The 56,740-nt window shown below is 53.4% G+C and carries 55 protein-coding genes, 1 pseudogene and 1 riboswitch (2 of these 57 cut by a window edge); of the genes and pseudogenes, 28 read left to right on the forward strand and 28 right to left on the reverse strand.

Annotated elements, in window-relative coordinates; all coding sequences use genetic code 11:
• A protein-coding gene (locus NST69_RS30155) for a retropepsin-like aspartic protease (RefSeq protein ID WP_340827684.1) crosses the window boundary here: on the forward strand, positions 1-7 show its 3' portion. It extends 365 nt beyond the left edge of the window; the window shows 7 of its 372 coding nt (coding positions 366-372); its start codon lies beyond the left edge, outside the window; its stop codon occupies positions 5-7.
• A 408-nt stretch (positions 8-415) separates the two neighbouring features.
• On the opposite strand, the gene NST69_RS30160 is transcribed toward NST69_RS30155, so the two are convergent.
• Positions 416-730 carry a hypothetical protein gene (locus tag NST69_RS30160; RefSeq protein WP_340957233.1) on the reverse strand — a complete coding sequence of 105 codons (315 nt, stop codon included), beginning with the start codon at positions 728-730 and terminating at the stop codon, positions 416-418.
• 165 nt (positions 731-895) lie between these two features.
• Between NST69_RS30160 and NST69_RS30165 the strand changes: the two are divergent.
• A pseudogene (locus NST69_RS30165) lies at positions 896-979 on the forward strand (helix-turn-helix transcriptional regulator); the annotation flags it as partial.
• A 93-nt stretch (positions 980-1,072) separates the two neighbouring features.
• On the opposite strand, the gene NST69_RS30170 reads toward NST69_RS30165, so the two are convergent.
• The 5 genes from NST69_RS30170 to NST69_RS30190 all read right to left on the reverse strand — a co-directional run bounded on the left by NST69_RS30170 (position 1,073) and on the right by NST69_RS30190 (position 5,514).
• Positions 1,073-1,999: a copper amine oxidase N-terminal domain-containing protein gene (locus tag NST69_RS30170; RefSeq protein ID WP_340957231.1), complete on the reverse strand. Its 927-nt coding sequence runs from the start codon at positions 1,997-1,999 to the stop codon at positions 1,073-1,075.
• A gap of 132 nt (positions 2,000-2,131) precedes the next feature.
• The gene (locus NST69_RS30175) at positions 2,132-3,862 is read right to left on the reverse strand and encodes an Imm51 family immunity protein (protein ID WP_340957229.1); all 1,731 of its coding nucleotides are present in this window, start codon (positions 3,860-3,862) and stop codon (positions 2,132-2,134) included.
• 235 nt (positions 3,863-4,097) lie between these two features.
• Positions 4,098-4,607 (reverse strand): SRPBCC domain-containing protein, encoded by a 510-nt coding sequence (locus NST69_RS30180; RefSeq protein ID WP_340957226.1) that lies wholly within the window; start codon positions 4,605-4,607, stop codon positions 4,098-4,100.
• Between the two features lie 23 nt (positions 4,608-4,630).
• On the reverse strand, positions 4,631-4,951 hold the full coding sequence (locus tag NST69_RS30185; RefSeq protein WP_209987492.1) for a winged helix-turn-helix domain-containing protein: 321 nt from the start codon (positions 4,949-4,951) through the stop codon (positions 4,631-4,633).
• A 104-nt stretch (positions 4,952-5,055) separates the two neighbouring features.
• A complete protein-coding gene (locus NST69_RS30190; protein ID WP_173134098.1) occupies positions 5,056-5,514 on the reverse strand; it encodes an Lrp/AsnC family transcriptional regulator in 459 nt (152 codons plus the stop codon).
• Positions 5,515-5,690: 176 nt separating this feature from the next.
• Between NST69_RS30190 and NST69_RS30195 the strand changes: the two genes are divergently transcribed.
• Together NST69_RS30195 and NST69_RS30200 are read left to right on the forward strand one after the other, a co-directional pair.
• Positions 5,691-6,833 (forward strand): serine hydrolase domain-containing protein, encoded by a 1,143-nt coding sequence (locus tag NST69_RS30195; RefSeq protein WP_340957222.1) that lies wholly within the window; start codon positions 5,691-5,693, stop codon positions 6,831-6,833.
• Positions 6,834-6,856: 23 nt separating this feature from the next.
• Positions 6,857-8,083 carry an MFS transporter gene (locus NST69_RS30200; protein WP_340958193.1) on the forward strand — a complete coding sequence of 409 codons (1,227 nt, stop codon included), beginning with the start codon at positions 6,857-6,859 and terminating at the stop codon, positions 8,081-8,083.
• 146 nt (positions 8,084-8,229) lie between these two features.
• On the opposite strand, the gene NST69_RS30205 is transcribed toward NST69_RS30200, so the two are convergent.
• Positions 8,230-9,075 (reverse strand): anti-sigma factor, encoded by an 846-nt coding sequence (locus tag NST69_RS30205; RefSeq protein ID WP_342547914.1) that lies wholly within the window; start codon positions 9,073-9,075, stop codon positions 8,230-8,232.
• A complete protein-coding gene (locus tag NST69_RS30210) occupies positions 9,068-9,649 on the reverse strand; it encodes an RNA polymerase sigma factor (protein ID WP_036691711.1) in 582 nt (193 codons plus the stop codon). Before NST69_RS30210 ends, NST69_RS30205 begins: the two co-directional genes overlap by 8 nt.
• A gap of 202 nt (positions 9,650-9,851) precedes the next feature.
• Here NST69_RS30210 and infC point away from each other — a divergent pair, with 202 nt between their 5' ends.
• On the forward strand, positions 9,852-10,367 hold the full coding sequence (gene infC, locus NST69_RS30215) for a translation initiation factor IF-3 (RefSeq protein ID WP_341142473.1): 516 nt from the start codon (positions 9,852-9,854) through the stop codon (positions 10,365-10,367).
• 121 nt (positions 10,368-10,488) lie between these two features.
• Here infC and NST69_RS30220 read toward each other — a convergent pair whose 3' ends face one another.
• The 4 genes from NST69_RS30220 to NST69_RS30235 form a co-directional block, all read right to left on the reverse strand.
• On the reverse strand, positions 10,489-11,091 hold the full coding sequence (locus NST69_RS30220; protein ID WP_342547915.1) for a GNAT family N-acetyltransferase: 603 nt from the start codon (positions 11,089-11,091) through the stop codon (positions 10,489-10,491).
• 72 nt (positions 11,092-11,163) lie between these two features.
• The gene (locus NST69_RS30225; RefSeq protein WP_342547916.1) at positions 11,164-12,870 is read right to left on the reverse strand and encodes an ABC transporter ATP-binding protein; all 1,707 of its coding nucleotides are present in this window, start codon (positions 12,868-12,870) and stop codon (positions 11,164-11,166) included.
• 326 nt (positions 12,871-13,196) lie between these two features.
• Entirely contained in the window at positions 13,197-13,664 is a 468-nt protein-coding gene (locus tag NST69_RS30230; protein WP_209868819.1) for a tetratricopeptide repeat protein, read from the reverse strand.
• Positions 13,665-13,750: 86 nt separating this feature from the next.
• Positions 13,751-14,989, reverse strand: a complete 1,239-nt coding sequence (locus NST69_RS30235) for an ATP-binding protein (protein ID WP_342547917.1) — start codon at positions 14,987-14,989, stop codon at positions 13,751-13,753.
• Positions 14,990-15,213: 224 nt separating this feature from the next.
• Here NST69_RS30235 and NST69_RS30240 point away from each other — a divergent pair, with 224 nt between their 5' ends.
• From NST69_RS30240 to NST69_RS30250, 3 genes are all read left to right on the forward strand, one after another.
• Positions 15,214-16,011 carry an AIM24 family protein gene (locus tag NST69_RS30240; protein ID WP_036722844.1) on the forward strand — a complete coding sequence of 266 codons (798 nt, stop codon included), beginning with the start codon at positions 15,214-15,216 and terminating at the stop codon, positions 16,009-16,011.
• A gap of 183 nt (positions 16,012-16,194) precedes the next feature.
• Positions 16,195-16,803 (forward strand): type IV toxin-antitoxin system AbiEi family antitoxin domain-containing protein, encoded by a 609-nt coding sequence (locus NST69_RS30245; RefSeq protein WP_342547918.1) that lies wholly within the window; start codon positions 16,195-16,197, stop codon positions 16,801-16,803.
• A complete protein-coding gene (locus tag NST69_RS30250; RefSeq protein ID WP_342547919.1) occupies positions 16,803-17,732 on the forward strand; it encodes a nucleotidyl transferase AbiEii/AbiGii toxin family protein in 930 nt (309 codons plus the stop codon). Before NST69_RS30245 ends, NST69_RS30250 begins: the two co-directional genes overlap by 1 nt.
• 72 nt (positions 17,733-17,804) lie before the next feature.
• Here NST69_RS30250 and NST69_RS30255 read toward each other — a convergent pair whose 3' ends face one another.
• Entirely contained in the window at positions 17,805-18,089 is a 285-nt protein-coding gene (locus NST69_RS30255; RefSeq protein ID WP_036722845.1) for an alpha/beta-type small acid-soluble spore protein, read from the reverse strand.
• A 72-nt stretch (positions 18,090-18,161) separates the two neighbouring features.
• A complete protein-coding gene (gene hprK, locus NST69_RS30260; protein WP_076080767.1) occupies positions 18,162-19,079 on the reverse strand; it encodes an HPr(Ser) kinase/phosphatase in 918 nt (305 codons plus the stop codon).
• Between the two features lie 148 nt (positions 19,080-19,227).
• Between hprK and NST69_RS30265 the strand changes: the two genes are divergently transcribed.
• Both NST69_RS30265 and NST69_RS30270 read left to right on the forward strand, forming a co-directional pair.
• Entirely contained in the window at positions 19,228-20,889 is a 1,662-nt protein-coding gene (locus tag NST69_RS30265) for a GGDEF domain-containing protein (RefSeq protein WP_051477818.1), read from the forward strand.
• Between the two features lie 161 nt (positions 20,890-21,050).
• Complete coding sequence (locus tag NST69_RS30270) at positions 21,051-22,454, forward strand: S-layer homology domain-containing protein (RefSeq protein WP_342547920.1); 1,404 nt, start codon at positions 21,051-21,053, stop codon at positions 22,452-22,454.
• A gap of 61 nt (positions 22,455-22,515) precedes the next feature.
• Here NST69_RS30270 and NST69_RS30275 read toward each other — a convergent pair whose 3' ends face one another.
• A complete protein-coding gene (locus tag NST69_RS30275; protein ID WP_342547921.1) occupies positions 22,516-23,022 on the reverse strand; it encodes a GNAT family N-acetyltransferase in 507 nt (168 codons plus the stop codon).
• A gap of 164 nt (positions 23,023-23,186) precedes the next feature.
• Between NST69_RS30275 and NST69_RS30280 the strand changes: the two genes are divergently transcribed.
• Positions 23,187-23,555: a DUF1304 domain-containing protein gene (locus NST69_RS30280; RefSeq protein ID WP_036722850.1), complete on the forward strand. Its 369-nt coding sequence runs from the start codon at positions 23,187-23,189 to the stop codon at positions 23,553-23,555.
• A gap of 42 nt (positions 23,556-23,597) precedes the next feature.
• Here the strand turns inward: NST69_RS30280 and NST69_RS30285 are convergent, their stop codons facing one another.
• Positions 23,598-24,419: a methyl-accepting chemotaxis protein gene (locus NST69_RS30285; RefSeq protein WP_036722852.1), complete on the reverse strand. Its 822-nt coding sequence runs from the start codon at positions 24,417-24,419 to the stop codon at positions 23,598-23,600.
• Positions 24,420-24,528: 109 nt separating this feature from the next.
• On the opposite strand from NST69_RS30285, the gene NST69_RS30290 reads away from it, so the two are divergent.
• On the forward strand, positions 24,529-24,810 hold the full coding sequence (locus NST69_RS30290; RefSeq protein ID WP_342547922.1) for a hypothetical protein: 282 nt from the start codon (positions 24,529-24,531) through the stop codon (positions 24,808-24,810).
• A gap of 2 nt (positions 24,811-24,812) precedes the next feature.
• Here NST69_RS30290 and NST69_RS30295 read toward each other — a convergent pair whose 3' ends face one another.
• The 4 genes from NST69_RS30295 to NST69_RS30310 all read right to left on the reverse strand — a co-directional run bounded on the left by NST69_RS30295 (position 24,813) and on the right by NST69_RS30310 (position 29,151).
• Positions 24,813-25,355 (reverse strand): DinB family protein, encoded by a 543-nt coding sequence (locus NST69_RS30295; RefSeq protein ID WP_342550236.1) that lies wholly within the window; start codon positions 25,353-25,355, stop codon positions 24,813-24,815.
• A 94-nt stretch (positions 25,356-25,449) separates the two neighbouring features.
• The gene (locus NST69_RS30300; protein ID WP_342547923.1) at positions 25,450-26,397 is read right to left on the reverse strand and encodes a YafY family protein; all 948 of its coding nucleotides are present in this window, start codon (positions 26,395-26,397) and stop codon (positions 25,450-25,452) included.
• Positions 26,398-26,431: 34 nt separating this feature from the next.
• Positions 26,432-27,808: an amino acid permease gene (locus NST69_RS30305; protein ID WP_342547924.1), complete on the reverse strand. Its 1,377-nt coding sequence runs from the start codon at positions 27,806-27,808 to the stop codon at positions 26,432-26,434.
• Positions 27,809-27,951: 143 nt separating this feature from the next.
• A riboswitch (glycine riboswitch) is annotated at positions 27,952-28,031 on the reverse strand.
• Between the two features lie 163 nt (positions 28,032-28,194).
• A complete protein-coding gene (locus NST69_RS30310) occupies positions 28,195-29,151 on the reverse strand; it encodes a DUF5643 domain-containing protein (RefSeq protein ID WP_342547925.1) in 957 nt (318 codons plus the stop codon).
• 196 nt (positions 29,152-29,347) lie between these two features.
• Between NST69_RS30310 and NST69_RS30315 the strand changes: the two genes are divergently transcribed.
• The 5 genes from NST69_RS30315 to NST69_RS30335 all read left to right on the forward strand — a co-directional run bounded on the left by NST69_RS30315 (position 29,348) and on the right by NST69_RS30335 (position 36,478).
• Positions 29,348-30,325 (forward strand): ABC transporter permease subunit, encoded by a 978-nt coding sequence (locus NST69_RS30315; protein WP_342547926.1) that lies wholly within the window; start codon positions 29,348-29,350, stop codon positions 30,323-30,325.
• Positions 30,326-30,340: 15 nt separating this feature from the next.
• The gene (locus NST69_RS30320) at positions 30,341-31,255 is read left to right on the forward strand and encodes a carbohydrate ABC transporter permease (RefSeq protein ID WP_036722857.1); all 915 of its coding nucleotides are present in this window, start codon (positions 30,341-30,343) and stop codon (positions 31,253-31,255) included.
• 70 nt (positions 31,256-31,325) lie between these two features.
• The gene (locus NST69_RS30325) at positions 31,326-32,921 is read left to right on the forward strand and encodes an ABC transporter substrate-binding protein (protein ID WP_036722858.1); all 1,596 of its coding nucleotides are present in this window, start codon (positions 31,326-31,328) and stop codon (positions 32,919-32,921) included.
• Between the two features lie 188 nt (positions 32,922-33,109).
• Positions 33,110-34,846, forward strand: a complete 1,737-nt coding sequence (locus NST69_RS30330) for a histidine kinase (RefSeq protein WP_342547927.1) — start codon at positions 33,110-33,112, stop codon at positions 34,844-34,846.
• A 6-nt stretch (positions 34,847-34,852) separates the two neighbouring features.
• Complete coding sequence (locus NST69_RS30335; RefSeq protein WP_342547928.1) at positions 34,853-36,478, forward strand: helix-turn-helix domain-containing protein; 1,626 nt, start codon at positions 34,853-34,855, stop codon at positions 36,476-36,478.
• 133 nt (positions 36,479-36,611) lie between these two features.
• Here NST69_RS30335 and araA read toward each other — a convergent pair whose 3' ends face one another.
• From araA to NST69_RS30350, 3 genes are read right to left on the reverse strand one after another with little or no spacing between them, the layout of a single operon-like run.
• On the reverse strand, positions 36,612-38,036 hold the full coding sequence (gene araA, locus NST69_RS30340) for an L-arabinose isomerase (RefSeq protein ID WP_036722863.1): 1,425 nt from the start codon (positions 38,034-38,036) through the stop codon (positions 36,612-36,614).
• A gap of 39 nt (positions 38,037-38,075) precedes the next feature.
• Positions 38,076-38,771, reverse strand: a complete 696-nt coding sequence (locus NST69_RS30345; protein WP_036722865.1) for an L-ribulose-5-phosphate 4-epimerase — start codon at positions 38,769-38,771, stop codon at positions 38,076-38,078.
• Positions 38,772-38,774: 3 nt separating this feature from the next.
• On the reverse strand, positions 38,775-40,388 hold the full coding sequence (locus NST69_RS30350) for an FGGY-family carbohydrate kinase (RefSeq protein WP_340957196.1): 1,614 nt from the start codon (positions 40,386-40,388) through the stop codon (positions 38,775-38,777).
• Between the two features lie 281 nt (positions 40,389-40,669).
• On the opposite strand from NST69_RS30350, the gene NST69_RS30355 reads away from it, so the two are divergent.
• The gene (locus tag NST69_RS30355; RefSeq protein ID WP_340957195.1) at positions 40,670-41,770 is read left to right on the forward strand and encodes a GntR family transcriptional regulator; all 1,101 of its coding nucleotides are present in this window, start codon (positions 40,670-40,672) and stop codon (positions 41,768-41,770) included.
• A 114-nt stretch (positions 41,771-41,884) separates the two neighbouring features.
• On the opposite strand, the gene NST69_RS30360 is transcribed toward NST69_RS30355, so the two are convergent.
• The 3 genes from NST69_RS30360 to NST69_RS30370 form a co-directional block, all read right to left on the reverse strand.
• Positions 41,885-42,607, reverse strand: a complete 723-nt coding sequence (locus NST69_RS30360) for a hypothetical protein (RefSeq protein ID WP_340957193.1) — start codon at positions 42,605-42,607, stop codon at positions 41,885-41,887.
• Between the two features lie 116 nt (positions 42,608-42,723).
• Complete coding sequence (locus tag NST69_RS30365; RefSeq protein ID WP_342547929.1) at positions 42,724-44,097, reverse strand: HAMP domain-containing sensor histidine kinase; 1,374 nt, start codon at positions 44,095-44,097, stop codon at positions 42,724-42,726.
• Positions 44,098-44,120: 23 nt separating this feature from the next.
• A complete protein-coding gene (locus tag NST69_RS30370) occupies positions 44,121-44,819 on the reverse strand; it encodes a response regulator transcription factor (RefSeq protein ID WP_209868849.1) in 699 nt (232 codons plus the stop codon).
• 276 nt (positions 44,820-45,095) lie between these two features.
• Between NST69_RS30370 and NST69_RS30375 the strand changes: the two genes are divergently transcribed.
• From NST69_RS30375 to NST69_RS30420, 10 genes are all read left to right on the forward strand, one after another.
• Positions 45,096-45,353, forward strand: a complete 258-nt coding sequence (locus NST69_RS30375; RefSeq protein ID WP_036722871.1) for a GlsB/YeaQ/YmgE family stress response membrane protein — start codon at positions 45,096-45,098, stop codon at positions 45,351-45,353.
• A 132-nt stretch (positions 45,354-45,485) separates the two neighbouring features.
• On the forward strand, positions 45,486-46,202 hold the full coding sequence (locus tag NST69_RS30380) for a lantibiotic protection ABC transporter ATP-binding protein (protein WP_340957187.1): 717 nt from the start codon (positions 45,486-45,488) through the stop codon (positions 46,200-46,202).
• A complete protein-coding gene (locus NST69_RS30385) occupies positions 46,195-46,923 on the forward strand; it encodes a lantibiotic immunity ABC transporter MutE/EpiE family permease subunit (RefSeq protein ID WP_340957184.1) in 729 nt (242 codons plus the stop codon). The genes NST69_RS30380 and NST69_RS30385 overlap by 8 nt, the downstream gene beginning before the upstream one ends.
• 1 nt (position 46,924) lies before the next feature.
• On the forward strand, positions 46,925-47,683 hold the full coding sequence (locus tag NST69_RS30390; RefSeq protein WP_340957181.1) for a lantibiotic immunity ABC transporter MutG family permease subunit: 759 nt from the start codon (positions 46,925-46,927) through the stop codon (positions 47,681-47,683).
• Positions 47,684-48,075: 392 nt separating this feature from the next.
• On the forward strand, positions 48,076-48,738 hold the full coding sequence (locus NST69_RS30395; RefSeq protein WP_342547930.1) for a response regulator transcription factor: 663 nt from the start codon (positions 48,076-48,078) through the stop codon (positions 48,736-48,738).
• Positions 48,735-50,126 (forward strand): HAMP domain-containing sensor histidine kinase, encoded by a 1,392-nt coding sequence (locus NST69_RS30400; protein WP_342547931.1) that lies wholly within the window; start codon positions 48,735-48,737, stop codon positions 50,124-50,126. The genes NST69_RS30395 and NST69_RS30400 overlap by 4 nt, the downstream gene beginning before the upstream one ends.
• A gap of 129 nt (positions 50,127-50,255) precedes the next feature.
• Positions 50,256-50,894: a response regulator transcription factor gene (locus NST69_RS30405; protein ID WP_340957174.1), complete on the forward strand. Its 639-nt coding sequence runs from the start codon at positions 50,256-50,258 to the stop codon at positions 50,892-50,894.
• Positions 50,891-52,240 (forward strand): sensor histidine kinase, encoded by a 1,350-nt coding sequence (locus NST69_RS30410; RefSeq protein ID WP_342547932.1) that lies wholly within the window; start codon positions 50,891-50,893, stop codon positions 52,238-52,240. The genes NST69_RS30405 and NST69_RS30410 overlap by 4 nt, the downstream gene beginning before the upstream one ends.
• A 163-nt stretch (positions 52,241-52,403) precedes the next feature.
• Positions 52,404-53,354, forward strand: coding sequence for a hypothetical protein (locus NST69_RS30415; protein ID WP_342547933.1), 951 nt, complete (start codon positions 52,404-52,406; stop codon positions 53,352-53,354).
• 33 nt (positions 53,355-53,387) lie between these two features.
• Entirely contained in the window at positions 53,388-55,019 is a 1,632-nt protein-coding gene (locus tag NST69_RS30420) for an S-layer homology domain-containing protein (protein ID WP_342547934.1), read from the forward strand.
• Positions 55,020-55,141: 122 nt separating this feature from the next.
• On the opposite strand, the gene NST69_RS30425 is transcribed toward NST69_RS30420, so the two are convergent.
• Positions 55,142-56,035 (reverse strand): NUDIX hydrolase, encoded by an 894-nt coding sequence (locus NST69_RS30425; RefSeq protein WP_342547935.1) that lies wholly within the window; start codon positions 56,033-56,035, stop codon positions 55,142-55,144.
• Positions 56,036-56,060: 25 nt separating this feature from the next.
• Positions 56,061-56,740, reverse strand: the 3' portion of a protein-coding gene (locus NST69_RS30430; RefSeq protein WP_342547936.1) for an AAA family ATPase. The gene runs 331 nt beyond the window's last position; only the last 680 of its 1,011 coding nucleotides appear in the window; the start codon falls outside the window, past its right edge; the stop codon is at positions 56,061-56,063.

Below are 56,740 nucleotides of genomic sequence, written 5' to 3' on the forward strand. Positions count from 1 at the left end.
AGAGTGAGCAATTTCAACATCATACAACGCTGAACTTTTGTTGCTATACCTATGCTTAGCGTTACTTAATAGAAGCCCTATCCAATAGGAGGCTTCTATTTTGCTTTGCAATATACTCGGCATTAAAGGAACGTAAGTTCTTTGTATGGGAATGGAGATGCGGTAACCTCCCCAAACAACTTCAGCAACACGCTACGCCGAATTGTAGCTCTGCACGTTCACGCCTCAGGAAGGCTCTAGAACAACCTCGCCCGACAATCTGCCAGCACCCCATCATACCTTCTGCTCTCTTCTGCCGTCACTCTCTCACGCAGCGCTTCAAATAACGCCAAGTGATAACAATAGCAGTAATAATGCGAGATGTTATCTCTATCCTCGTACGCTCCAAACCCCTCACTCTGTTCTGCATAGCGGTCTAGTAGATCTCTGACATCAAGCCCATATTGGGCAGCAGCTCTTCAGGATTATTCTCCAAGAAACAGAAATATTCCTCCAGAAGTCCAGTCTGCCCTGAGAGAATCTCAACCATATACAGGTTAGCACGTGCCAATCCTCTGAACTCCTCGGCAATTGCCTCCCCTTCTACCCCTAAATCCTCCATCCAGCCCAGCTCAGCATAGCGGTATACCCTCTCTCTAGCGTCGTCATACTTTTGCTGCTTTTGATAAGCGCTGCCCCACATCAGATGACTGAACCCAAAATAATAGACAAGCGGACGTTGCATGTCCAAAAGCGGTACCGAAAGCTCTTGATGAATATGCGGTTATTGTCAGCGGGTTGAGCGTAAAGCAAATCAGCACTTTGCAGAGGATTGTTAGCGAGGTTAAAGGAGCTTTTGAGACATAAGTATTCCTGAGGTGATACCATGAATTTACCATAATGTGTAGGAAATCGGATACGTGAACTCAGAAAGGCCAAAGGATGGACACAAGAGCAACTAACTGAGGCAGCGTCACTGCACTACAGTTACATATGTGGGCCAAGTTGAACGTTGGCTGGGCGGTTACGGACACCCAGCCTTACATTCTCTAGAGTCACGGCAATCCCAGAACAGCCACCATAGGATCACCCATCATTGTTCCTCTGGAATATCCACAATAATATAATTTTCCTTCAGTTTAGGTTGAGGAACCTCGGCTTCTTTATAAATAACCTCATTCCAGTTCTCCTTATTAATCAAACCATACCCCGTGGAAGTAATATGAGGCATCCAGCGAAAGCTTGCGAAGGTCGTAGCTGTAAAATCCGGTAAGGAACCATCCTGCTGCGTAAAAGAGCGGCCTATGAAATAAAGGTTCTCTTGCTTACCGGCCTTGTCGCCAGTGAGAGCCTGCCACTTAAGGTAAGCTGTGTTCTTCGTCAACTGATAGTAACGGATTACATTATTATTAACCTCGATGAACCGGTCCTTTGTAGTCGCCGGAAAATAATATTGGAGACTGGCGGTTTCCAGCGAGGGCTCAAAGTCCTCCTTGAGCTGTGAAACTCTGGGAAGATTAATCGCAACATTTCTTGCAGTGCTTAACTCGCTGCTCTTCACATCAGCCAACAATTTCGCGCTTGGTTTTGACACAAATGCCGTTTGGGTGTCTGGATTCCAAATTACTGAACCGTCCAACGCTTCGGCAACAAAACGTAAAGGGATCATGGTTTTGCCATTATGAATAAATGGAGCAGCGCTTAAGGAAACGGAAGCTCCATTTTTCAGTGCTGTTGTATTATTTATGGTCAACTGCAGACTTGTGCCACTCCCCTCCACGGTTACTTGCTTAGTCGCATTATTCCAGGCAAACGTTAACCCGCCTAAGCTTTGGAGTGAAGTCAGGCTAAAAAACACCTGATTCTTCTTGTTAAGAATGTCTTTGGCTTCTAAATCGTTATTATTCACAACTACTTGTGTTCCTTTGGGACTCTTGCCTGCTGCAGACGCCGTATGTGCTACCGGTGCCAGAAACGCAGCACATAGAACAATAGATGAACATAGGATCAACTTCCTCATTATACACCCTCCTAAATTTTACATTCTATATATGAGAGACGCAAAAAGATCCATAAAGTTCCTCGAAAGTACTCTTATAACAATACAGGACCGCCCTATAATACAGGCAGTCCCGTTATTGTCTTATCCGCGCTAGTCCAGCTCTGCACGCGAGAACAAATCGCGGATGAGCACATCATCCTCGCAAGCCAGCTTGAAGGCAGTGGCGAAGGCAACCAGCGCCTCAGCGTCGGAGGAATAGGCGCAGAACATACCTGCCTCCGGGTCGAAGTGGATAATACCGGCCAGCTCGGGCATCTTTTCCTCCAGGAATACCGCTGCCAGCGAGCCCCAATCATATCCATTGCCCTCGAAGCCCTCCTCCTCCCGTGCAGCGAATACCTCTGTCTTATAATTGCCAACGCTCAGAATGACCGACTTGCCGCCGTTATCCTGCTCCACGATTATAAAAGGCTTCAGATCTACAGCTCCCCCTACTTCTGCTTCCTTCAGCTTCTCAAGCAATTGTTCCTTCGCCTCATCCGTGAACCTGAGCATCCCTTCAGTCTCTACAATCCTTCCCTGCCGGATCCGCTCATCCAGCCAATCCGAGATGAAGCCCGGGGCATATCCGCCTGTGCTGAATTCACCGCCGAACGCGATCATTTTGGAATAAATCTCAAGATACTGGTCACGGCTCGTATTCGGGTAAGCGCTGGTATAGAGCCAGAACTGCAAATCATACATCAGGGTGGATTCTTCGTCCACATGAAGTGAGAAATGGCCCTTCTTCTCAACAATGCGGGTACATATCTTGCGGATAACGCCCTCTATATCGTCCATTTCGGTAACCTGGTCGCACAGCTCCTGAAGCAGCGGAGAGAATGGCGCGGACCCTACCTTCCGCAGATCCTCCTGCTTATCCTCCTCCGAGGTATCATAGACCTCCTCATTCACCAGCCCGCGAATGAAAGTCTCATAGTCCGGGGCCAGGAACGTAATCTCATAGTTGCTCTCCTGGTCCACATGAATCACCTCGGGTTCCCCTTCCGGGCCGCAGTGACGGTAATCCAGCATAATGACATCATGTCCTGCGGAGGGACAGTCGCCGAAGACCACGCCGATATCGGGGTAGCCCCACTCCTCAATCATGAAGCGGCTGCCCACCTCTCCGCAGAGGGAATAGAATTTGTCGCGGCCGATCCCGGCAATTCCCGAAATGGCGACATGATCTGCTGACCAGGAAGTGGGTTCATTCACCGGAAAACACGTATTGCGCGGAATCCCGCCGTTATGCTGCTTCATCATGGCGATGTAAGAGGCCGGCAGCTTATAACCCAGTTCCTGCTCCACAGAGGCAATCAGCTCGTCACTGGGCAGCGGAGAGACATACGACTTCAAGGCATAGTCGCTGTCCTCCCAGAAATCCGCGCAGTAGTCGAGGAATGCACCAAGGTCTCTACCGCCACCCTCTCTATTCACCTTCAAGGCCTCCAGCGCTTCGGCGCGTCTTGCCTGCTCTCTTGTCTCACGCAGTGCGCCTTCCCGGCTCCACTCCAGCATTCTCGCAGTATCCCCGTCTCCCGGCTCCAGCGCCTCCGCACGTTCAAACGCATGAATAGCCTGCTCATACTGCTTCAGGTGATAGTAGGAATACCCTATGCGGAATTGCCACAGCGGATCATCCTCGCCTTCCCTGGAGATGCTGCGCAGCTGCTCCAGCGCCTCCCCGTATTCACCCAGGTTATTGTAAGCTCTGCCTAATTGGCCGATACACTCATAATCTCTTGCATCCGGCGGAATCTCCAGAATACGGTCCACAATCTGCTGATATTCATCTTCTTCATGCCAACGCTTCACCTGTTCCAGCAACGCCTCATCCATGCCTTTGGCCCCCCTAATTGGACACTGCAAAACAAGCCTGTCCCCTATTCCGAAGGACTGCTTCTTGTCAGTATATTCGCTATTACCCATTCACCGGAAAAGCACAAGTAGAAACGGCTACGCCGTCCTTTTAAGGTAAACCCTATAACGGACCATCTCAAAAAGAGGTCGCCTCGGCCGGACACCCGGCATCAAGACAACCTCTCTATGAACGTTCAACCTATATTCCTTCAAGTTACTGAATGGATTGCAGGTGCTCTTCGAGCCGGTCCCAGGTTTCGGTGATCCCTTGCTCCATCCCCATATCCATGACCGTCTTGAGCGCTTCCTCCGAATCATACTTCGACCGGCTGACCAGCCTCGTCCCGCCCTCAACTTCTTCGAACCTCATACTGACCAGTGTAGACGGCATACCTTCCGTTTCATTGCCTTCGGCATCGGAGAAATAATCGGTATAGTCAAATCTCTCGCCATCGACAATCTCATGGTAGATGCCCTTGCCCCAGGATTCCATTCCGAAGAATTCCCCCTGCTGCTCATCCACACATTTCATACAATAATGCCAGATGCCGCCCGGACGAAAATCAACAGTGCAGAAGGGAACAATCCAGCCGCGCGGTCCCCACCACTGCTTCAGATGCTCTGCCTCAGAGAACACTTTGAATACCAGCTCACGCGGTGCAGCGAATACACGTTCCAGAACCAGCTCAAGACCTTCGACTCGGGAAATCATTGTGCCAGACATTCCTAATCCCTCCTGATAGTCATTCATTTGTCTTCGGACTGCAGCTGCCGCAGATAGTCATCCAGATTGTCGAAGCGTTCATTCCACAGCTTGCGGTAAGCTTCCAGCCAGGCATCCATAGCCTCCAGCGGCTCCGTACGCAGCCTGTAGTTCCGGCGGTTAGCCGCCGCTTCCACCTCAACCAGTCCGGCTTCCAGCAGCACACGCAAATGCTTCGAGGCCTGAGGCTGACGGAGCGCGAGCCGCTCGGCGATATCGCCTACGCTCATAGGCCCGTCCTTCAGGATCTCAACCATCCGCAGGCGGGTAGGCTCAGCAAGTGCGCTAAATGTCGTTGTGTCCATCATTTCCATATTCCTTTTATACAGCCTTTTAGTATCTGGGTACATTCTCAATATAACTTATCAGGAATATTCCCGTCAAGGAATATTGTTAGGATTGCTTATCTCTATTTAAGCAGATTTTCACCTGCTTCTTCCAGCGAAGGAAGGAGATTCTTATGATCTATTGGCGATGACATAACGATCAGAATCGTATAATTCCCGTATTTATCACACTGATTCCCAAACTCCTCAAGACCCTGTGTAGAGTCGGACATGACTTTTAACAGATAATTGTGTTCTCCGCTGATGCGGTAGCACTCTACGACATCGGGATGGGCACGGCAGAAGTCCACAAAAGCATGACACTCTCTGGAGTGGAAAAGGATATAAGCTGCGGCCTGTTTCCCGATCTTCTCCGGCGAGATAATCGTCCGGTACTCCTTGATCACTCCGCTTTCCTCCATACGCTTAACTCTTTCCGTTACTGCTGGCTGAGACAGACCTACGCTCTTCCCCAGCTCTGTCATGGATATTCTCGCCTGATTTTGCAGATGGAACAGAATTTGCTTATCAATAGAGTCCATTTTGACCCCTCCTTTAATTTTAAGATTATTTATTTAAAATACCTTAACTTTAAATGTATAAGGCGGATTTTAACGTTAATGGCTCATGTATTCAAGTTAATTTATTTTATATACTTTACTTACAATAGTAAAGCAGAAGCAGTGGCTGCTTTAACTGTAGCGAAAGGATGTTGAGTATGCTCCCGGAACGCATTAACAAGGTAATTGACAAGACAATAACAGACAAGCGCCTGGCAGGTGTTGTCATAAAGGTAGCATTAGATGGGCAACTCATCTACAGCCGTGCTGCTGGTTATGCGAGCCGCGAGCTAAACCAGCCTATGCGGGAGAACGCATTATTCCGGCTCGCCTCGGTATCCAAACCGTATACTTCTACGGCTGCTCTGATTCTGGTGGCGCAAGGGCGTCTGAAGCTGGATGACCGTGTAGACCGGTGGCTGCCGGGCTTTCAGCCACGGCTTGAGAACGGAGAGACTCCAGCAATGACAGTCCGTCACTTAATGACACACACCGCCGGTCTGACTTACCGCTTCTTTCAGGAAGAAGGCGGTTCCTATGAGCAGGCTGGCGTATCCGATGGCATGGATCAGTCCGGTATCACGCTTGAAGAGAACCTGAAGCGGCTCGCGTCTGTTCCGCTTCTCTATCATCCTGGCACCCAGTGGAGATATTCTATCGCAACAGATGTGCTGGGAGCAGTAATTGCTAACGTTAGCGGGAACACGCTCAGTGAAACGATCCGCTCACTTATTACTCGCCCCCTCGATCTGACGGATACCAGCTTCGTTGCCGTAGACCCGCAGCGCCTGACCTCAGCTTATGCCGATGATGTTCCGGGACTGCGGCTTATGGAGAATCCGGACAGATTGGCCTTCGTAGAAGGAACGGCAGGCTTCCGCCTTGCCCCGGACCGGGCGTTAGACAGCACTGCCTTTCCTTCCGGCGGAGCCGGTATGGTCGGCAGTGCCGGAGACTTCCTGCAGCTGCTGGAGACGTTGCGGAGGGGCGGAGCGCCGCTATTGCCGGAGTCTCTGGTCCGCGAAATGACGGCCAACCAGATTGGAGATCTGCCCATGCCCTTCTGGCCGGGACGGGGTTTCGGCCTCGGGATGACCGTCCTTAAAGATCCTGCTGCCGCCAACACTGCGGAGTCCCTTGGCACTTGGCGCATGGGCGGCACCTATGGCCATTCGTGGTTCGTCGATGTCAAGCAGCGGCTAAGTGTGGTAGCCTTTACTAATACCGCACTGGAGGGTATGTCTGGTCCGTTCACGGTTGATTTGTGCAATGCCATCTACGGCAGATTGGACCCGTCATGAACAACACCAATAAGACAATTGCGATGAGCAGCGGCACAATTGCTTCTCCGCAGCAAAGCTCCACTCCCCCTGCTCCAGAACGTCTTCCCTGGGCTGGATTGATTGCTCTGGCAATGACAGGGTTTATCTGTATTCTGACGGAGACGATTCCCGCCGGACTCCTCCTTCAGATCAGTACGGGTCTTGGAGTAACCGAGGCCATGGCAGGTCAGCTTGTTACCCTCTATGCCCTGGGCTCGTTACTCGCCGCCATTCCATTGACCACAGTAACACGCGGCTGGAGGCGGAGACCTCTGCTGTTACTATGCATCCTTGGCTTCCTCATATTCAATACCGTTACTGCCGTATCCTCGAGTTACCCTCTGACTCTTGCGGCCCGTTTCTTCGCGGGTGTGTGCGCGGGTGTCCTGTGGGGAATGATCGCAGGCTATACCCGGCGCATGGTACCAGAGCAGCTTAAGGGACGGGCAATGGCTATTGCAATGGCGGGAACACCACTTGCCCTGGCGCTTGGAGTCCCTGCCGGAACATTCTTGGGTGACCTTGCAGGCTGGCGTAATATTTTTGGAGTCTTGTCACTGTTCGCTCTGTTGCTAACCCTTTGGATACTCTGGAAGCTGCCGGACTATCCAGGAGAAGCTGCGGATAAGCGGCTCCCGCTAAATAAGGTGTTCACAAGCCCCGGAGTGCGGCCGATCCTGTTTGTCGTGCTGGCCTGGGTACTGGCCCACAATATCCTGTATACCTATATAGCACCGTACCTTACTCTGGCCGGACTATCCGGGCGCGTGGATCTGGTGCTTCTTATTTTCGGGATTACAGCACTTCTTGGCATCTGGTTAACAGGCGTGTGGATTGATCGTCATCTGAGGCTGCTGGTTCTGATTAGCCTGACCGCATTTGCACTGGCATCTGTTCTGCTCAGCATTGGAAGCGGCAAGCCTGTTGTAATCTATCTAGTAGCTGCTGTATGGGGCTTAACGTTCGGGGGAGCAGCCACGCTGCTGCAAACAGCCATTGCTGCAGCTGGCGGAGAGAGCGCAGATGTAGCGCAATCCATGCTTGTAACCGCATGGAATCTGGCCATTGGCGGAGGCGGTATAGCCGGTGGAATTCTTCTCGAAACAACGGGCGTTGTATCGTTCCCATGGGCGTTGTTTGTCTTGCTGGCCCTTTCGGTATGGATAGTCCGGTGCAGCAGAACGCATGGTTTCCCTCCCGGAACCGTGGATATCCAGCGCAATAAATAATTTCAATCAAATTAATGTAAGGCAACCTCACCATTCTCGTTCATCTGCTCATATAACACCTCATATTGCACAAAAACAGCCGGGAGCCCTCCCGGCTGTTCTGCTTGAATAGCAGTAGATCCCGCTCTATCTACGTTACTCCGCTGCTAACCCTGCTTAATCGGCGCTGCGAGAATCATCTTCCCGCGCGGGGTAACGCCCGCACCATCCGGCTCCAGTGTAACGGCTATGGTATCATAGGCCTTCGGGTCAAAGGAATAATACAGTGCCCCGTTTCCGTCCTGTGAGATGAAGGTGCCCGCATTCACCGGCTTGTCCCCCTTGATCAGCCATACCTGATAGACCTCCGTGCCAGTAAGCTCGGGTAGCTCTTCTGCCTGAAGTACAAGATGGGTGCCGGTAGGGTCTGCGACAATTGTTGCTGTACCTTTGGCGGTAATCCCTTCTCCCGCCGGACTAAGTGCTACTGCCTCATTCACCTTAAGCCCCTGGAGCGGTCCGGTGCCGGAGGCCAGCTGCTGCTTCAGCTCAGACACATTTCCGCGCAGCTGGCCGGTGTAGACGACCAGGAGCAGTACAGCCACAGCCAGTCCAAGGCTCAGGTACCCCCAGAAGCGGGTTCTCTTGGGCTCCGGGATGTTTAATTGGGGCAAGCCCTGCTCTGATGGAGGAGTCCTCGCTGGCTCTTGCTCCGCAGCCCGCTCTGCATCAGGCTGGATATTCAAGCGGGTCTCCGGCCGGACTGCCGGTGCACCCGCATTCCCGGACTCCAGCACCCGTGACAGGATGCGCTCCTTCATGCCGGAGGGCGGGTCAACCGGCTCGGATGCAAGCGGAAGATGGTCTAGTACCTGCCGGTATTCCCCCACCAGCTCTCTGCATTCCGCGCATTCTGCCGCATGGGCAGCGAATTGCTGCATTTCCTCCGCCGTCAATGCGCCCAGCGTATATAATTCGGCCAATTCACAGAGTTCCTCATTGTGTTCACTCATGCGCATGATCCCTCCTTCCCCAGTGCCGTAACGATTTGTGAAGCTGCTTCATCGCCAGCCGGACTCTTCCCTTGACCGTGCCCAGCGGGATTGCCGCAAGCTGTGCTACCTCCTGCTGGGTGTAGCCCTGGTAATAGATCATATCCATTACCTGTTGCTGGTCGCGGCTTAATCCCAGCAGCGCCTCTCTGATCTGTTCCCCCGCCATCTGCAGCTCAACGAGATCCTCGGTGAGCGCGCTGTGGTCCTGAACCTGCTCCAGATTCCCGGAATCGGCGGATTGCCGCGGCAGCCTGGCGTCCCGCTTACGGAGATAATCGATCGCCAGATTGCGGGTCACCGCGAACATCCAGGTGAGCAGCTTGCCTTTGCCGAAGTCAATCTGCCCCGCATTCTTCCACAGGCGCAGGAACAGCTCCTGCATAACCTCCTCGGCAGCCATCGAATCCTTCACGATCTGGTAAGCAAAGCTATAGATGACCCGTTCATACCGGTCATAGAGCAGTTCGAGGGCATTCGAGTCTTTCTGTGCAATAAGCAGAATTAACTGCTTATCGTCAGCTGTGTCATTCAATTGCCATCCCCCATTCAACAGACAATATAGTAGTACCAGTGGTGCCATACTGAAAAACCTGCGTCCACTGAGTATAACCGCTTTGCACAACCGTCTCAACCTGCCGGGCTGACGGTTGCAGGCATTCGGCAGCCGTTATTGAAGCCTTGCCCGCTTCCATATATGATAGCTATATCATATCCGCAAAGGGAGGATCATTACCGTGGCCGTACTGATGAATGAACAGATTAAGGCAGCCGAGGTCGAGCTGACCGGGCTGAAGGGCGAGAAGCTCGGCACCGTATCCAGAAGCGAGGCGCTGTCCAAGGCCAGAGCCGCAGGGGCCGACCTGGTCTGCACCTCGCTGATGAGCAGCCCGCCGCCCTGCAGCCTGGTCGCCAAGGGCAAAGGCAAGGCGGCTGCGCAAGCGGCCCGCAAGGATACTACCCGTCCGCAACAAGGCGGCGGAAGCACCCGGGAGAAGGTGAAGGAGCTGCGCTTCACCGCCCATATTGAAGAGCATGACTACGACACGAAGCTGCGTCAGGCGGACAAGCATCTGCGCTCCGGCAAGCCGGTGCAGCTCGTCGTGAAGTCCTCCGGCGCCAAGGAGGCCGCCGCTGCGAAGGCAGTGCTGGAGCGGCTCGTGGCCGATCTGAAGGAAGCCGGAACCAAGGCCTCCGGGCTGCAGACCAGCGGCAAGGGTGCACAGGTTAGAGTTAATCCGCGGACGAATTAACTGCATCCATTAGAAACATACAAAACTACTGCATTCTATACAGCTGCATCCATCACGCACAAACGGGTGCCATCCCCTCAGGGACGGCACCCGTTATTTGTTCCAGCTAAATTTGTTCCAGCTACTCCAAGCGTGCCTTCGTTAAGTTAAGCCGCTCCAAAAACCACTCCTTCCTCAGCACATGCAGCAGCTCCCCATTGCAATCCTCATAATCGCCGGTCAATCCGGCCAGCTCCTGCTCCACCCGGAAGCCCAGCTTCCGGAGCACCCCGAGCGACGCGGTGTTGCGCGGATCTGCCTTGGCATATAATTGCTCCAGTCCGATCACACCGAAGGCATAGTCCGCCATCGCCGCAGCAGCTTCGGTAGCATAACCCCGGCCCCAGTGTTCGCGCCCGATCAGATAATACAGCTCCGCATCCGGCGCCATGAACTCCAGCACGCCGGTCCCGCACCAGCCGATCAGCCGGCCGGTAGCCTTATCGCAGACGGCGAACGAATATTTGAACGGCAGCTCGAACGACGTATGATAGCTGAACATCAGCCAGCGGAACATCCCCTCATACTCATGCATGGACATGACCTCCATATGCATGAAGGCCAGCACCTCCGGGTTCTGCATCAGCTCGAACGAAGCCATAAGATCACTTTCCATATAGGGACGGATGATTAACCGCTCCGTTTCGAGCCTCATCCTGGACAGTACCGGATTCATAATACGCATACCCTCACCTTCAAGTTCTATCTGCCCCCAGCATAGTTCAGGCACAGGATCGTCCACAAGGTAAAAGATAGTTTAATCCGTTTGCCCCCTGCCGTTATTCCACAGCGTACGGAAGGACGGGCAGTCCCGGATCAGGGAATCGAAATCCCCTTCCCCCGCCAGTCTGCCTTGCTCCATGACCAGAATCTGGTCCACGCCGCTGATGAAATTCAGCCGGTGCGCGATAATAATGATCGTCTTATGCCTGAACTCCGCGAACACCGTCTCCATCAGGCTGCGCTCCGTAATATTATCCAGGGCCGATACCGGCTCATCGAGGATGATCAGATTCCGCTTTTGCAGGATCGCCCGGGCAAAAGCCAACCGCTGCCGCTCTCCGCCCGACAGCTTCAGCCCGCGCTCCCCAACCCGCGTCTCCAGCTTCTCCGGCAGCTCCAGTACCTTCTCCTTCAGATGAACCTTGTCCAGCACTGCATACAGCTCCTCATCCAGGACCTGCTGCTCAAACACCATGTTGCCCCGGATAGTGGTGTCGAAGATCGGACTGTCCTGCGACAGATATGAGATGTGATCATAGTAGCTGTCCAGACTCAGCTCATCAATATCCGTGCCGTCTACCAGCAGCTGTCCGCCGCTTTTTTTGAGCAGGCCTGTAATCAGCTTAATGACTGTTGACTTACCGCTGCCGCTTAAGCCCACCAGGGCAACCGAGGTTCCGGGCGCGACTGAGAAAGAGAGCCGGTCCAGCACCTGCACCTCTCCATAGCTGAACGATACCTCCTTGAATTCGATGCTGCCCTGTAGCTGCGCAAGCGCCTTGCCCTGCTCCAGATTCCGGTCCTCGGGGGCATTCAGGAATGCCTCGAACCGCTGATAGGTCACCCTGTTCAGCTTATAGCCGACGAATAATACGTTGAAGATGGCGATTGGCGTATAGATTTTCTCAATGAACATGAACAGCGCGACCATGACCCCGACAGAAGCCTGGCCGGAGACCACATTCTTCACGCCGTACAACAGCACAATCACCTTAATGACCGTAATGAATAATTCGAATAAGGCGAAGAAGGATTCATGAATCATCTGCAGCTTCGCGCTCTGCCTGATAATCTGCTGTGCCGCCTTGTTAAGTCTGCCGATCTCCTGCGCGTACTTCTTGTTGGTGCGGAAGACGACCAGCTCCATGAAGCCGCGGACCCCGTACCGGGACATGGCCTCCTGCTGCATAAGCACCGATTCCTTGATCCGGTAGAGAACTTTCAGCAGAACATTCGTTAACCCGAAGATGACCACGTACCCGCCCGCAATCACCAGCATGATTCTGAGGTCATAGTAGCTGATGAAGAGCAGGCTGAAGAGAATGGTGGGCAGCAGCTCATGCAGCGTCTTCAGGATAAAAGAGAACAGAATGCTGTTCCCAGCCGCCGCGCCGTTCTCAATCACCTTGATCATCTGGCCTGTGCCCATGTTCTGATAGGCGGAATAATCCATTCTGGAAATTTTGGACAAGGCCATAATCTTCAGTCTTTCCGTGATGCTGTTCGATAGATAGGCGCTGGGATATTCATCCGCATAATTCAGCAGGACATTCAGGCCGAGCAGCATCCCGTAGAAGACAACCCCGTAGAGGATTTCACGGAAGCCCGTTCCCGCCACCGCCTGATCCAGAATCCGCTGAAAGACAACAATACCCAGGCTGCTTAAGAGCTGAATGGCGAAGCCGAGACCTATATACAGAGCGGCCCACCCTCTGAGGTGGACAAGACATTTTTTTAACATGATCACAATCTCCAATCTTATTCATAAGAGTATGGCAAAAAAGCCGGGAACTCTCCTCGCCACTCCGCGCCAAAGACTCCTGCCTCAGCAGTGTAGTCTTCAAGCGGAATAACTCAGTGTCCCGGCTCACAAAGAATGACCTTCCAGGCACCGTTCAAGAATCCAGTTAGCTGTGACCAAGAGGACAGACCTCACCCTTGGTGGCTGGTACGCGTTCTACCCAGCCCGATAACTAGTTCCTTGCGACGGTACGGAATGGCATCCATTTCACCTCTTTGATAAGATTGACTTTCATTGTATGCTTCGGCCAGACTGGCCGTCAAGCCCTAGTGCTTCGTTTCTTTTGCCGCATCCGAATCCGCATCGGGACTGGCATCTGAAGCGGAATCCGCTTCAGCAGCTTCTTCTGCATCCTCGCTCTCCTCGTCCGCAGCGGCCAGCGCCGCCTTCTCACTGCGGCTCCATTCCAGGAATTCGAGGGTATCCTGATCCTCAGGGTCCAGCTTGTTCGCCTTCTTGAATGCTTTGATCGCCTGATCGTACTCGTCCAGATAATAGTGGGCGTAGCCGACACGGAAATGCCACAGCGGGTCTTTTTTACCCTGATCTGCCGCTTTGTTGAACCATTTAAGCGCTTCCCGGTAGCGGCCCAGATTGTTGAGCGCCCGGCCCAGATGTACCGCCAGCTCTTCATCGATCAGCGGTGTCGGCACCTCTTTGATGCGGGATACGATTTCTTCATATTCGTCCGCCTCATGCCAAGCGTTCAATTGCGCGATTAATTCTTCTCTCATTACCCATAGCCTCCCGGTTAATAGTTCCAAGTTCTCTTAGAGATACTTTATCATTTTCACACCAAGTTTCCCACTGTTGCCGTGCGCTAGGCCGGGATAATGATCCGGAAGACAGTTCCCTTGCCCTTCTCGCTGGTAACCTCAATACGGCCCTTGAGCTTGTTAATCGTGTTATAGGCCATGACCATTCCGAGCCCTGTCCCGTCTGCCTTGGTGGAGTAATACGGCTTGCCCAGGCGCGAGATCTCATCCTTGGTCATTCCGACACCGGTGTCGCGGATGGTAATGATAATATTCTGTCCGCTCGCGAAGACAGCAATAGACAGGACCGCATCCTCCACCCCATCCATCGCTTCAATCGCATTCTTGTACAGATTAATCAGGCATTGCTGCATCTCATTACTGTCATAATGGGTGCTAAGCGGGTTGTTGAAGCTGAATTCAACCGCAACCTTGTGGATCGTGGCATACGGCAGGATCACATTCTTGGTGTATTCACATTCAGCCATCAGGTTGGAGTAGACCCGGCTCTCCGACTGCGGCTTGGCAAAAGACAGATAATCGCTGATGATCTTCTCCGCCCTGTTCAGCTCCAGCAGTGACAGCTCGACATACCCCTTCTCGTCCGGGGTGAGGTTCTTAGAGAGATTCAGCAGCTGCAGGAAGCCGCTGGTCACGGTTAACGGATTGCGCATCTCATGGGAGACACTGGCCGCCAGCTCACTGACCACATTCAGCCGCTCCGACTGCATAATCCGCTCACGGTTCCTGAGATTCGCCAGGATCTGCTCCAGCAGGATCATTAGGATCGCCATGAACACCGCGTGCGTAGTTAAGGCATAGAAGGCAAGCGTCCAGAACTGGGTATCCAGCTTATTCATGATCTGGCCCAGAATGATCAGATAACAGCCCATCGTCAGGACCGCGATAGAGGTAGCCCACAAGATCCGTCCCTTGGGCTTAGAACGGAGAAATCTGGCGCTTATGGAAGGAACCAGAATGAGGACTGCTGTCGAAAAAAGTAAAGATTGGACGGTTCCCTCACCGCCTATGTAGAAACGGTACACATTCAGAATCACATATAAGGGCAGGGTATGTTTGTACCCTCCATACAAGGCCGCAATCACAAACGGAACATACCGCAAGTCAAAGATGAACCCGGTCTCCAGCCGGATCGGCTTAGCGATACACAGGATCATGGTGGCGGCGATGAGCAGTACAAGAATCTTATGATTGTAGGCGTGGGGCCTGTTCTCGAAGAAAATCAGAAATATCAGCACCGGAAACAGCATAAACAAAAAATTGAGCAGCAGCGTCTCAAACAAGGCTAACTTCCTTTCGGTTCTAATGCTGGTGTCAAGAGATACGTTTGTATTCTGAGCACTATACTTAGAACATTACGCTAACCTGATATTAGAAGTAAAGGAATTATTGTATGCGTTTTTTCTCCCGGAATTCAAGGAACCCCGCGAGAAGTGTCGAATACGTATGCTTTGAAGGCATGATGCACAGCATTGCATAACTACAGCAACCGAAGGAGCGGGTATCGATGGCTTTTACCATTAATAATCTGAAGGACAATTCCAACGTAATCATTAAAGAGCAGCTAGGCGGCTTCAGCATCATCGAATACAAAGAGGATCTCAGCACCACTACCCGGTATGAAGCAGAGACCAACTTCTTCATGAGCAAGAGCAATATGCGCAACAAGCAGCTGATGATTGAGCTGAATAACAATGAGGTGATGCTGAGCGCCGGAGCCATGCAGTATATGATCGGCAATATCGAGATGACCTCCGGAATCAAAGGCGTAGGAGGACTGATGCGTAATATGCTGTCCGGGGCGGCAACCGGAACCAGTGCCGTCAAACCGCTCTACAAGGGAACCGGAACCATCCTGCTGGAGACCACCTACAAATACCTCTGGCTGATTGATGTGGACAACGACCATATCGTAATCGATGACGGCATGTTCCTGGCTTGTGAGACTACGCTCGACATCTCCGTTGCGGCACGCAAAAACATCTCCTCTGCCGTCCTCGGCGGTGAAGGGCTGTTCAACCTTAGCGCGCGCGGCAAAGGGATTCTTGCCCTCGAAGCTCCCATTCCTTCCGAGGAAGCTGTCGTGGTCGAGCTGCAGAATGATGTGCTGAAGGTGGACGGGAACTTCGCTCTCATGTGGTCCAACTCTCTGGACTTCACGGTCGAGAAGTCAGGCAAGACCCGTCTGGGCTCCGCCGCCTCAGGCGAAGGCCTGGTCAACGTGTACCGGGGAACCGGCATGGTCTGGCTGGCCCCGCTCATGAATTACAGAAACAGCCTGCTTCAGGGCACGCCTACTTCTTAATTCCGAAGCGCTGATTGGGTCAGCTCTGGTTGTATGCCCTATGACATGGAACGAAATGTTATAGGGTATTTTCTGCATTTGCGTCTAAGTGCAGAACCTTTAGTGAATAACTAGAGGAAAACAACAAATATTCTCGAATATCTTAAATATCTATCTTAAGCAATTGTGAATGGTGGTGAGTTCATGAACGAGCAAATTGTGACGGGAGCGATGCGAGTTCTAGAGAAGCATAATGGTTTTGCCCGAACGAGGGATTTCTTAGAAGCAGGAATATCCCCTTATTATGTCAAAAAACTGGAATCCATTGGTGAAATTGAACGGGTAAAACAAGGAGTTTATCGGCTTGCGAGCGATGGAAACGAACCATTAAGTGAAATGCTTGAAGTGTCACGGCTGGTTCCCAAAGGTGTCATTTGTCTCCTCTCCGCCCTATCCTATTATGAACTGACCACATACCATCCATGGGAATATCAAATTGCCATTCACCGTGGAGGAAAGAAACCGAGGATTCCAGACTATCCGCCCATTAAAGTTATGTTCTTTGCGGAAGCTCAGTTTAAGGTAGGAATAGACCATATTTATATAGAGGGGGCCACCGTCAAAATCTACAACCGGGAGAAAACAATTTGCGATATTGTACGATACCGTGAAAAGATTGGGATAGATTTGATGAAAGAGGGTCTAAGAAACTATCTTCAATCTCCTTATAAAAATATAACGAAATTAGTTTCCTATGCCGACCAGTTGCGGATAAGGACAGTTTTGCAAAAATATCTTGAGGTGTTGATCTGATGAGTGATATTAAAAATATTCCTGCCTCTGTTGCCGAACGTTTAAAGAATATTGCTAAGACCTCAGGAAAAGCTTTCGATACCATGCTGCTCCTGTACCTTCAAGAGCGCTTCTTATACCGCTTGTCTATATCCGGTTATCGGGACAAATTCATCTTAAAGGGCGGGCTGTTTCTATTCTCGCAAACTCAGCTCAAGGCGCGTCCAACAAAAGACGTCGATTTTCTGGCCAGACAGATAGCAAATGAGCTTGAAATTTTAAGAGAGTCATTTGTGATAATTTGTTCGATTGACGTTCCTGCAGATGGAGTTGTATTTCAACTGGACGACATGACAACGGAAAGAATTAAAGAGGATGCCGATTATGAGGGGGTGAGAATCAAGGTAACGGCGCTTCTGGGAAGAATGAGAAAGAGCCTGCAATTCGATATCGGATTTGGCGATGTTGTAATTCCTAAGCCGCAACTTATTGGATACCCGGTCCTGCTTAATATGGAAGCCCCGCAGGTACAAGCCTACTCGAAGGAATCCGTCATTTCAGAAAAGTTTGAAGCCATGATTACATTATCCGTCATGAACAGCCGAATGAAGGATTTTTATGATATTTATACGCTTCTGAGCACCAATGATTTTGATGGGCGTGTACTGTATGAGGCTGTGTATGAAACTTTTCAGCGTCGTGGGACAATCTTGGAAAAGGATCATCCATTGTTTCAGACTACATTTGCTGATGATGACAGCCGTTTAAAGCTATGGTTGGCATTTATGAATCGTCTAGGTATAGAGGAACCGCTCACATTTCAGGATTTGATGAAATGTCTTGTTGATTTCCTGGAGCCAATATATCAATCATTGATTCATGGCGATGAGTTTTTTGGACAATGGAATTTCAACCACAGGGTTTGGCTTAACCGGCACTTAAAAAATTAGACCCCTTCAATAAAAGAAAAGGGGCTAATTAGCATAAATATGAATTTGAATTTGAATTTGATCCATTCCATGCTATGACTTCTGCTTACCCGCCAGCTGCTCCTGTGCCAGACGCACCATCTCACGAACCATGGAGCCTCCGATGCGGCCGCCAATCTGTCCCGCCGACTCAGTCGTCAGCTTGCCGTTATTTCCGGCCTGCAGCGGAATGCCCAATTCCTTCGCCACCTCGTATTTCACATCGTCCGGGTGATTCGGATCTACGTGATATCCTTCCTGCCTCATAACCTCCGCTTTGAACGTCTGCATTCCCTGGGCGGAACCTGGTACAGCATATTTTCTGCTTCTTCTCGCCATTTAAGGACACACTCCCTTGCTGTCTTTCCCCTAAGTTGCCCAGGAGTGTGGACCTTCATTCCCTGTCGTCCTTTAAGACTGCATCCCGTCCTCAATCCGCTGCATGAATTCTTCCACCGCGCTGTAGCCCAGCTGCTTGAGATACCAGTTGTTCGCAGCCGCTTCAATCAGACCGGCTACATCGCGGCCCGGCTGAAGCTGGACCTCAATATGCGGGATTTGCACCCCGAGATATTCGGTGAACTGGGGCACCAGCTCCAGCTCATTGTTGAGCGAATTCTCCTGCCAGGGGGCAAGCTCGATATCGAGCACGATCCGCGTCTCATCCTGGAACGCCCGCCGCCCATACTGCCGTACGACGTTGATCAGGCCGATGCTGCGCAGCGCCAGGAATTCACGTGTGGTCTCATTATGGGTCCCGAGGAGAGTCGCCGGACCCAGCTTCTTCAGCACCACAATATCATCAGCCACGAAGCGGTGGCCCCTGCGGATCAGTGTATGCGCCGTCTCGCTCTTGCCGATCCCCGACTTGCCCCGCAGCAGAATTCCTATTCCCGATACGTTAACGCATACCCCGTGGATAGACAGTTCGGGCGCCAGCGTCTTCACCAGGAAGCTGTCCAGCTTGGCGATGAACTCGGTGGTTACCTCCGGCGTCCGCAGCAGCGGAATGCCTTCCTGGTCACAGAACAGCGTCAGGTAAGGAATCTCCTGCTGGCCGCTGGTCACGATGAAGCAGGGCGGATGGTATTTGACGATGTTGCCGATATGCAGCATACGCTCCTCTACACTCAGCGTTAACAGGTAGTTGATCTCTTTACGTCCAAGGACCTGCACCCGCTCCATCGGAAAAAAATCAAAATAACCGACAAACTCCAGACCCGGTCTGTGCGTCCTTGGACGGGTGATGTTCCGGTCCATCCGGCCCGCTCCGGCGAGCACCTCCAGATGGAATTTCTCTACAAGACTCTGCACGCTAATAGATTTCATGAGATCCCCTCCCAATCCAATATTTCCCGATAGATTTATCTAAAAATCTTGTAATCTGCACACGCTAATTATATATTAAAAACAATATATAAGACCTAAGACCCACAAAAATCTATAAATACTATTAAAATCAAGAAGGTGTAACATATTGGCCTTAGCCTCTTGGATTGACCTGATTATGTGCTTCCTTCTGTTCCTGCTGCTCATCTATATCGTGGCTACGGTCACCATTACCAAGCTGCACAAGGTCTATTTAGGGTTCCATTTCTCCATGCTGATCTGGCCCTACTGCCAGTTTGCCATAAGAACTGTGGATGATCCTCTCTATCAGCTCTTTTATGTGAAGCTTGCCTTCGTGGATGCTTCCCTGCTGGGCCTGGGCTGGATCTTCTTCACGATTCTGCTCGCGGGACAATCCCAGTTCCTTAACAGAAAAATAGTGTCCGCGCTGGTGATCCCTGCAGTACTGACCTCCCTTGGAGTGGTGCTCAATCCTTATGGATGGTTCGTCCGTCCGGTGAACGGAGGGTATGTGGAGCGCATCTACGGACCTATTTTCTGGATCAGCATGACCTTTCTTGTCATTAACGCCCTCGTGTCCATGTATGTCATCTACGTGGCTCTGACCTCTAATCAGGCTGCACGGGTCAAGAATCAGGTTATGTATATGCTCAAAGGCATTACAGCCCTATGCGTCTTCCTTATGATCGATGTGCTTCTCAATGTCATTCTGGATGACTATCTGCCAGTAATTCCGGGCTTCACTTCGCTGGGTATCGTGGTGTCGGCTACATTCTTTGTGATTACGATCCACCAGGACAAAGTATTCGATATCGTAACTATCGCCCATCAGGATATTATCAATACCATGGAATACGGAATTCTCGTGCTGGATGACCAGGAGCAAGTGGTAGAGATCAATCATGCCTTGCATCCCTATATCCCTCTTGTGACGGGTGCGGCGTTCAACATGAGCAGCTATCTGCCAGATGAACCTGCCATGAAGATCGAGTCCTTCCTTGAGAAATACCATGAGCATCCGCTGGAGACGGCCGAGCTGGAAATTCTGCATCCCCTTATCCAAATGGTTGTCAGTATTCATGCAGCACCCATTATGGTGAGCGGCAGCCGGGTCGGACGGATTGTCACCTTCCAGAATGTTACCGAGATCCGGCGTCTCATCGATGAGACGAACCAGCAGAATGCCATCCTGAAGGAACGCAACGACTCGCTGGTGAAGGTACAGGAGGAGCTGTTCCAGACGAACGGCAAGCTGAGGAAGCTGGCGATCACCGACAGCCTGACCGGCTGCTACAACAGGCATTATCTGATGCAGCAATTGGAGCAGGAGGCGCTGCGGGTCAGCGACACCCGGACACCTTCGACTATTATACTGATCGACATCGATTTTTTCAAAAAAATCAACGACCAGCACGGCCATCTGGCCGGAGATATGGTCCTGTGTAACACAGTGGAGCTGCTGCAGCGCAGCCTGCGGCCCTCCGATATTCTGGCCCGCTACGGCGGAGAGGAATTCATTATCTATTTGCCGGATACGAATGGAGCCGAGGCGCGCCGTCTGGCCAAGCAGCTGAAATCCGAGGTTGAGCACAATACCATCCACATCGATTATATCGATGAGCCTGTGTCCATCACCATCAGCATGGGACTGCTCAGCATCGCTGAATTCAAGATCCCGCCTGCCATCGAGGCGAACACCTACTTGAACGACCTGTTCAAGTCTGCCGACAAAGCCCTGTACGCCGCCAAGCATCAGGGCCGGAATCAGATTGTTGCGGTGGAGGTATAATTGGATATTATCCTTGTATCATGAGCACTAGCCGCATAGGCAGTGCTTTTTTTGCGTTTATTTATAATTTTGATTATTTTATTTTTGCTGGAACCTTTTTGACTAAGCCGCCGTCTATGATCACAAATAAACCACAAACTACTCTTACGAGGTGACTGGACATGAAGAATACATTCAAGATGATAACCCTATCCGCAGCCGCCGCTCTGGCGCTCAGCTTCACCGGACAACAATTCGCCTCGGCCGCAGCCTTCAAGGATATCCATAACGTGCAGGATAAAGACAAGATTATCGCGCTTCAGAACAGCGGCCTGATTAAAGGCATCAGCGCGGATCTGTTCGGCCCGAACCTCAGCATCACAGCAGCCCAGGGGGTGCAGATGATCGTGAGTGCGCTTGATCTGAATCTGGATACGATCCGGTTCGTGAAGGAGCCGCATGCCACCGACTATTTCAAGAACGCGAGTGACTCCGCCTGGTACGCACAGGCGCTGATCATTGCCGGTGTGCACGGCTTGGACCTGCCAGCGGATCTGAAGCCTGGTGAGAAGCTGACCCGCGAAGAATTTACCTACCAGCTCATTGATGCGATGGAGAACACGAACCACTTGCCGATGATTAAGCCAGTAGTGATGGAGTACGCCGACCAGGATCAGGTGCAGGCAGAATACTCCGGTGCCCTGCAGCGTGCGCTGAATTACGGTGTCCTGAAGCTGGATGGCAGCGGCAAGCTTAACCCGAAGCAGGAGATCACCCGCGCCGAAGCGGCAGTCGCCATCAGCAATGCGCTCGCTTATCTGAAGGCCCATCCAGCCCCTGCTGCTGCGGATGAGATCCTGACCGCAGAACAAGCTGTGCAGGTTATTAAAGAAGCAGTCGGTCCTGAAGCCGGCCTGCAGATCAAGATTGCTCCGGCGGCCAGCATGTCACGTGAAGCCTTCACGTATCTGTTAATCCATACCTTACAGACCAGCGGGCAACTGCCGATGATTAATGTCATTCCAGAAGACGTGAAGGACGGCGATCAGATCGACATCCTGAACTCGGGAGCTATCCAGACCGCCCTTGCCCTTGGCTTCGTGGAGCTGGATGCCGACGGGAACTTCAATCCGAAGGCGGCAATTACCCGCCCTGAGGCTGCTTCCATCGTCGGAAATGCCGTGAATTATCTGAAGGCCCATCCGGCACCCGGTGCTGTAAGCAAGACAATCACCGCAACCGAGGCCGTCCAGTTCATCAAGGACGCTGCCGGACCTGAGGCGAATCTGCAGATCAAAATCGATCCGAATATGAGCGTAACCCGCGAATCTTTCACGTATCTGCTCATTAACACGCTCCAGACCAACGGCCAACTGCCGATGATCAAGCTGATCCCGGTGGAGATCAAGGATAATGACAAGATCAATATCCTGAACTCAGGAGCCATTCAGACCGCGCTTGCCCTTAAGATCGTGAAGCTGGATCAAGACGGAAGCTTCCGTCCCCAGGACGGCGTCACCAGCGCTGACGCCGCGGCAATGGTCAGCCAGGTGAAAGCCATCCTGAGCGGAAAGTCTGCGAAGTAAGCAACATATGCGATTTATCTTACCCCTTCTGCAAACATGCGGGAGGGGTTTGTGCTTTGTTTTACAGCAGCAACACCATCAGATCCTCGTCCAGATACTCGCCGTCAAGCTTCATCGCCCTTGGCTCTGTGCCGTAGCAGACGAATCCCAGGGATTCGTAGAGCCTTTTGGCAGACAGATTACTGGAGGTTACGGTCAGCGTAAGCTGCTCCAGCCCCGGCGCGCCCTTCGCCCGCGCAATCAGCTCCAGCATCAGCGCGCGGCCCACGCCATGTTTGCGGGCAGCCGGATCTACATATACTGCATAGACATTAGCTTTGTGCTGAATCTTGGGCCTGCTCTCCCGGAACAAGGTTGCCATTCCCGCCAGCCTCTGCTCCCCATCCAAGAAGGCGCCCAGGGTGAAATGCTGATCGGAGGAATCCAGCCTAATCCGGGTAGTCTCGATAGACAGCTTCGCTTCCGATTCATAAGAGCTAAGGAAAGCTTCCGGGTGCTGCTGCAGCGACTGCAAACGAAGCGCCCGGTAGCTTTCGGCGTCCGAGGGGGCCAGTGTTCTGATGTACATTTCCTTCCTCCCTTACAATATGGATACAATAAATTGACAAAAGGCAAATATTTGGTTATATTTAGGTTTGTAAAATTATATTTTGCACAATGAAAATCCATGAGACACTAACGTAACAGATTCACATTACTTAAATTCCTATCACTTGAAAAGAGGGACTTCTTATGATGACTGTAAGTTTAATTCTTGTTGCCTTAGTAGCACTAGAGCATGTGTACATACTTGTACTGGAGATGTTCCTGTGGACCACCCCGAGAGCACAGAAGGCGTTCGGATTGACCCCCGCCTTCGCACAGGAGACGAAATCGCTGGCAGCCAATCAGGGCTTATATAACGGCTTCCTCGCAGCCGGTCTAATCTGGGGGCTGCTGCATCCAAGCGCGGACTTCGGTTACCAGCTGCAATTGTTCTTCCTGATCTGTGTGGCGGTTGCGGCCATCTACGGCGGACTTACCTCCAAGCGATCCATCCTGCTGATGCAAGGCCTCCCGGCCTTTCTGGCGCTGGCGGCCACATTGATCGCACATCTGTAAAATTCGCGGACCGATGCAGGCAGCTTCCTCTCCGCTCAAGCCTTACAGCTTCTGCGCGAACTCGTTCAACTGCTCAGACATTGCCCGGATCTCCTCAATGAAGCTGGAGATCTCATGCGTGGAAGCCGCCTGCTCCTGCCCGACGGACGCAATCTGGCCTATGGCTTGACTGATCCCTTGCATGGCCGACTGAATCTCACTCAGGGTATCCCTGATCCGCTGCGCCGATTGCTCAGTTTCCTTCGAGAATCTGCGGATCTCCTTAGCCACAACGTCGAAGCCCCGGCCCCGCTCCCCGGCATGGGCGGCTTCAATCGCCGCGTTAATGCCAAGCAGGTTCGTCTGGTCGGCCACCTTCCTCAGCACCGCCAGAACCTCACTGCTTTTACGGACACTATAAGCCGTTGCATCCGATTGAATCAGCAGCTTCTGCGAATAATCGGCAAGCAGGCCTGAGCCGTCCGCGACCTGGCTAATCCGCGCATTGGCCTGATTCAGGGACAGCGCCATCCGGTCCGCGATCTCCCGCAGCTCCGTCTGCCTGCGTACCTGAATGCATACCGCCCCACAGACCTCCTCATCCTCCCCATGTACCGGCAGAACCGTACCCACAAATTCATACCCGTAATATTCCCTGGGGACATTAGCCACCGAGTATTCATCCTGCTTCAGCGCATGATACAGAGGCTCATCTGCCTGAATGATCTGCCCTGCCCGGATGCCCAGATCAATGGAATCACCGGGGTAATAGGCAAGGAACTTCTCTGTGTCGCAGATGGCAATTGAGATATCGTAAGGAAAAGCAGCTTTCAGAATGGGTGCCAGATTCATTAGTTCTTCAAGGGAGCGGACGATGTTTTTCATAGATGCGGTTCTCCTTCTATTTCAGGTAGCTTCACGGTACAGTGAAATCTTGAGTTAAGTTCGACATTTTGCGAAAAACCTCCTTTATTCAAAAATGAATAATTAAAAATTGATTTATAAGCACAGCATCAGCCTGACGGGTGAAGGATGCGGGTGCTTCAAGCAGCACCCCCATTTTCTTCGCCTACCTGCAGGCGTGACCATTGTGGTCGGTTTTTCGACCACATCTGGCTCGCGCGCCATCGGCGTGACCAGTGTGGTCGGTTTTTCGACCACATTTGGCCCGCGCACTCTCAACGTGCCAAGTGTGGTCGGTTTTTCAACCAAAAAAGCCGGAACCCGTCGTCTATTGCTGACAGGCTTCGGCTTTCCTTCGCTCATTGCGGCTTAACTCTATTGTACTCTTGCCCCTATTGCATCCTTCAACCGGTCCAGCTGCAGCAAGTGATGGCGGTAGTGCATCTCGATCAGCAGATACCATTCGGTTGCATTCAAAGGGCCAAAGCGGGGATGAGGGACAGTGCTGTGCTCAGGTGCCTGCGCAAGCTTCGGCAGGGTCTCCCGCATACGGTCCATCACGGTGTGCAGACCCTGGATCAACTGCTCCTTGCTCTCCGGCTGTACCGGCGTGTACTGCGGTGACGGCGGAACATGAACGCGTACAGGCGGGAAGCTGCCCCCGGCAAAAATCGCTTTACCCTCCGGCGTCATCTCTGCTTCATTCCCCGCCGCTTCCCCGTTCCCGGCCAGACACTGATCGATATTACGGAGCTGCATGTACAGCGCCGATTGTATCAAATGCTGGACCATCTGCCCGAGAGACCACTCTCCCTCGGCAGGCTGCCGCAGCAGCTGCTCCATACTGAAGATATCTAATTCCATAAGATAGTGATGGACAGTCTTCTCAAACTGCTGTAAGGCTTCTGTTGTCTTCATATTCTTATTCATATTCTTATTCATAATATTCAGGCAGCTCCTTTATTCTTAAGGTCTGTTCTGAATATACACAACCTCTCCTGACAACGTTATGTCAGTAGCGTTCCAGCATTCTCGCCGCTTCCTCCCGCACAAGCTTCCGCAAGGCTTCCGGCTCCAAGACAACCGCCCCCGCTCCCCAGCCAAGCACCCATTGCAGCAGGTCCTCGGGCTGGCGCACACGGAAGATCATATGCCTGCCATCTGCCCGGTCCTCCACTGCCTCCAGATAATAGTTCCCGGATTCAGCCGCCTTGCCCGCGATCTCCGGCTGAACCAAAATGCACACACGTACATGGCGGTCATCCTCCGGCTGGTACTCGTGCAGATCGAAATCCGCAGGCGCTTCGAACCGGTCATCCAGAATGGTAAGCTCACTCATTCTGGATAAGCGGAAATGACGGATCTCCTGCCGCAGTCCGCACCAGGCCACCAGGGTCCATGCGCCTCTGTTCAAGACAAGTCCATACGGCGAGGCGGTTCGGACACTGTGGTGACTTCCGTCAGCTTCCTGTCTGCCCTTTGTATACCCAAAGCCGATCTTCCGCTGCTCCATAATTGCGCGTCGGATCTGCTCCATGTACTCCTTCTCCTGTCCTTGCAGCTTATCTTTACTGGTATTCAGCAGCAGGATGCTCTGGCGGAGCCGGGCGGCATTCTCCTTGACATCCTCCGGCAGAACCGCTTCAATCTTCCTCCCTGCTGCGGAGGCCTGGTTACCATACTGAGTGTCGAACCGCTGCTCCACGAAATCCGTCCCGATCAGCAGGGTCACTGCCTCCTCGGCGGTGAAGCTGACCGGGGGGAGGAAATACCCTTTTACCAGTGAATATCCCTGACCCGTAGCGCCTACCACCGGCACTCCGGCTTCACTAAGCGCCTGGATATCGCGGTAGATGGTTCTTACGCTAGTCTCGAAGACGGACGCCAGATCCTCTGCCCGTACGACCCCTTTGCGCTGCAGCTCCAGTACGATGGCTAACATGCGATCTGTCTTGTTCATGCGGCGGCTGCACCCTCTTCATCCTGAAATCAGTTTATGTATTGATTATACTGATTTCCTGTTCACTTTTCTCCTTACGGCTTCTGATGGAATACAGAACGAACAGCAGGATGAACCAGAGCGGGGTGAACAGCAGAGCCGGACGGGTCTCAGCAGCAAAGAGCATGATCACAAGAATGGCGGCGAACAGCGTCAGGACGGCATAGTTAATTACCGGGGTGAACGGCGCTTTAAATTTGGAAGCGGCATGTAAGTCCGGGCGGTTCCTTTTATACTTGATATGGCAGACCAGCACAACGCCCCAGACCCAGATGAAGCAAATGGCGCTGATCGTAGTCACGATGCCGAAGGCCTGACCCGGAATAAGCTTGCTGAGCAGTGCCCCGGCAGAAATCACCAGCGTGGAGAGGAATAGGGAATTCGCAGGCACATGATTCCGGTTCAGCTTGCCAAGCTGAGGCGAGGCCTGATTCCGTCTGCTCAGATTGTAGAGAATCCGGCTGGTCGAGAACATCCCGCTGTTGCAGGCGGAGGCTGCCGAGGTTAAGACCACGAAATTGATAATCCCCGCAGCAACCGGAATCCCGACCAGACTGAAGGTGCGCACGAACGGACTTTCAGCTGCGCTAAGCTGGGTCCAGGGATTAATGCACAGCAGCACGAAGAGCGCGCCGACATAGAAGAAGAGAATGCGCAGCGGAATTTTGTTGATCGCGGACGGGATGTTTTTCTCAGGATTAGCCGTCTCCGCTGCCGATACCCCCACCAGCTCCACGCCGACATAGGCGAATACCACCATCTGAAAAGAGAACAGGAAGCCCTTCACCCCGTTCGGGAACACGCCCCCGTGCTCCCAGAGATTGCGGACCGACACTGAGCCTGCATCTGTCTTGAACTGGGTTACCAGCAGGACAATCCCCAGGCCAATCAGAGCCAGAATCGTAACCACCTTGATCAGAGCAAACCAGAATTCGAGTTCGCCGAAGCTTTTGACCGTGAGCAGATTGAGTCCGAGCAGAATGATCAGGCAGATCACGGCCGGTACCCACTGCGGAATATCGAACCAGTACTGCACATAGACGCCCACCGCAATCACATCGGCCATCGCCGTCATAATCCAGCAGAACCAGTAGGTCCAGCCCGTAATGAATGCCGCGCGCGGCCCCAGGTAATCCTCAGCAATGTCTGTAAAAGACTGATACCCCGCCTTCGAGAGCAGCAGCTCCCCCAGCGCCCGCATCACAAAAAACACGGCAATCCCCACGATCAGATACGTGAGCATGATGGAGGGCCCGGCCTGCTGAATGGCTTTACCCGATCCCAGGAATAAACCTGTGCCAATCGTACCTCCGATGGCGATAAGCTGGACATGCCGGTTTGCAAGCTCTCTTTTTAACTCTGTCTGTGCCATACCTGTTTCCCCCTTAGTGTATATGACGCTGTCCTGCCGGGTAACGCAAAAAGGAGACTGGATATCATCCAATCTCCCGGTTCATAAGAGGTTCCAAATAAGCGTCTGCAGCAGCGGCTAATCCGCACGGCAAAACACAAATCCGGTACTCTTCTGTCCTTTTGCCTGAGATTGTGAACCCTTCGGCGCTGCGGTCTCCCGCAGTCTCTCCAGAAGCTGCTCCAGCTATAGTGTGATCCATAGCCTTCATAGCTTGCGAATATTCAATTATTTGAAGCTGACTTCATGTAAATATTTTTCAATTCTATGCACAGTCCAGACTTCTGTCAATATCATTTGTTACTCTCGTGGTCATCGCCGGGTGTCCTGCATTGCTTCATTGCACGTTATTTAACCGTAATTTTGGTTTCCAGGTCTTTATAATAAGTTTTAGCCCATTGGCCCTGCTTGTCTTTGAACATCTTCCCGCTGGCATCTTTGGAATACGTAAAAGGCTTAACGCTAATGGACTTCGGAACGGCTGGGAATGCACTATAGTTCTGTTCCTCGGTACCGCTTGTTTTAACCTTCTCAAACGGCTTGCCCCACGGCGAGATCACATTCCCCTTCTCATCCACAAGGTCATATAACATTCTTTCCGGGTTCACCTTGGACTTGGCCGCTGCCGGAACTTCACCCTTAAAGGTCACCTGCAGAGACATCGTTAACGCGGTCATCTCGAAGGAATTCACCGTATAATTGAATTTGTTGTTCTTCTTGGAGACGCCCGGCTTCAGGCTTAACAGGGTCCCCAGCTTGTTCACTTGAACTTTGAAAATAAACGGCTCCTTCACCCCGTTGGCGTATGCCTTCAGCGTCAGGTCGAATTTGTCCGGGATTTGCTGCTTCATGGCTCCTTTGGTCAGCCAGATCAACGCCGTGTCCGTATCTTCCAAATTGGGAATGATGGAAGTATCAAACAGCAGCTTTTTCCCATTGATCAACACGTCCACATTCCTGGTCTGGTCCATGAAAGAACCGTTCTTGCCCACCGTCCCTCCCTCCTGCCGGATACCTGCGACAAGCTCGTTATTGTCATAGATCAGATCGGTTAGAGTCAGGGTCACCCCTTCCTGGGTCACGGTCTGATTCGGGGCAGCAGCAAGCCCTTTCTGGACCATAGCCTTCAGCACGGTGCTGTCACTGACCGCAAAGGCGCTGCCAGCCTTAGTTGCCTTGTTGACATCGGCTGCCGCCGCTACGGGTACAGTGAATCCCCCGCCGACAACTGTCCCTCCGAGTACAGCGGTTACTGCTGTTGCTATCATTGCTTTCTTCATCGTATTTAAGCTGATCGTGTACATAGTTTCTCTCCTTTGCTGATTAAGAATATACAGGTATAACGTTCCCCTGCTGCTATTTTGTGACAGGAGCGCAGAATAACATCTTACGTGCACAAAGTCATTTTTGAATAAACAGGGTCATTTGCAAGAGAGAATTCGGTTCATCCGCTCTACTATAATAAATTCATCCAGAACAAGTAGAGTGAGGTTAGAACTTATGGCAAATCCCGCACCACAAGCTTTGAACACCAAGCTAGCGACACCGTCCCAGGGCCGTTTCGGCCGTCTGCTGCACAATATCGTGCGATACCGGGTGCTGCTGCTGATGCTGCTGCCCACCTCGATTATCTTTTTCATCAACTGCTATATTCCGATGTTCGGATTATTCATTGCCTTCAAGAACATCAACTACATTGACGGCATTATGGGCAGTCCTTGGGCCGGGCTCGACAACTTCCGGTTCCTGTTCGCCACCTCTGACGCCTTGCGCGTGACCATCAACACTGTGGGGTACAATGTGGTCTTCATTATCTCAGGACTCATCCTCTCGGTCTCGCTGGCCATTGCGATCAATGAGGTGCGTAACAAGCTGGCTTCGAAGTTCTTCCAGACCGTCATGATTATGCCGAACTTCCTGTCCATGGTCGTGGTCAGCTTCATCGTCTATGCCTTCCTGCACCCGGAGTACGGCTTCCTGGTCAAGCATATTCTGCCGCTGTTCGGCTACTCCTCGGTGAATGCTTATATGCATCCTAACGCATGGCCTTACATTCTGTGGATCACCAAAATGTGGCACTCCATCGGGATCGGCAGCGTCATCTACCTTGCAGCCATCACCGGCATCAGCGAAGAGCTGTACGAAGCCGCGGTGATGGACGGCGCCAGCAAATGGCAGCAGATCACCAAGATTACCCTGCCACTGCTCACGCCGATCATGGTCATTCTCACGATTCTTAACATGGGCGGCATCTTCCGCTCTGACTTCGGGCTGTTCTACCATGTGACCCTGGACTCCGGTGCGCTGCGCTCGACTACGGACGTCATCGACACCTATGTCTACCGGGGCCTGATCCAGCTCAACGACCTGGGGATGTCCTCAGCGGCGAACTTCTATCAATCGGTCGTCGGCTTCTTCCTGGTCATCGGCGCGAACGCTCTCGCCCGCAAGCTGAACCGCGATACGGCGCTTTTCTAGAAACGGAGGATTCTAATGACTACTGCATCCCGAAGCAACCCTTATACCAAAGGCTCCACTACCGCCCAGATTATTCTGAATGTGTTCTTCATCGCCTTCAGCCTGGCATGTATTCTGCCGATCCTACTCATTGTCGCCATCTCCTTAACCAACGAGAAGGCCTTGACGCTGCAGGGTTACAAGTTCTGGCCCGATCATATCGACGCATCCGCGTACCAATATCTGTTCAAGCATTCGGAGACACTGGTTAAGGCGTATGGCGTCAGCCTGACCGTTACCATTATCGGGACTGTTCTGGCCGTGCTGCTGATTGCGCTATATGCGTACCCGCTTTACCGGAAGGATTTTCCCTTTAAAAAAACATTCAACTTCTACCTGCTGATCACCATGCTGTTCTCGGGAGGGCTTGTCCCCTTCTATCTGCTGTACGTGAACTATCTCGATCTGAAGGACTCGCTGGTTGCGCTGATCCTGCCCGGCCTGTCCAATGCCTTCTATATCTTCATCACCCGTACCTTCTTCCAGCAGACGATCCCGGAGGAGATGATTGAATCCGGCAAGCTGGACGGGGCCTCGGAATGGCGGATATTCTTCCAGCTTGTGCTTCCGATCTCCCTGCCTGTTCTGGCTACGATCGGTCTGTTCACTACGCTGATGTATTGGAATGACTGGTTCAACTCCATGCTATTCATTAATGACACCGACAAGTTCTCCCTGCAATACGTCATGATTCAGATGATCCGCCAGGCAGAATTCTTCAAAACCCAGCTTGCCGGCAGCGGTGTCGCCCTGATGGTACAGGAATCCGTTCCGACCGAAAGTCTGCGGATGGCTATGGTCGTGCTGTCGATTGGTCCGATTCTGTTCATCTATCCGTTCTTCCAGAAGTACTTCACCAAGGGCCTTACTATAGGGGCAATCAAAGGTTAAGCGGTCTAGCTCTGGCGTAAATGCCGGTTAGAATATATGATCTAATTATCATTCGAGGAGGTTCATACAAATGAGAACAACAAGAAGCTCAGGCACGGTGCTTGCCGCTCTGACTGCCGTGATACTGGGCATTACCGGATGCGGCGGGGGCAATTCAGGTGCATCCGCCCCGTCCAAGGCAGAATCGACAGCAGCCGCCGCAACAGCAGGCACGGAAGGCAGCACGAATCCTGATACCTCAACGTTCCGGAAGCTGAAAGTGTACACGGTCGGGAATTTCCCGCAGAATGATACCAAGGCGGTTGTAGATGAGATCAATAAGTATCTCAAAGAGAAAATCAACGCCGAGATTGACTTCCAGGGACTCCCTTGGTCCTCCTGGGCCGAGAAGATGGCACTGGCTTACCAGTCCGGTGAACAGGTCGATCTGACCTTCGCCCCCAACTGGGCAGACTTCGCCAATAACGTAGCCAAGGGCGCGTTCCTTCCGCTGGATGATCTGTTAGCCAAATATGGACAAGGCATCAAGGAGACCCTTGATCCCCGCTTCCTTGACGGCGGAACCGTAGACGGCAAAATCTATGCGATTCCTACCAATAAGGAAATTGGTGAGAGCCATACCATTATGTTCCGCAAGGATCTGGTAGATAAATACGGCTTCGATGTGAACTCGATTGAGACGCTGGAGGATCTGGAGCCATGGCTGCAGACGATCAAGGAGAAGGAACCGGCTATTGCGCCGATCTGGCTCTCCGGCAGCGGCTCCGATACCCTGGGCTACTTCGACAAGACCAGAGAGAGCATGAAGGAGAACTTCCGTTATGAGCTGGTGGCCGGCGCTCCTGCCGGAATCGTACTGGATACCAAGACTGATAAGATGGTGATCAGCTCGATGGAGTCCGACACCGCAATCTACCGGATGAAGCTCTACGGCGACTGGTTCAGCAAAGGCTACATCAATAAAGATGCCGCAACGACCAAAACCAGTACTGAAGACGCTTTCAAGGCCGGTAAGACCTGGATGAAATTCGGTTCAGACAAACCGGATTCCGACAAGGAAGATTCCATCGCTACCGGCATTGAGCTGGTGAAGCTGAAGGGGAATGAACCCGAGATCAGTACAGCCAGCGTCAGCAACTCCATGATGGCCATCGGACGCACCTCGATTGATCCCGAGCGGACCATGATGCTGCTGAACCTTCTGCATACCGACCCGGTGCTGGTCAATCTCATTGACTTCGGTGTAGAAGGACGGCAATATGTGAAGGTGGAAGGCAAAGAGAACTTCATCAAGCTGCCTGACGGCATTGCTACCCGTGCCGATACCGGCTGGGCGCCGGGCATTGAATGGATGTTCGGTAACCAGACCATAACCTATCTGTGGGAAGGCGAAAGCGCCGACAAGTGGGAGAAATTCAAGGCTTATAACGAGAGCGCCCATAAGGTGAAGTCCTTCGGCTTCAACTTCAATACCGACGCTGTCAAAACACAGGTCTCCGTGGTCAGCAACATTATCAAGGAATTCCGCCCGCTGCTGGAAACGGGCAGCCTGGGTGTAGATAAGGTGCTTACGGAGTACAATAAGAAGCTTAAGGCTAACGGCATTGAAGAGATCCGCGCCGAGGTTCAGAAGCAATACGATGCCTGGAAGGCCAAACAATCCTAAACAAACAAGAGAAAACGACTATGCCGTCCTTTCAAGGACGGCACCCGTTTCAGCGAGAAATATAAGGATAAGTTGTCGTGTGGAACATACAAATTCTTATATTTTAAGCTAAGGGGAAGGACGGCTGCCGTCCTTCCCCTTTCCTGCCGCTCAGCGTGTAAATGTACCTAAGGATAAGGGGGAAGACTGTGAAACTATCATTGCGATTCAAAGTGAGTGCCCTTGTCCTGCTGCTGGTCACGCCGCTGTTCCTCTTTCTCTCCTACACCAATCTCTATTCCACCAACATTGTCCGGGAGAAGGTTGCGAAGTCCGCTTCGGACACGTTGACCCTGCACTTAGGTACACTCGATGAGCTGCTGGAGCAGACCAGCCATTATCTGCTGCGTACGGCCAATGAAAACATGCTGCTGGAGCTCTATTCGGACAGCGGGCCCGACAGCGTCAATTATTATCTGTCCATCCGCAAGCTAATGGACCAGTGGTACAGCGATGTCAGCTACTACACCATTATCCGCAGTGTCTTCGTCTACCATCAGGACCGGGATGAACTCTTCCTGAGCAGCCAGAGAGAGTATTACCAGGAGAAGGAGATGATTGCCTCCGGGCTGTCTTCACACCTCAAGACCCCTAATCTCCAGGCCTCCCTGAAGTGGGAGACCGTGACCCTCGGGGGAGAGCCGGTGTTATTCAAGGTGCTGCCGGACAAGAGTGGCCGGCTTCTCATGGGGGTACTGGTCAGCATCGATTCTCTGGCCCAGCCCCTGACCCAGCTGGAGTCTACCGGGGGCAGCGGACAGGTCGGCATGATCGACAATGACGGTAAATTACTCTGGGGCCAGTTCGCCAGTGAAGATCTTGCGCTCATCCGCAGCCGGCTTAATCAGCCCAACCCTCGTGCGGATGCCTCGATTCGCCTGAGTAACGGTAATTCGTATCTGCTGATTGACAAGCCATCCCAATATTCCAATCTGAATGTCTTTTTCCTGCTCGACGAGAAATCCATTCTGGACGAGCTGCCGATCTTCCAGCAGATCATCAAGGTGATTCCCTTCGTCATTATCCTCGTAATGGTTATCCTGTTGGCTCTGCTTAGCAGACTAGTGTTCAAGCCTATCCAGCAATTGACCAGCGGGATGCGCATCTTGGGGAAGGGACAGCTGGAATACCGGCTGAAGGATGGCAACAGCAGAGAGTTCCAGATCATTAACCGGCAATTCAACCAGATGGCGGAGCAGATCGGCAATCTCAAGATTGATGTGTACGAGGAGCAGATGAAGGTGCAGCAGGCCGAGCTGAAGCATCTTCAGGCGCAGATCAATCCGCATTTTTTCATGAATTCCTTGAATATCGTCTTTCATCTGGTAGAGCTGAAGCAGTATGCCTTGATCAAAAAGATGATCGGACATCTGGTCTCCCACTTCCGGTTCATCATGAATACCAACGACGCCTGGCTTCCGCTGCGCAGCGAGCTAGGTCATATTCAGAACTATATTGAGATCCAGATGGTTATGTATCCGAACAAGCTGTCTTATGAAGTGCTGCTTCCGCAGGAGCTTGAGTCTACGCTGATTCCGCCGCTGCTGATCCAGCCCTTCGTCGAGAATGCCATCAAGCATGGCTTCATCAACAATTCGAAGCCCTTCAATGTCGGCATCATAGTCAGTGAAGAAGCCGGAGAGAGCGGCGATTCCTGCATTGCCATTCAGATCCGCGATTCCGGGCCGGGCTTCTCCGCGGCTCAGCTCGACAGGCTCAATCATGGCGTATATGAGCGCAAGCCGACAGACCGCCATCTGGGCATATGGAACGTATACAGACGCATGCTGATGTTCTATAACAACCGGGCACGGCTTACCTTCCACAATGCTCCAGGTGGAGGCGCGGTTGTGGAAATTAGACTACCCGTTCAAAAGGAGCTGTGACGTTCAATGTACAGAGTTCTAATCGTTGACGACCAATACTTCGCCTTGCTCGGCCTCCAGCAGGGGGTGGATTGGAGCGCGCTTAGCGTGTCGGATGTCTGTCTGGCGGAGAACGTGGATCAGGCGATTGCCATACTTGAGCAGCAGCCCGTAGACCTGTTGATCTGCGATATCGAAATGCCGGGCAGAAGCGGCCTGGAGCTGCTGGCCTGGGTGAAGCAATCCGCTCCCGGCACGCTGACGATTATGCTGACCTGCCATGCCGATTTCGAGTATGCCCAGCGCGCGATTTACCACGGTGCCTTCCATTATCTGCTCAAGCCGGTAGACTATGAGGAATTGATGAAAATCTCCCGTGAGGCGCTATTCGAGATCAGCAAGCAGAGAGAGCAGCAGCAGTTCGAGGCCCTGATCCAGAAGTACCGGAGACAGTGGGAGCATCAGCTCCCCCTGCTGGTGGAACGGTTCTGGCAGGATATTCTCAGCCAGCGGGCAGCGCCCGTGCTGGAATCGCTCACCCTTCCGGCGAACACCTACAATCTGGATCTGCAGCCTGGAGACCGGTACTTCCTCGCTCTGCTGGGGTTGGAGCAGTGGAAGGAGAACCTTAGCGCACGGGATGAGACCATTATGGAATATGCACTGCGCAACATGGCCGATGAGCTGCTGCTAAGCGGGCTGGAAGGCACTGTGCTGCAGGATCAGGTCGGCCATAATCTGGCGGTTATCTACGTGCGTGGCGATATGAACGCCGTCCGGCATACGCTGGAGCAGAATGGCCGCACCTTCCTGGATACCTGCGGACGGCTGCTGCATTGCTCCCTCTCGATCTACATCAGCGCGGGTGTCCCTCTGTCTGGAATCATGAGCGCTTACACGGATGTCACGGAGCGGGAACAACGCAACCTGAATCGTTCGCGTCAGGTGTTCGGACCGGAGGATCAGGCATATAGCCGAGATCAGCCGCTTGCGCCGGTGCCTCAGGCAGCGCCTATGCATATCTTCGGAGAGTGGGCGACCCTCCTGGAGCTTGGCGAGCTGGAGGAGCTGGAGCGCCGCGTGACGCTGTGGTTCTCGGGCATTGAGCCCGGCCGCTGGACAAGTGAGCTGCACCGCCAGCTTATCCACGGCATCCTGTTCATTGTACACACCGTTCTCGCCAAAAAAGGCTTATCCGCACACGCCTCAGCGGAGCTGAAGCCCTTGATGGATAAGGAGAATTATCCGAAGCAGTCCGCTTCGCTCCAGCATTGGGCGCTGGAATGCCTGCGAGCCGTAATGCACTTATTGCAGACCAGCAATAACGTATCCTCGGCCACAGTCACCAAGATCAGGCAGTATATCCGCTCCCGCTTGAGCGAAGAGATCACCCGCGACGAACTCGCGGCTTATGTCTACTTGAACCCGGCCTACTTGTCGCGGCTGTTCAAGAAGGAGACCGGGCTGTCAATCTCCGATGTGATTATTCAGGAACGGCTGCAGAAGGCCAAGCAGCTGCTGGAGGAGACAGAGCTGAAGATCACCGATATCGCCGAGCAGGTCGGATACACCAGCCTCGGCAGCTTCTCCAACCTGTTCAAACGGATCGTCGGCGCCACACCGCAGCAATACCGTGCGCGGAATAAGAAGTGAGCGGAGCAGGCAGATGCTTTTGAATCTCGCCGCCGCACTCACCATACCTGCCGAACAAAAAGAGCGAGAGGGCTATATGCCCCTTCGCTCTTTTTAACATCTACTCGCTGTTAACTTTTACAAGTAACTCTAATTACTTAATAATTACATATTCCAGGCCAACCAGCTTCGCATAGGTAACGATCTGATCGGTCGTCAGGTTCAGCGATACAACGGTGTGGTGTCCGCCGCCGTTCTCGATCCAGGCTCTGACTCCGTCCTGGAAGTTAGGCTTCACCTGCCACAGTACACGGGCTACCGGCAGATTCGGAGCCGGAACGGTGGGCTCGAAGGCGGTAACTTCGTTGATCAGCAGCTTGTAATGAGTGCCGAAGTCGGCCATCGATACCACGACACCTTCGCCTGCCTTGCCGTCGAAGACGAGGCGGGCCGGGTCTTCACGGTCGCCGATCCCCAGCGGGGAGACAATGATCTTCGGCTGGTTGCTAGCCAGGCTCGGATCAACCTCCAGCATGTGGGACTGGAGAATGGCTTCCTGTCCGGCAGCCATTTCGTAAGTGTAATCCTCCATGAACCCGGTGTTCAGGTTGTGGCTCATCACCTTCATCAGGCGGTCCAGGGCCGCAGTCTTCCAGTCCCCTTCACCGGCGAAGCCGTAGCCTTGGGCCATCAGGCGCTGAACAGCCAGACCCGGAAGCTGCTTCATGCCGTGCAGGTCCTCGAAGTTAGAGGTGAAAGCATTGTAGCCGCCTGCATCCAAGAAGCGCTTAAGGGCAATCTCGTAGCTCGCCTGCACCTTCACACTGGCTTCCCAATCTTCCTTGCTGTACGTGCCATAATCAACGGTATACAGCTTGGTATATTCTGCGAACAGGGCATCGATCTCTTCCTGCTTCACTTCATTCACATAAGCGACCAGATCGCCGATGCCGAAGTAGTCTACGGTCCAGCCGAACTGAATCTGGGCTTCTACCTTGTCGCCTTCGGTAACGCCGACGTTGCGCATGTTGTCGCCGAAACGGGCAACCTTGATGTTGAAGCTTTCGTTATATGCTACGGCAACATCCATCCACTCGGCAATCTGCTTCTGGACTTCCGGACGTTCCCAGTATCCTACAACGACCTTATTCTGCTTCTTCAGGCGGGCATTGATGAAGCCATACTCACGGTCGCCATGGGCAGCCTGGTTCAGGTTCATGAAGTCCATGTCAATCGTTGCCCAAGGAATGCTCTCATTGTACTGGGTAGCCAGGTGAAGCAACGGCTTCTGCAGCAGCTTCGTGCCGCGTATCCACATTTTGGCCGGGGAGAAGGTGTGCATCCAGGTGATTACACCGGCAACCTCATCACGGTAGTTCACTTCTTTCATGATGGAGGTGATTTTGTCTGCGCTAACGGCCAGATCCTGCAATACCAGCGGATAAGGAAGCACCCCGCTGTTGTTGAGCGCATCGGTCATTTCCTGGGCATGAGCCTTCACTTCACCCAGCGCTTCATCTCCGTACAGGTGCTGCGATCCTACGACGAACCAGAATTGCTTGTCGCTTACTGTTGACATATCATTCATCCTCTTCTCTATGAGTTTGGTAAAAGTCAGTTACTTCTGTCCGTAATACGCATCCTTGCCGTGCTTGCGCAGATAATGCTTGTCCAGAATCCGCTGCGGCAGCTCCTCGGCGAACGTATTCAGCTGGCGGGCGAAGTGGTTCATCTTGGACACTTCCTCCAGCACCACACTGTTCATGACAGCGGCGTGGGCATCCTTGCCCCATGTGAACGGCGCGTGGCCCTTCAGCAGAACGCCGGGAATCGCCATCACATCCAGCCCCCGCTGTTCAAAAGTCTCAATGATCACATGCCCGGTCTCTGCTTCATAACCGCGGTCAATCTCTTCCTGGGTCAGGAACCGGGTGCACGGTACAGAACCATAGAAGGTGTCTGCATGTGTCGTCCCCATAACCGGAACATCCAGTCCGGCCTGAGCCCAGATGGTTGCCCACGTGGAATGCGTATGCACGATGCCGCCGATCTCGGCGTAATGCTTGTAGAGTACAGCGTGGGTCGCTGTATCCGAGGAAGGCCGCATCTCTCCCTCCACCACATTGCCATCGAAGTCCACAACGACCATATCGCTCGGCTTCATCTTGTCATAGCTGACTCCGCTCGGCTTGATGACGAACAGACTGCTCGCCCGGTCCACCGCGCTCACATTGCCCCAGGTGTATTTGACCAGCCCGTGCTTAGGCAGCTCCAGATTGGCCTCGTACACCTCTTCCTTCAGTTGCTCCAGCATGTGTTAATTTCCCCCGTTCTCTACGAGATGATCTACAGCGGCCTGCTCAATCGCCAGACCCGCCGTGTAGCGTTCCATGAACAATTCAAAGCCCTTCACATCCGCCGCAACCGGATGAATGGTCTCGCCTTCGATATCCTTGAAGACCTTCTGGTCGAGGAAATCATCCAGACGCTCCTGCTGCGCTCTGTTCTTCATATAAGAAGCCAGAATCGCCATGCCCCACGCGCCGCCTTCTCCGGCTGTTGCCATCACGGAGACCGGAACATTCATCGCAGCAGCCACGATTCTCTGTCCGACAACAGGCGTTTTGAACAAGCCGCCGTGCGCCAGAATGCTGTCGATGGACACCTGCTCCTTCAAGGTCAGAATATCCATACCAATCTTCAGCGCGCCAAAAGCGGAGAACAGATGCGTCCGCATAAAGTTGCCCAGCGTGAATCGGCTCTCAGGCGAGCGGACAAACAGCGGCCGTCCCTTCTCCAGCCCGGTGATGTTCTCACCCGAGAAATAGCCGTAGCTGAGCAGCCCGCCGCCATCGGAGTCCGCCTCCAGCGCTTTATTGAACAAAACACTGAAGAGCTGGGCCGGATCAGCCTTGAAGCCCATCGCCTCCGAGAATTCCCGGAACAAGCCGACCCAGGCATTGATATCGCTGGAGCAGTTGTTGGCATGCACCATCCCTACCGGACTGCCATCGGGGGTAGTCACCATGTCAATCTCAGGGTATACCGCTGTAAGGTCCTTCTCCAACACGATCATGGCGAACACGGAGGTGCCTACAGAGATATTACCGGTCCGTTTGCGCACACTGTTCGTAGCGACCATTCCTGTTCCGGCATCGCCCTCTGGAGGACAGAGCGGAATGCCTGCCAGCAGGTCCCCGGACTCATCCAGCAGTCTCGCTCCGGCTTCCGTTAGCACACCAGCCTGCTCGCCTGCTGCGTAGACCTTGGGCAGGAGATCACTCAGCTTCCAAGGGTAATTCTTAGCGGCAATCAGCTCATCGAACTGACTGACCATGGCCGGGTGGTAATCCTGTGAAGCTTCATCTATAGGGAAGACCCCGGAGGCATCGCCAATCCCGATCGCCTTGCTGCCGGTCAGCAGCCAATGGATATATCCGCCCAGCGTCGTTACGAATGTCGCCTGCGGAACATGCTCTTCCCCGTTCAGAATCGCCTGATACAGGTGGGCAATGGTCCAGCGCTCCGGAATATTGAACTGGAACAGCTCTGTTAATTCCTTGGCCGCCGCACCGGTTGTAGCATTACGCCAGGTCCGGAACGGAACCAGCAGCTCGCCCGCGCTGTCAAAGGCCATATATCCGTGCATCATTGCTGAGAATCCGATAGAACCGACAGTAGTAAGCGTAACCCCGTATTTCTGTGCAACCTCCTGCTTCATCTCGCGGTAAGCCGCTTGCAGCCCCTTGATGATATCAGTAAGGGGATACGTCCAGTACCCGCCTTCCAGCAGGTTCTCCCACTCGTAGCTTCCGGATGCAACCGCCTCGAATCGCTGATCAATCAGGACGGCTTTGATACGTGTGGACCCAAATTCGATACCCAGTGATGTCTCTCCCTTAAGTATCGCTTGCTTGATGTTCTGATCCATGCCCACGTTACTCCTCTCTGAACCAAACTGTGTTACTTACGAATCTAAAGAATGCGCTTCCTTTATGAACAGGTTTAGTATATTTTTTGTTCGTACATTTGTCAACAATAGATATAAGATATACCTACAAATTTACCTGAAAATCACCCGTATTTTACGCAAATCATGATATATAGTAGACATCCGGGGATATAAAGCTTATATTCAAGCTATAATATGTACGTACAACTACAATAATTTCTCCACTCCATATAAGAACAACTATGAAAGAAGTGACCCGTGTGCGAACCAAGTACCAGATCATATTCGATGAACTCAAAAGCAACATCCTGTCCGGCACCTACAGTGTAGGCGAGCAAATTCCTACGGAGTCGGCGCTGCAGGAGATGTACGGCGTCAGCCGCCAGACCGTGCGGAAGGCCATTCTGGAGCTATCCAATGAGGGGTTCCTGCGCAGCGAAAAGGGCTCGGGCACCTATGTCAGCCACCAGTTTCGGTCCAAATCCGGGAATGGCGCGGGCAAGCGGACCATCGGCGTAATAACCACTTACCTCTCCGATTATATTTTCCCGTCCATTATCCGGGGCATTGAAGGCAGGCTGAATGAAGACAACTATTCGCTGCTGCTCGCCAGCACCAATAACGATGTCGCCCAGGAGAAAAAAGCGCTGGAGATGATGCTGTCCTACGGGGTAGACGGGCTGATCATTGAGCCAACCAAGAGCAACCTCTACAATCCGAACATCGCTTACTACTTGTCGTTCAAGGAGCAGGACGTCCCGTTCATCATGATTAACGCTTATTATGAGGAGCTGGAGGTGCCGTTCTTCTGCCTGGATGACGTACAGTCGAGTTATCTGGCGACCCGGGAGCTGATTGCGAAGGGCCATACCCAGATCGGGATTATCGCCAAAATGGACGATCTCCAGGGCAAATACCGCATGAAGGGCTATATCAAGGCACTCGGCGAGGCCAAGCTTCGCTTCCACCCGGAGCAGGTCCTCTCCTTCGATACCGAATCGAAGCAGGCGCTGTCGGCCAATCTGGAGCAATTCCTGACAGATAACAGAGAGGTGCTGACCGCTATCGTCTGCTATAACGATGAAGTGGGCCTGGAAGTGGTCAAGATGTGCCGCGAACTGGGGATCTCAATTCCTGGAGAGCTGTCGATTATCGGGCAGGACAATTCCTATATCGCCAAGAATGCAGGGATCAAGCTGACGACGCTGACCCACCCGCAGGAGAGAATGGGCCGTGACGCCGCCGAATGGGTCATTAAGAAGCTTCAGGGTAAAAAAGACCTGAAGAGCAGCAACTACTATCTGCCCGAGCTGGTAGAGGGGGAGACGGTGCGGGTGCTGGAGCCGGCTCCAGTGGAATAGGAAGTCCGCCCGGGAATGTGCAGACAAAAGACAAACAGCCCTGACCGCTTCATGACCGTTACAGGCCGTGAAGCGGCAGGGCTGTTCAGTATTCTGCTGATTCAGGGGACTGATTTAGTCCAGCAGAGTAGAGATGCTTATGCTTTCAATCTTAGCGCCCTTGACGTGGAACAGCATATAATCCACATAGTTGCTTGGGGCGAACCGGAAGTCATCCTCTTCCTCAGGTGCACCGTCTCCGGTCAGCTTGCCTTCGGGATAGGCTTTTTTGAGCGTATCCAGGCTGTCTCCGACCTTGATATTACGGACCGTAGTGTACTTCGGATCAGTGATCTTCATGCTGAAGATGTAGAACTGCTTGCCGTCACCCGAATCAATGGTCTTAATCTCAAGGCCCGGGAAGGTATACGTGTTCTCTGTTCTGCCGATCAGGGTATCCATATTTTTACCGTCATCCAAGGAATAAGTGTGCGATTTCTTCGCCGTTGCCTTGCCAAGCATACTCTCCAGCTTAGCATCATCCACAATGTCAGAGAGGGCAATAGTCTGGTCCTTATAGACAAAAGCCAGCTCCTTCAGAACCACATTCCCTTCCTTCTCAATGGTTCCCTCCTTGATTGCCTCCGAGCTGCCCGCTGAAGCCGCCGGGGTTGCCTCGGCCGGAGTCTCCGTAGCCGCAGGGGTTGCTTCCGGTGCCGCTGTGGCCACCGCTTCAGTGGTAGGCTCTGCCGAAGGAGTTGCCGCCGGAGCGGCTGAATCAGACTGGCACCCGGCCAGAAGTGTCATTAACAATACTGCGGACAGCAGCAGCGCTGCCGGTTTTTTAAATGTTCCCATAAGTAATCCCTCCATGAATGTACGCGATGGACGCGTTGTTTGTTTGGTATGAGGTTAGTATACGAAAAGCATTTATTAGTGTAATAACAGAGTTGTATCAGTCTTGTAACGCCTGTTCACAGGAGCGGCAGACGGATGTAGACCGTGGTTCCCGCGCCGAGCTGGCTCTCTATATCCAGGTGCCCGCCGAACTTCTCAGCGATCTCCTTACATATGGACAGCCCCAGCCCCGTTCCTCCTGCCCCGCCTGCATTGCTTGCCCGGTAGAACCGCTCCTGCACACGGGTAAGCTCATCCGCGCTGATTCCAATGCCCTGATCGCTGATCCGCACGACAGCTTCCTGCTCCCGGACCAAAGTTTCAATGCTTACCCGGGTACCGGGACCGGAGTATTTGATCGCGTTGTCCAGCACATTCGCGATGGCATGGGACATCAGCACCTGATTGACATTGACGAAGGCCGGCGGCCCCTGCCGGATCGTAAGCTCTATCCCCTTACTGTCCGCCTTGGCCCTCAATCCAGCGGCTCCCCCTGCGGCCAGCTGTGCCAGGTCCGTCTTCTCGGCATCGATTCCATCCTGCCCTGCCTTATCGAAGCGCGACAGCATGAGCAGCTCATTGACCAGCCGGGTCAGGCGGTCCGATTCATTCACCAGATGGAAGTAGATCCGCTGCAGCTCCTCATCCTCGTCCTCACCTTCGTACAAATATTGAGAGAACCCCTTGATCGCAGCAAGCGGCGTTTTCAGCTCATGGGATACGTTCGAGACAAACTGCTTCTGATACTGGATATAGTCGCTGAGCTGAATACCCATCCGGTTCAGGCCCGCAGCCAGCATGCCCAGCTCATCCTTCCGATTCAGGTGAACCTCGCGGAACTGCTGCTTGGAGAAGCTCTCCGTAGCACCCAGCAGATATTTAATTGGCTTCGTCGTATTCCGGGCAATGAACAGACTGGAGAGCGTAATCAGAATAATGAATCCCCCTGCACCGGCGAACAGGATATAGCGGATCTGGTCCATCATCGTATAGAAATAAGAGACATCCTCCACGAACTCGTACACATAGCTATTCTGATAATACTTGTCTTGGATCGGAACCGCGAAGTAGAGCAGATGATCCTCGGAGACCGTATACGCATAATTGCCCTTAAGGGCATTCTGGATATTCCCGGGGAAAATGACGGGGGTCTTGTTATTGATCACAATCCCGTCAACGGCGAGTCCCAGCAGCTTCTGGCTGCTGTCGTAGATGCGCACTTCCTTGACGGAGGCTTTTAACGTCTCCAGCGCGCTTCTCGCCACCGCCTCCATCTGCCCGGCATCCACCTCTTGTTCGTGCCTGGAGAGCACCTCCCTGAAGGACATCTCGCCAAGATCCGCCTTCTCCATCATTTGCTTCTCTATGGTTACGAAGCTGAAATAGTCAATCGCCTTATTAACCGAAATAATGATAACGGCAAAGGACAGCACCGAGAACAGCAAATACATTAGCACCAGCCGGGTCGCGTATTTCAGGCGGAGCCACCTCCCAGCTGATAACCGAAGCCGTAGACGGTGCGGATATATTTCGGATTCTCGGCATCATCCTCCAGCTTCTTTCTTAAGCGCATGATCGTCATATCCACGCTGCGGCTGTCGCCCATGAAGTCATAGCCCCAGACAATCTCCAGCAGCTCATCCCGGGTATAGATTTTGTCCGGGCGCTTCAGCAGGGTCTCCAGAATCCGGAATTCCTTGGCTGTCAGAGCCACCGGAACGCCGCCTTTCTGCACCACCCGGGTCTCCAGATCGAAGGTCAGCTCCTCATGAGTGATCCGGGTATCTTCAGCTTCTGCGGGCAGACCGCTGTTCTGGGCTCTCCGGAGCACCACCTTGATCCGCGCCAGCAGCTCCCGGTTATCGAACGGCTTGGTCATGTAATCCTCTGCCCCCAGCTCAAGCCCCAGCACCTTATCGATAATCTCATTCTTGGCCGACAGCATAATGACGGGAACGGCCTGCCGCTTGGTGATCTCCTTACACAGGTCATAGCCCGAGCAATCGGGCAGCATCAGATCCAGTACCACCAGGTCCGGCTGAAAAGCATCCAAGGCCTCTAGTCCCGCACTCCCGTTCTCCGCTGTCCGCACCTCATAATTCTCTCTGCGGAGCACAAGCTCGATCAGATCTCTAAGGGCAGCTTCATCATCGATTACGAGAATTTTGTTCATCCGATCCCTCCTCCTATACTTAATATTAACACCGGCAAAGGACGTTAATCTCCCCGCAGCGCAGATCACCTGTTATCATTGCCCGTGAAACCGTCGCCAGCAAATTGTATTCGGTTTTTCGCCTACATTCGGTCCGCGCACCCTGGTGTACCCGGAGCCTTTGCTGTTGCCGGACCGCTAGCTATATCCTTTCCAAAAATAAACCTTCGGCAGGCGGTTCACCTATCGCATTTTCCAACATACCTTGAATAAACCAACTAGAAAGGGGACAAATCAATGTATCTGCTCTGGGTAATCATCGTAGGGGGACTCATCGGCTGGCTAAGCGGCAATCTAATCGGGCGTGATGTTCCGGGAGGCGTACTGGGCAATGTAATCGCCGGGTTCATCGGTTCCTGGCTGGGCTCCGAGCTGCTTGGTCCAAGAGGCCCTGTAGTAGGTGGCTTCCACATTGTTCCAGCCATTATCGGCTCCATCGTTGCGCTATTGATCTTCTTTGCCCTGGCCCGCGGCGGCGCCTTCCGGCGTCGTTAATCCTTCCCGCCGGCTGCTGCAAAGTCAACACAGAGCCCCTCCTGTTCAACCAGGCAGGGGCTCTGCCATGTCATCCTTACAGAATCCTTAGAATCTGCCCTTAGAGTATAGGGAGAGAAAGGATGATATACTATGCAGGAACATATTCTGGAAATACAGGATCTATGTAAAAGCTTCAAACGCCAGACAGCCGTCAACAACGTATCGTTAACTGTTGCACGTAATTCGGTCTACGGGCTGCTCGGTCCGAACGGTGCAGGCAAATCGACCCTGCTCAAAATGATTACCGGCATGCTGCGGCCCGATTCCGGGACAATCCGCTTCCAGGGCCAGGAATGGACCCGGAAGGACTTAAGCCGGATCGGCGTATTAATTGAAGCACCTCCGCTGTACGATAATCTGACCGCCCGGGAGAATCTGAAGGTACGCACGCTGGCCCTCGGACTGCCGCAGTCGCGTATCGAAGAGGTGCTTGCCGTTGTCGATCTGACCGCAACCGGGAAGAAGCGGGCCGGACAATTCTCCATGGGGATGAAGCAGCGGCTCGGCATCGCCATTGCGCTCCTCAACCAGCCGGAGCTGCTGATTCTGGACGAGCCGACGAACGGGCTGGACCCGATCGGGATTCAGGAGCTGCGGGAGCTGATCCGCTCCTTCCCGGAGCAGGGAATCACCGTCATCCTGTCCAGCCACCTGCTCTCCGAGGTGGAACAGACAGCCGACCATATTGGCATCATCGCGGGCGGCGTACTCGGCTATCAGGGGGCGATCTCCCCGGATCAGGACCTGGAGGCGCTGTTCATGCAGGTTGCTGCGGCCCACCGGAGGGACGGTGCGGTTCATGCTTAATGTCATACAGGCCGAACGCCTGAAATGGCGGCGGACCTTCATTCCCAAGCTGACTTGGCTTGCCCCGGCGGTTGCGCTTCTGCTGTGTGCGGTGCTCATGGGCGGCAGCCTGTTCCAGAGCGGCTCCTACAACTGGTGGTACACCCTGTTCCTGCCCGGTGCGCTGAGCCTGGCCTGTTCGCTGGCGCTGCTCAAGGATGCCAAGCTGAAATACCGCAGCCTGCTGGCCCTGCCCTTTACACCGGGTACGCTCTGGACCAGCAAAATCCTTGCCTGCACCGGTTGGCTGCTCACTACTCTAGCCGTGTTCCTGACCGGCGTTACAGCCGGTGGCTTGCTGTTCGGACAGATGATTACACTGCCAAGCAGTCTGGCGGGCAGCGCGCTGATCTTCCTCACCTTCCTGTGGCAGATTCCGCTGTGCCTGTTCCTGGCTGCCCGGCTCGGATTATTCGCAGCCATCCTGCTGAACCTGTTCGGTACTATTCTAGGTGTAGTTCAATTCGACAAGGGCGGCTTATGGGATTACATTCCTTATACAATTACCGCAAGGCTCATGTGTCCGGTGCTGTCCATCCTGCCGAACGGCCTGCCGGTCCCGGCGGACAGCCCGCTGCGCAGCACAGATATGATTCTTCCCGGTACCTTGGTCTCCCTCGGATGGTTCGCCCTTCTGTTCCTGCTGACCACCTTATGGTTCCGTAGACAGGAGGCGAAGTAGCATGAATGCACTGCCGGGTCTGCTCAGGGCCGATCTGCTCAAAATGCGGCGCACCCCGTTTCTCCTGACCCATCTGCTGACTCCGCTGATCGGGGCTGCCCTATTCATGGCTTACTACTCCATTTCCTCTGCCAGCGAAGGGGTTAAGGTGATGGCGTTCATGCAGGCGGTCGCCTGTGCGTTTCCTACCCTCATCGGGCTGCTCTGTGCGATGGCAGCGGAGCAGGAGGCCGCCGCCGGAGGATTCCAGGGAATGCTGGCCTTGCCTGCGGCAAGAAGCACCACCTATGCAAGCAAGCTGCTGCTCCTGCTGGGCTCCAGCCTGGGGGCTGTCCTGCTGATCTTTGTCCTGTTCAGCCTGGGCTTTGCCGGAATGCTGGGGCAGGACCGGCACGGCATACTCTTTTATCTGACCGGGGCCGTGATCCTGTTCGCAAGCAACATCCTGCTCTATCTGGTTCACTTCGCTGTCAGCCTGCGGTTCGGCCGGGGCGTCTCCATCGGCATAGGAATCACGGGGAGCCTGCTCGCCGCCCTGATGCTGACTGGTCTTGGCGATATCCTGTGGCCGTATATCCCCTTCGCCTGGGGCGGCCGTTTCCTCTCCCTGCTGGAGCTTCAGCATTCGGGACTCCGGCTGCCCCGGGCTGAAACGGGACTGGCCACCGGCATATCCATCTGTACAGGAGCAACAATAGCCGCTGGCCTCCTCAGTATGTTATGGTTCAACAAATGGGAGGGCCGCTCTGCGGATAACTAGTAGACCATCAGATTTAAACGTGTGAAAATCACTTTTAACTCATCACTGGCTGAGGGTTGCTGTGCCTGATTAAGGTGCAAGGGATAGGCTTAATTGCAATCTGTACAACTAAATCGCCGGATGTGCCGCCGAATCTCTGTTTAGCTGTATTTCGTGCAACTAAAATGCTTCTGTACCCGTCTTTTCACCCATACCGGCAAATTTAGTTGTATGGAATACAGTTAGGAGAGGTATGACTTCCTTTTCATTGTTTTTAGTTGCACCGAATACACTTATCTCTGATTATTCGCTGCGAACGCAGCTTCATACCTTACGGCAATTATGGAATTAAAATAGTGCAGTGGGCATGATGAGGCCTAGCCTACTAATCTGTAAATGAGGGAATCCATGATATGGCCAAAATACTTGTGGTAGACGACGAACCCGCCATCCTGTCTCTGATAGCCAACGCGCTCAGTACCGACCGCCATCTGGTAACCACCTTCTCTGATTCCGCGCTGGTGCGCCGGACTGACCTCGGTGCGTATGACCTGATTCTGCTGGATGTGATGATGCCCGGCGTGGACGGCTTCACCCTGTGCCGGGAGATCCGCATGGCGGTGGATTGTCCCATTCTTTTTTTGACGGCAAAGACGCTGGAAAGTGACCTGATGTACGGACTCGGGCTGGGGGCGGATGACTATATTACGAAGCCCTTCGGCATCGGCGCGCTGCGCGCGCGGATTCAGGCCCATCTCCGGCGGGAAGGCCGGGAGCGGCGCAATATGCTGTACCTGGACCCCGTGCGCCTGAACCTCTCCGGTAAGGAGCTGTATATACGCGAGAATAAGGTCCCGCTGACCAAAAGCGAATATGAAATCTGCGAATTCCTGGCCCGCCACCGCGGACAGGTCTTCTCCAAGGACCATATCTATGAAGGGGTCTTCGGGATGGACGGGGACAGTGACAGCAGTGCGATTACCGAGCATATCAAGAATATCCGCGCTAAGCTGGCCCGGCACGGGCTGGAGGCCATAGAAACCATCTGGGGGATCGGATACAAGTGGAAGCTGTGAAACAACGTAAAGCCGTGCGACTGCGTACTTTTTTCCTAAAATACCTGCTGCTGCTTAGTCTGGGCACCATTCTGCTGCTGGGAGGACTGCTCGGTGTATTCGCGCTGGCGTTCGCCCGGGGGGCGCTGCTGCCTGCCAACTATGAGGAGAAGGCAATTGCCCAGTTCAAGCAGCAGTTAGCTGCTGATGTAACAGATACGGTTCCCCGGGTCCCGGACCAGCTGAATTACACCGTATTCACCTTGGACGGGAAGCCGCTGGCCGGCAACCTGACGGCTAAGGAGGCGGAGCAAGCCTGGAGAATAATCCGGGAGGGGAACAACAGAAGCGCCTACTACTATACCACCGCCGAGCATGGGCAGGAGCTATGGATCTTCCGCTATGTCCTGACACCGCAGTATGCTTCTCCAGTGCTGCGCAGCGCGCTGCCGAATCCCCAGCTCCTGGGCCCCTTGCTCTTCGTGCTCGGGTTCCTGGTGATGGCCGCCCTGCTCGCGGCCCGGTTCGGCCGGAAGCTCTCGGAGCGGATGGCCGGACTGCAGGAAGCGACCGAGAACATCCGGCGCGAGAATCTGGAGTTCGCCGTCCATCCCAGCGGCATTGTGGAGATTGATGAGGTACTGGGCTCGCTGGACCGGATGAAGGATGCCCTGCAGACTTCACTGGAGAAGCAGTGGGAGCTGGAGCGCTCCCGCAGAGAGCAGATCTCCGCGCTGGCCCACGACATCAAGACGCCGCTGACCATTATCCGGGGCAACGCCGAGCTGCTGCAGGAGACCGTGCAGAATGAGACCCAGCGCGAATTCAGCGGCTATATTCTCCGCAGCGCCGGAGATATTGAGGCCTTCGTGCAGGAGGTGATTGATCTGTCCAACCAGCAGGCCGGCTCCTCCCGCCAGAAGGTGCTGGTCCCGGCAGCAGAGATCATAGCTGAGCTGGAGCTGCAGATGAATGCCCTCAAGGCAGGCAGGAACCTGAAGACCTCTATCCGGCAGGAGAAGCTGCCGGAATACCTGTTCATTCACAAGGAGCTGCTGCTGCGGGGCATGATGAACGTGATTACCAATGCCGCCGAGCATACCCCGCCCGGGGGCAGCATTGCCCTGCTTGTCCAGAGCGGGCCGGATGCGGTTCAGTTCACGGTTACCGACACCGGCAGCGGCTTCTCGGCGGCCGACCTCCGGGAGGCCACCAGCCAGTTCTACCGGGGCGACCCGAGCCGCAGCTCCGGGAATCATCACGGAATGGGGCTCTATATTGCACGCTCTGTGGCCGAGCAGCACGGAGGCTCGCTGAGCCTCAGCAACGACTCCGTCTCCGGCGGCGCCAAAGTCACGATGCGCATTGCCAATCCGGAGCGTCTGATTACCCCGTCTGCGACTTCATAGAAATCTTCATCTCAAGCGGTTTTTGTGATTATTTTAATAGACAAATCCAATGAATTCACTGTTACGTTCCTTCTCTATCCGTAGTAGAATGAAGAGGTACCGCTAATCTTCTGCTCAAAGGAGAAGTCTATGGAGATCCAAATTCTGATTGTCGAAGATGATGCGGTATGGAGAAGCATGCTCGCCCGGTTCCTGAACAGCGAGCCCGGTCTGCAGGTTATTCACACTACAGCTACCAAAGAAGAGGCGCTCGCCTTTTGTACAAGCCATACAGTAGATGTGGTGCTGATGGATCTCAACCTGACGGAGCATCATCTGGACGGCCTCCAGGCTACGCTGGAGCTGAGCCTGACGGGCAACGAGGCCCGGGTGATTGTACTCACCTCCCTTACGGATGAGCGTACGATTCTGGATGCTTTTACGGCCGGTGCCATTCAATATGTAAGTAAATCGGATTTCCGCCTCATCCCTGGCACGATCCGGGAAGCGATGCGCTCCCGTTCTCCCCAGTCTGTTCTGGTCAGGGAATTCCTGCGGCTCAAAGAAGCCGAACAATATAACCGCCTGACGTTAGCCGAGAAGGAAATTATCTCGCTTAGCGAAGCAGGCAACGGCAGACAGGCCATGATGCGCTCGCTCCGCAAATCGGAAGGGACGCTGAAGAATCAAATTACCAGTATACTCCGCAAATTCAACTCCAAATCCCTGAAGGAGGTCGTCCGGGCTATCAAGAGCAGAGGATTAACCGACAGAGAACTTGAGCTATGATCCCCGCCTTGTTCATAACTCTGTTAGTAGCTTCGGTGGTTCTCTGGCTCAATTCGGGCAACGCCTCGTTCCGCTGGTTCAGTATTGCTCTGTTTGCGTCCAGCAGCAGCATTATCACCTATCTGCTTAGCGCAGCCTATCCGCAGACCAAGTACGATGTATGGATTAATACACTATATGCCGTTTCCGATGCTACAATTGCCTATACGTTCGGCATATTTGGTGCTGTATATTCGGATTTGCTGAACAGGCGGCAGCGGCGGATGTACGGCATTATTCTTATCATTGCGGCGTTAGCGGGAATTGCTGCTACCCCGCTCACGCCCGGCCGGCTCATCAATTACAGCGGCAGAAATGAATTGCCTATGCTGCTGTTCATCGGCTGTGCGTTAGGAATCAGCGCCGTGCTGCTTATTCTGGCGAATCTCCGTGAGAAGCACCCGTTCAAGCGCCGCGAGCGGATGCTGACGAACATGCTGGCGCTGCCGGTGATGATGTATATTATAGTGAGCTATGCCTTTTATATGCGGGGGATTGACCTGTTTCAATTCAACCACCTCGTTAGCATAGGCTTCCTGTCCGTGTTCCTGCTGATCGGTCTGACAAGGGGCATCCTTGGAGTCCGGTTCAAGGTGGAGATGCTGAAGATAGACGCGTCCCTGCACACCTTAAAGGGAGGCTCCCATCTGCTGAACCATACCATTAAGAATGAGATCGGCAAAATAGACATCCTGCTCCATCAGATCCGGCGGGAGCTTCAGAGCGGTGAGCAGACTGGCGGCGGCCACCGGGAAACTCTCGGAATGGTCGCTTCGGCTGCCGAATCCATCGGCCATGTGCAAAATATGATGGGCAAGATCAACGAGTCCGTACAAGCCATTGACATTCAGGCTCAGACAATGAATCCTGCGCCTGTATTAGAAGCTTGTCTTGCAGCCTTTGCAAGGGTAGCTCCGCCGGAGATTCACCTCCATCATTCCCTGCATCCCGTCCAGGACGTATACTTCGATCCCCTTCATCTGAAGGAGATGCTGACCAATCTGCTGAACAATGCGGCCGAGGCCATAGAGCATCAAGGAGCGATTACCGTCCGGTTGTCGGAGACCTCCCGGGAAGCGGTCATCTCCATTCAGGATAGCGGCAAAGGGATTCCGCAGACGGCACTCCCGTATATCTTCGATCCCTTCTACTCCACCAAGAAGATGACCGCTCATTATGGTCTGGGCCTGTATTACTGCAAGAATGTGATGATGAAGCTTGACGGCTCCATCCGTGTAGAGAGTGAACCGGGGCAGGGCACCTGCTTTTACCTGTATCTCCGAAAAATAAAGCGCTCCTCCATATAACGAATTCCCCTGCCCGTAGGTCCTATAAAAGATAGGCGTTACGGGCTTTTTTTGCCCAATGATACAATGAATTATATCGAAATATAGGGAATCGCGTCGAATGATGTCATTTCACTGCGAACCCGGTTCATTCTATTCATGTACAAAAAGGGGAGTTGCGAAAATGCAAGAACTGAAGAAAACACGCAAGAAGCTGTACATCAGCGCGGCTGTATCCGCTTGTCTGGTGCTTGGCGCAGTTCCATCCGCTTATGCCGGACCCGGCAGTCTGCTGGACAACAGGATCGGTAATGAGCTTGAGGCAGAATTCAACGTAACGGCAGTAAATGCCGAGGATACCGTTGTTCTATCCTGGGATTCTTCAGCTCTGAAGCTGGACAAGAAAGCCTATGATCTGACCAAGGATACTTCCAAGGAGATTGAATATTTCATCAGTCCTGGCGCGGAGAATGACGACAATCTGAAGGTCAGCGTACTGCTGGAGATTCCAACCGCCGCTGCGGGTGCCGTAGAGCTGGACAACCACCCAGAATCTTTTGTGGAAGGCAACTATACCTATTACTACATTGATAAAGGCCTCGAAGTCAATGTCGGCGATGCTGCCGATTCCAATGAATTCGATATTACCTTCAAGGCTGTATCCCCGCAGAATGCTCCGTTTACAGCCAAGCTGCTCGCTGTTAAAGAGGTGAAACCGGCGCAGAAAACAACCTTTAGCGGAAATCTGCAAGAGCCGAATCCTTATCAGCATAGAGATATGATCATGTACCTGAGTTCAGCGCCGGCAACAGCCGCTTCAACGGGTACGTTCGTTATTAATATCGGTGAAATGACTCCGAATTTCAGCGATGGCCAGTATGATGGATTCCTGTATACCGATAAAAAAGGCATCCCGCTGCTGGCAGAATATTATGATGCAGCCGCCCACACCTTCACGATTCCGGTAGAATTGGCAGCAGGCGATTCCTTAGAGGTATTCCGGCTGAACTACCCTACGTATTCTCTGACACCTAATTCACAGATGACAGCGAAGTTCGACCAGGACGGCGAAGAAACCGTCTATACGTTCAGCGATGAAGTGAAGGTAACCTACAACACGACCATGATTCCCTAACGAATGGAATGACACAGGATTGGAATGGTGATCATGAAAAAAGCAAGGATTGTACTCTATACCGTCTCCCTGTTCCTCATCCTGCTTGCCTGCACGACTGCGGTATTAGCGTCTGAGGGCAACCGCCCTCCATCCGGGCTGGCGAATGTCGTCTCTAATGAACTGGAGATGGCATTCACGGTTACGCAGCCAGAAGTTAAACCAACAACTGCACCAGAAGCTACAACTGCACCTACTGCCACGCCAACTGCTTCACCTGAACCTGCCAGTACGCCTACAGCTACACCTCAACCTACGAGTGTGCCTACGGCTACAATTCAACCTTCAAGCGCACCGGCCACAGGTTCAGTAAGCCCAGGCGGAAGTGAGCTGTTGACGGTTATCGTCGACAATGGAGACGGCACTACGATCTCCGGCGCGGCGGTGCGGCGGACCAGAGATGCTGCCGGACGCATTACCGACCAGGTGACCTTTGATGCGCAGCAGGCCGCCGCAAGTGTGGCGGGCGCCAAGGCTGCCGGACGGAGTGCGGCAAGAATCGTCATCCCGGACTCCGAGGATAAAGTCTCCGAGCTGAGGGTGCAGATTCCGGCAGCGGCTCTGGATGTACTATTCAAGGGCGGTCTGGAGCTGGAGATTTACTCGGATAATGCGGCAATTAAGATTCCCAACGCATCGTTATCCGGGATCACGGAGGACCTGTACTTCCGGCTTGTGCCGATCAAGGATGCGGCACAGCGCGCTGAAGTTGAGGAGCGGGCCAGAGTGGAACGTGTTGTCAGGGAAGCCGTGAGCGGCGAGGAGGTTCAGGTTGTCGCACGCCCGATGACCATTGAGACCAATCTGAGCAGCCGGGCTGTTGAAATCACGCTGCCGCTCAAGGGGGTTCAGCTGCCTGCAGACGGTAGAGAGCGGACGGCCTTCCTGGCTAAGCTGGCTGTCTTCATCGAGCATAGCGACGGCGACCGCGAATTGATCAGGCCTGAATTCGTCCAGTACAAGCAGGGATTGTCCGGCCTGTCCTTCGGCATCAACAAATTCAGTACGTTTACGATTCTCAAGCTGGAAGGCCTCGGGGCCGCTGCCCGGCATGATGCCTATATTCTGGGCTATCCGGACGGGACGTTCCGGCCTGAACGGGAAATCACCCGTGGAGAGCTGGCCGCAATCCTTCAGCGGCTGAAGGCGGAAGGGGCGGCTCCGAAGGCCCCGGCTGCTGCGGCACTGGCCGATATTACCGGCAAACGCTGGTCCGATCCGGCAGTACAATACGCTATAGCAGGCGGTCTGTTACAAGGTTACCCTGACGGTACCTTCAAGTCCGAGGCAAATGTCAGCAGAGCCGAACTAGCGGCTGTAGCCAGCCGCTGGCTGAACCTGCCGGCCGGCGATGGTTCAACCTTTGCAGATACGGCTACTCACTGGGCGGGTACGGAGATCGGAGCGCTTCTGCAGAAAAAGCTCATAACCGGTTACCCTGACGGTACCTTCCGTCCAGACCAGCCGCTGACACGTGCGGAAGCCGTTACGATCATCAATACTATTCTGCAGCGGAACAGCGAGAGCTGGAGCAAGTCTTCCTGGAGTGATGTGCCGGCTGCACATTGGGCCTTCCAGGCCATTCAGGAAGCTTCCGCAGCGCATGAGTATGCAGGCAAAACGTAATATTTAAAAAGATGTAGTCCCAACAAATAGAGAAGCATCTCTTCAGTACGTTGAAGAAATGCTTCTCTATTCATGTTCGGTAACACAAGATTCAATATATAGTTCTATCTCCAATATTGGACTTAGGCTTCTCCCCAGTTCCGCTGATACAAGCGGCGGGAGGGTGTGTGTTCCGTATGCTCTGTGTACAGGTTGGTCGCGGTTATACGCGCAGCCACCTTGTCCAGGAAGACCGCCTTCGGCAACTCCTGGCCGAGAATCACCTCGTAGACCTGCTGCAACTCGGCCAGGGTGAATTGCTCAGGCATTAAGAGCAGCGCGATTCCGGTTCTTTCCGTCTCCTGACGCAGCCGTTCAATGGCATAGGCAATGATCTTGGCGTGATCAAAAGCAAGTCCGTCATTGGACAAGACGGCATACTGCACCGATCTTGCAGCCGGTGTCGCCGTCACCGTCTGTTCGATCACTGCTGCCAGCTCCTGCCCGCCCGCTTCCAGCCGAAGCTCATAGGTACGGGTGCGGATGCAGCCCTGCTCCAGCAGCTCTTTGTGCTCCTGCCGGAGCTGGTAGCTTACCTTGAACCAGGCCGCAGCCTCGGCATCATCCCCTGCCTCTAATTGGATACGGCGGCTGTTGACCAGCGCCATATAGCTGCTGCTGATCACCCAGGTACGGGGATCGCGCCCGGGGTCAGAGAAGGTGCGAAGCTGCTCCAGATATACACCTGTAACACCGGTCTCCTCCTCCAGCTCGCGTGCGGCCGCCTGATCCGTGGTCTCGTCCGGCTGGACGAAGCCGCCCGGCAGCGCCCATTTGCCCAGGTAGGGATGCCCGCCTCTGCGGATCAGCAGGAGGTGCAGCTCCTTCGCCGTAGCCCCGGGTTCATAGTCTGCCGCTGTATCCGTGGCGGTGAAGATCACCATATCCGCCGCCACGGAAGGCCGTTCATAGTCCCCGGCCCGGTACTGCTCCAGGAATTCACGCTCTGTAAGTCCGTTAGCATCTCTCAATTCCACATTCTCCGCCTCCTCTGTCTCTGGTTCAATGCTCCAGCTCTCCGTAATAATTCCCGTACGGCTTGAATTTTGCCAGTACACTGTCTACCTTGCTTATACGTTCCTTAAGCGTGCCTCTCAGAGTAATATAGGGAATCCGCCTCTCCTTCAGGTCTGCGATAATCTGCTTGTGGAACACCTGCCGCTTCTGGTCCCCACTGCGGTCCCACGTATCGTCATAGGGAATATCATCGTCGCACAGGAAGAACAGGTCGTAGCGCTGCGCGTTCTCCAAGGCCAGCCGGGTTAGCAGCTCGGGTGCCTTCCCATGGTAATCCAGCGCATACATATAGGTGGTAATCGCATTCGTATCGACGAATAAATACCTATTGGCGTCAAGCAGTGCCTGCTCTTCCCGCTCCAGATGCCCCACCGCGATCTCGTCAAAAGCCTCCAGCCCAATCCGGCGGTCCACCTGATGCTCTGCCCAGTAATCCCGCCCGTATTCACTGGCAAAGGCCGTACCGTATTTCCGGGCAAGCGCTTCGGTGATCGTCGACTTACCGGTAGACATCGCCCCTACAAATACGACCTTGGTAATTAGATCGCGGTACACTAGCCCACTGACATAACCCCGGTATTGGTAAGGGTCCGAGCGGACCATCGTGGCCGATACCGGAACCTGCACCCTCGCCTCATCCACCCGCCGGTCAATAGCACCCAGCG

This window comes from Paenibacillus sp. FSL P2-0089, assembly GCF_038595095.1.
GTDB classification, from domain to species: domain Bacteria; phylum Bacillota; class Bacilli; order Paenibacillales; family Paenibacillaceae; genus Paenibacillus_AQ; species Paenibacillus_AQ silagei.

What these genes read in the sequence shown, in the direction of transcription:
- NST69_RS30185 (WP_209987492.1), bottom strand. Translation starts at nt 4,951, where the DNA reads ATGGACACAACGACATTTAGCGCACTTGCTGAGCCTACCCGCCTGCGG.
- hprK (WP_076080767.1), bottom strand. Translation starts at nt 19,079, where the DNA reads ATGAAATCTATTAGCGTGCAGAGTCTTGTAGAGAAATTCCATCTGGAG.
- NST69_RS30410 (WP_342547932.1), top strand. Translation starts at nt 50,891, where the DNA reads ATGATCCCCGCCTTGTTCATAACTCTGTTAGTAGCTTCGGTGGTTCTC.
- NST69_RS30195 (WP_340957222.1), top strand. Translation starts at nt 5,691, where the DNA reads ATGCTCCCGGAACGCATTAACAAGGTAATTGACAAGACAATAACAGAC.
- NST69_RS30300 (WP_342547923.1), bottom strand. Translation starts at nt 26,397, where the DNA reads ATGAACAAGACAGATCGCATGTTAGCCATCGTACTGGAGCTGCAGCGC.
- NST69_RS30180 (WP_340957226.1), bottom strand. Translation starts at nt 4,607, where the DNA reads ATGTCTGGCACAATGATTTCCCGAGTCGAAGGTCTTGAGCTGGTTCTG.
- NST69_RS30360 (WP_340957193.1), bottom strand. Translation starts at nt 42,607, where the DNA reads ATGGGAACATTTAAAAAACCGGCAGCGCTGCTGCTGTCCGCAGTATTG.
- araA (WP_036722863.1), bottom strand. Translation starts at nt 38,036, where the DNA reads ATGTCAACAGTAAGCGACAAGCAATTCTGGTTCGTCGTAGGATCGCAG.
- NST69_RS30280 (WP_036722850.1), top strand. Translation starts at nt 23,187, where the DNA reads ATGATGACTGTAAGTTTAATTCTTGTTGCCTTAGTAGCACTAGAGCAT.
- NST69_RS30310 (WP_342547925.1), bottom strand. Translation starts at nt 29,151, where the DNA reads ATGTACACGATCAGCTTAAATACGATGAAGAAAGCAATGATAGCAACA.
- NST69_RS30350 (WP_340957196.1), bottom strand. Translation starts at nt 40,388, where the DNA reads ATGGATCAGAACATCAAGCAAGCGATACTTAAGGGAGAGACATCACTG.
- NST69_RS30325 (WP_036722858.1), top strand. Translation starts at nt 31,326, where the DNA reads ATGAGAACAACAAGAAGCTCAGGCACGGTGCTTGCCGCTCTGACTGCC.
- NST69_RS30245 (WP_342547918.1), top strand. Translation starts at nt 16,195, where the DNA reads ATGAACGAGCAAATTGTGACGGGAGCGATGCGAGTTCTAGAGAAGCAT.
- NST69_RS30365 (WP_342547929.1), bottom strand. Translation starts at nt 44,097, where the DNA reads ATGTATTTGCTGTTCTCGGTGCTGTCCTTTGCCGTTATCATTATTTCG.
- NST69_RS30205 (WP_342547914.1), bottom strand. Translation starts at nt 9,075, where the DNA reads ATGAGTGAACACAATGAGGAACTCTGTGAATTGGCCGAATTATATACG.
- NST69_RS30175 (WP_340957229.1), bottom strand. Translation starts at nt 3,862, where the DNA reads ATGGATGAGGCGTTGCTGGAACAGGTGAAGCGTTGGCATGAAGAAGAT.
- NST69_RS30220 (WP_342547915.1), bottom strand. Translation starts at nt 11,091, where the DNA reads ATGCGTATTATGAATCCGGTACTGTCCAGGATGAGGCTCGAAACGGAG.
- NST69_RS30200 (WP_340958193.1), top strand. Translation starts at nt 6,857, where the DNA reads ATGAGCAGCGGCACAATTGCTTCTCCGCAGCAAAGCTCCACTCCCCCT.
- NST69_RS30415 (WP_342547933.1), top strand. Translation starts at nt 52,404, where the DNA reads ATGCAAGAACTGAAGAAAACACGCAAGAAGCTGTACATCAGCGCGGCT.
- NST69_RS30375 (WP_036722871.1), top strand. Translation starts at nt 45,096, where the DNA reads ATGTATCTGCTCTGGGTAATCATCGTAGGGGGACTCATCGGCTGGCTA.
- NST69_RS30230 (WP_209868819.1), bottom strand. Translation starts at nt 13,664, where the DNA reads ATGAGAGAAGAATTAATCGCGCAATTGAACGCTTGGCATGAGGCGGAC.
- NST69_RS30395 (WP_342547930.1), top strand. Translation starts at nt 48,076, where the DNA reads ATGGCCAAAATACTTGTGGTAGACGACGAACCCGCCATCCTGTCTCTG.
- NST69_RS30320 (WP_036722857.1), top strand. Translation starts at nt 30,341, where the DNA reads ATGACTACTGCATCCCGAAGCAACCCTTATACCAAAGGCTCCACTACC.
- NST69_RS30405 (WP_340957174.1), top strand. Translation starts at nt 50,256, where the DNA reads ATGGAGATCCAAATTCTGATTGTCGAAGATGATGCGGTATGGAGAAGC.
- NST69_RS30270 (WP_342547920.1), top strand. Translation starts at nt 21,051, where the DNA reads ATGAAGAATACATTCAAGATGATAACCCTATCCGCAGCCGCCGCTCTG.
- NST69_RS30225 (WP_342547916.1), bottom strand. Translation starts at nt 12,870, where the DNA reads ATGTTAAAAAAATGTCTTGTCCACCTCAGAGGGTGGGCCGCTCTGTAT.
- NST69_RS30390 (WP_340957181.1), top strand. Translation starts at nt 46,925, where the DNA reads ATGAATGCACTGCCGGGTCTGCTCAGGGCCGATCTGCTCAAAATGCGG.
- NST69_RS30305 (WP_342547924.1), bottom strand. Translation starts at nt 27,808, where the DNA reads ATGGCACAGACAGAGTTAAAAAGAGAGCTTGCAAACCGGCATGTCCAG.
- NST69_RS30240 (WP_036722844.1), top strand. Translation starts at nt 15,214, where the DNA reads ATGGCTTTTACCATTAATAATCTGAAGGACAATTCCAACGTAATCATT.
- NST69_RS30345 (WP_036722865.1), bottom strand. Translation starts at nt 38,771, where the DNA reads ATGCTGGAGCAACTGAAGGAAGAGGTGTACGAGGCCAATCTGGAGCTG.
- NST69_RS30315 (WP_342547926.1), top strand. Translation starts at nt 29,348, where the DNA reads ATGGCAAATCCCGCACCACAAGCTTTGAACACCAAGCTAGCGACACCG.
- NST69_RS30295 (WP_342550236.1), bottom strand. Translation starts at nt 25,355, where the DNA reads ATGAAGACAACAGAAGCCTTACAGCAGTTTGAGAAGACTGTCCATCAC.
- NST69_RS30370 (WP_209868849.1), bottom strand. Translation starts at nt 44,819, where the DNA reads ATGAACAAAATTCTCGTAATCGATGATGAAGCTGCCCTTAGAGATCTG.
- NST69_RS30385 (WP_340957184.1), top strand. Translation starts at nt 46,195, where the DNA reads ATGCTTAATGTCATACAGGCCGAACGCCTGAAATGGCGGCGGACCTTC.
- NST69_RS30190 (WP_173134098.1), bottom strand. Translation starts at nt 5,514, where the DNA reads ATGGACTCTATTGATAAGCAAATTCTGTTCCATCTGCAAAATCAGGCG.
- NST69_RS30170 (WP_340957231.1), bottom strand. Translation starts at nt 1,999, where the DNA reads ATGAGGAAGTTGATCCTATGTTCATCTATTGTTCTATGTGCTGCGTTT.
- NST69_RS30335 (WP_342547928.1), top strand. Translation starts at nt 34,853, where the DNA reads ATGTACAGAGTTCTAATCGTTGACGACCAATACTTCGCCTTGCTCGGC.
- NST69_RS30255 (WP_036722845.1), bottom strand. Translation starts at nt 18,089, where the DNA reads ATGGCGAGAAGAAGCAGAAAATATGCTGTACCAGGTTCCGCCCAGGGA.
- NST69_RS30420 (WP_342547934.1), top strand. Translation starts at nt 53,388, where the DNA reads ATGAAAAAAGCAAGGATTGTACTCTATACCGTCTCCCTGTTCCTCATC.
- NST69_RS30285 (WP_036722852.1), bottom strand. Translation starts at nt 24,419, where the DNA reads ATGAAAAACATCGTCCGCTCCCTTGAAGAACTAATGAATCTGGCACCC.
- NST69_RS30380 (WP_340957187.1), top strand. Translation starts at nt 45,486, where the DNA reads ATGCAGGAACATATTCTGGAAATACAGGATCTATGTAAAAGCTTCAAA.
- NST69_RS30275 (WP_342547921.1), bottom strand. Translation starts at nt 23,022, where the DNA reads ATGTACATCAGAACACTGGCCCCCTCGGACGCCGAAAGCTACCGGGCG.
- NST69_RS30250 (WP_342547919.1), top strand. Translation starts at nt 16,803, where the DNA reads ATGAGTGATATTAAAAATATTCCTGCCTCTGTTGCCGAACGTTTAAAG.